Source organism: Gammaproteobacteria bacterium (assembly GCA_019911805.1).
Taxonomy (GTDB): Bacteria; Pseudomonadota; Gammaproteobacteria; order Thiohalobacterales; family Thiohalobacteraceae; genus JAHJQQ01.
This window is the reverse complement of the sequence record JAIOJV010000006.1, coordinates 1-55,126: the sequence shown is the minus strand read 5'-3', so window position 1 is coordinate 55,126 and position 55,126 is coordinate 1. Positions and strand designations below refer to the sequence as shown.

Here is a 55,126-nt window from a genome sequence, read left to right as displayed (position 1 = left end):
GTGGACGCCCCGCTGGCTCCATCGCCGCCGTGGCGGGTGGGCTGCCCGCCAATGCGCCCACTAACCCGCCCAACAACCCGGCCAACACCAGGGCCGACAGGCCGTGGCGGCGGGAGGCTCCTGGTGGCGGGCCGGGGTGGGTTGGCGGTGCAGTGGGTGTGGGCGGCATGTGGGCACTGTACCGTACTTCCTCACTGACCGAGGAGAGCCTATGGGTTAACGGCCCGGCTCTTGCAACGTCGAATAGCGGATGGGTCCCCCACGCGTCACCGGCCCGACAGGTAGTGTGGAGCCGGGGAAATCATTTCCGCCACGGAAGACGCAGCAACACAGGCCATCCCGGCAGCCGCGGTTCACCACCTGCCGGGTGCCGAAGGCGTCGGTTAGAGCCTATGACCTTGCCCGTATTTTTCTGCGTGATGCCGTGGCAAATGCAGTTTTTAGGCTGGTGCGGGCCGAGTCCCTTACAATGCGCCGCGCTTCAGTGCGATTTCGGAGGAATGGTCGGATATGCAGATGGAACAGGTCGTCGATGCACTTGTCTCTCCTCAGCCGGGGCACTTGGATGTGTTGTCCAAGGCCGAGGCCAATAAGCTGCTCGACAGCAGCCAGGGCGGCCTGTACCAGTTGTTCCGCAACTGTTCGCTGGCGGTGCTCAACTGCGGCAATTACCTCGACGACGGCAAGGAACTGCTGGAACGCTACCGGTCCTTCGATATCCGGATACTGCAGCAGGAGCGCGGCATCAAGCTGCAGCTGACTGGCGCACCGACCAGTGCCTTCGTCGACGGCAAGCTCATCAGAGGTATCAACGAGCACCTGTTCGCGGTGCTGCGCGACGTGATCTTCGTCAGCGAGGAGATCAGTGAGAATCCCAGTTTCGATCTCGAGGATTCGGCCGGTGTCACCAATGCCGTATTCCACATCCTGCGCAACGCCGACGTGATGCACACGGGTGTGCATCCGAACCTGGTGGTGTGCTGGGGCGGCCACTCCATCTCACGCGAGGAGTACGACTATACCAAGGAAGTCGGTTACCAGATGGGGCTGCGCGGGCTGGACGTCTGCACCGGCTGTGGTCCGGGGGCGATGAAGGGGCCGATGAAGGGCGCCACCATCGGCCATGCCAAACAGCGGATTCGCGACGGCCAGTACCTGGGTATCTCGGAGCCGGGCATCATCGCCGCCGAGTCGCCCAATCCCATCGTCAACGAACTGATCATCATGCCGGACATCGAGAAGCGCCTGGAGGCCTTCGTGCGCACCGGCCACGGCATCGTGGTATTTCCCGGCGGTGTGGGCACGGCCGAGGAGATGCTGTATCTGCTCGGCATCCTGCTGCATCCGGACAATGCCGGTATACCGTTTCCGCTGATCTTCAGCGGACCGGAATCGGCACGGGAGTACTTCCACCAGATCGATGCATTCATCGCGACGACGCTCGGACCGGAGGTGCGGACACTCTATCGGATCATCATCGACGATTCGGAGGAGGTCGCACGGACAATGCTCGCCGGTATGCAGGACGTGCGTGCCTTCCGTAAGGCGCACGAGGATGCCTACTACTACAACTGGCTGCTGAAGATCGATGACGAGTTTCAGCGGCCGTTCGTGCCTACGCACGAGAACATGGCCGGGCTCGAACTGCACAAGGACCAGGAGCGGCATCTGCTCGCCGCCAACCTGCGGCGTGTGTTCTCGGGTGTGGTCGCCGGCAACGTCAAGGACGAGGGCATCCGTGCCATCGAGCAGCACGGCCTGTTCGAGATCCGTGGCCAACGCAGTATCCTCGATCCCATGGACGAGCTGCTGTCGGCGTTTGTCACCGCCGGCCGCATGAAACTGCCAGGCACGGTTTATAAGCCGTGCTACCGGTTGGTCAAATAACAGAGAGCCGGTACGGTTTTGTGACCCTGGTGTTGGATACAGCTTCGCGGTAGCCAGCCGCCATGTTGACGGCGGTAGAGGGCGCAAGTATCGGTATGGCTGTGGTGATGCTGTACTGCGCAGTGCGCCTCAGCGCATGTAGACGTAACCTTCCTCCTGCTGCAGCCGCACGATCTCCGCATCGGCCATGGGTATGATCTGTACGAAGCCGTGGATATGTTGCGGCTGCATGCCGTGGGCCGCGGCCGCGAGACGGCACATACGCAGCTCAATGGTGCCACCGACTGTCAGACTCTGGGCGCGCCGCATCAGCTCTTCGTGTTGTGCGAATTTACGGGTATCGAACAGGGGCAACTCATCGCCATGCAGGACCAGCACGATAGAGGCCCGGAACGGGTCGGCATGGTAGACGGCGCTGAGGGTGCTGGCGCGGTCCAGCACACGCCCGAAGGCGTCGGCATCGGCGACCGCAACGTCGTAGACGACCTTGTGCGGCTCGTATTCGATGTCGTGGATGTTACCGCTGCCCCAGGGCGCATCCTCCACGGTCTGGGCGCCGGCGAACATCGGCAGCAGCGTCAAGATGAGCAGGAATCGCATGGTGGCTCCTTGGGCTTTGATAATGCAGGTTTTGGTAAGCCGTTGCTGTACTGCGGATCGCAATCAGCAGTCTAGCCGAAACGGCATGCGGAAGGGCAGGGCGGATCGTTACCGGAATTCCATCGTCGCAAGGGCTGGAAGGTTGCCTCGCTGCGAAATACACAGGCAGACCAACGCTGGCGCCGGTTTCAGTGGCGCCAGCGTTGGTTGACAGCGGTGTCTGCCGGAAGGGGAATTGTTGAGGCCGGTCGGTTACACCGACCAGGAGGGGCGGATGTCGATACGCCGCCCTTGCAGCTACCCGGGTACGTCTCAGTGCTCCTTCCAGTAATTATTGGCTGCCGCCACGGTCTGGAAGTGAATGGCGATCACCTGGGTGGTGGCAATCAGGCTGTCCGGGTCGTGTGCATAGGCACCGCGCAACGCCTTGCGAACACTGCTGTCCGGCTGGACGGTTGCCACCCCCTTTTGGGAGAGCTTCACGGCCAGCGCGAATCCCTCCTGGGGCGTCGCGGTGATCAGGCTGGGAAGCCAGGCGCTGCTTTCGCTCTTGTTCATCTCTTCGGCAGATGCTGCGCCGGTCAGGCTCAAGCCCAACACAATACCCACCAGGACGGGCAGCAGCCCTTTGTATCCTTTCCCGGTGTGCTGAGTGCAACGGACTAGTCCAGTCATTGAATCATCTCCTCGGTTGCGGCCCGATGGGCTTTCATGTGCTATTGGATATTGTCAGAGGTGCTGTACGGGATATCGCTCCAGTAGAAGCATGTTTTGTGAATCTTCAAGATAGCAGAGGGATGGCCATGCGGAAACCATCAGGGTATGTCTGTCGGACGGGACCCGCCCGTACTGCACTGCTCGCACTGGGCGGCATACTGATGACGGCTGTCGCCGCCGCGTCGCCGCCGCTGCAGTACGAACGGCAACCGCTCGCCCTTCCCGGGGAAACGGTCGTGGTGCAGGTACCGGCGGGCCAGCGGCTGGAACTGCTGACCGCTGCGTTGGACGGTCCGCGCCTGCTGAGTTTCGCCGCCGACGGTGAGCTGTTCATCGGCTCCCGCTCCGGCAAGGTCTATCGACTGGCACCGCCGTACACCGCGGCCGATGTGCTGGTGGAACCCGGCGGCTACCCGCACAGCGTCGCGCGGCGTGCCGGTGAAATCCTGATTGCCCGAACGGACGGCCTGTACCGCGCGGACTATGAGCCGGGCCAGGCACGCATCGCGCCCGCTGCGCTGTCCCGGCTCGCGGCGCTGCCGGGCGGCAGCGGTCACAACAGCCGCAGTGTCGCCATCGGGCCGGACGGCCGCGTCTATCTCAGCCTCGGCATCCGCGGTAACTGCAGCGATGAATACCTCGGCGACGACTATCCCTTCGATGCGCGCCGCGGCGGTATCCTGGTACTGAACGAGGCGGCCGATCCACCACGCTGGGAGGCCTATGGGTCCGGTCTGCGCAATCCGGTCGGCTTCGACTGGCACCCGCGCACGGGTGAACTCTATGCCAGCAACAACGGCCCCGATCACCACGGCTACGCACAACCGCCCGAGTATTTCAGCCGTATCACCGCCGGCTCGTTCCACGGTATGCCCTGGTTCCAGTTCGACGGCGAGCGCCTCCGCCGCGACGCGTGTATCAAACGCCCACCACCACGGCCGCTGAGGGACGTGACGCTGCCGGTCGCGACCTTCCCGGCGCGCAATGCCCCCATGGGTGTCGCCTTCGTGCCGGCCGGCGCGCTCGGCGGGATGTTCGACTTCGACGCCGTCGTCGCCTTGCGCGGCTCCTGGGGGACGCAGCCCGACGGTGGGTTTGCCGGCGATGCCGCCACGCGCCGCCCGCCCAAACTGGTGCGCGTACGTTTCGAGGGGGGGCAGGCGCGCGCCGTCGAGGATCTGGTCACCGGCTTTCAGGCGGAGGACGGACGGCGCTGGGCGCGCCCCGTCGGGGTCGCCGTCGGCCCCGATGGGGCGCTCTATTTCACCAGCGACAGCGGTGTCAACGGCCTGTTCCGGCTGACATGGCGGGGACGCGGGGACTGATGGCGGCGTGACCTGCCGGAGGCATGGTCTGGAAATCGCCACGGAAGCACGCGGCACGACACGGAAGATATTGCCAGCGGACCGTCGGCTTCCCGGTGTTCGTGCGCTTCCGTGGTGGATGGCCTGTGGCGCCCGAGGTGCCACCCACGGGTCTTCCAGGCCCGTGGCACTACAACGCCCGGGTCGCCACCTTGATGCCGCTGTCCTCGGGGCTGGTGTGAACGTCGAAGCCGAGGCTACGTACCAGTTCCAGCATGTGATGGTTGGAGGCGAGGACCTCAGCGTTCATCACCTGGAAGCCGCGTCCGCGCGCCGCCTCCATCAGTGCCAGCATCAGCCGTGAGCCGATACCCTTGCGCTGCCAGGCGTCGGCGACCACCAGGGCGAATTCGCAGCTCCTGCCGTCGGGGTTCGTCATGTAGCGGGCGATGCCCAACGCGGTCTCGGGCGGGCCGTCGTCCAGTGTGGCGACCAGCGCCAGTTCGCGGTGGTAATCGATCTGGGTGAAGCGGATGAGCATTTCCTGGGTGAGTTCGTTCAGGCCCTGCATGAAGCGAAAATACTTCGATTCCGGCGACAGGCTGTGCACGAAAGACTGTTCGATGCCGGCATCCTCGGGGCGGATGGGGCGGATGATCACATCGGTGCCGTCGGCCAGCTGCCGCCTGGAGATCAGGTGCGTCGGGTAGGGGTGGATCGCCATGTGCCGGTAGCGGTCCAGCGACTGTGGCGGGTGCTGCACCTCGACACGCGCATCCAGGGCCATAACACCGTGCTCGTCGGCAATCAGCGGATTGATGTCCAGCGAACGGATCTGTGGCAGCTCGCAGACCATCTCCGAGACCCGCCGCAGCACCTGCACCAGGGCGGTCATGTCGATCGCCGGCATACCGCGGAACGCGGCCAGCGCCCGCGCGTAGCGGGTCGCGCCGACCATGCTCTCGGCGAGAAATGAATTCAGCGGTGGCAGGGCAACGGCACGGTCGCGCAGCACCTCCACCTGGGTGCCACCGGCACCGAAGGTGATGGCAGGGCCGAATACCGGGTCGTGCACCACGCCGACCAGCAATTCGCGGCCGTGCGCCGGTTTGTGCATCGGCTCCACGGTCACGCCCTTGATGTTGGCGTTGGGAAATTTGTCGCGTGCCTGTTTCACCAGTTCCTGAAAGGTATTGCGTACCGCCTGCGCATGAGTGACGTTGAGGCGCACACCGTTGACGTCCGACTTGTGGGTGATGTCGGGCGAGTTGATCTTGATCGCCACGGGGAAGCCTACCGACGTGGCGGCCACCAGCGCCGCATTGGGCGAATCGGCCTCCAAGGCCTGCGTCATCGGGATACCGAAGGTGCGCAACAGGGCCTTGGACTCGGCGGTGGTGAGGATGCTGCGATGCTCGGCCAGCACGCCATCGATGATCAGCCGGGCACCCTCCACATTGGCCTCGCTGGTGCGTGCCATGGGCGCCGGCACCTGCATGAGCAGCTGCTGGCCGCGGTAATAGCTCGCCAGGTAGGCGAAGGCCTCGACCGCCGATTCGGGGTTGTTGAAGGCCGGGACCTGCTGGCGCATGAAGGTGCGGTTCCCCTCGGCCACCTGCGCGGCGCCCAACCAGCAGGCCAGCAGCGGCTTGCTGTCGCCATCATGCGCAGCGATGACCGCCTCGGCGCAGGCGGTGGGATCGGTCATGGCCTGCGGGGTGAGGATGGTGAGCATGCCATCGACGTTCGGATCCTGGCGGCAGGCCAGCACCGCATCAGCGTAGCGCTGCGGGCCGGCGTCACCGAGCACATCGATGGGATTGGCGTGCGACCAGTGTGCCGGCAGGGCCTTGTCGAGCGTCTCCAGGGTATCCTGCGACAGGTCGGCGAGTTCCAGTCCCAGGTCGACGGCGCGGTCGACGGCCATGACCGCCGGTCCGCCGCCGTTGGTGATGACCGCCAGCCGTCGTCCCTGTACGCGGTGCGGTGTCGACAGCAGGTTGGCGGCGGCGAACAGCTGTTTGATGGTCATCACACGGATCGCGCCGGCGCGTTGCAGCGCCGCGTCAAACACGTCGTCGGCACCGACCATGGCGCCGGAATGGGTGATCGCGGCGCGCGACCCGGCCTCGTGCCGCCCCGACTTGATGACAATGACCGGCTTCATGCGCGCAGCGATGCGCAGTCCGCTCATGAACCGGCGTGCATCGCGCAGGCCCTCGACATACAGCAGGATACTGTGCGTCTCCGGGTCCAGGGCGAGATAGTCGAGGATGTCGCCGAAGCCCACGTCCGCGCCACTGCCAAGCGAGACCATCGCCGAGAAGCCGATCTCGAGCTCGGCCGCCCAGTCGAGGATGGCCGTGCACAGTGCGCCCGATTGTGAGACCAGCGCGAGTTTACCGGGCAGGGCGGTGTTCTTGCTGAAGGTGGCGTTCATGTGCGCCGAGGGCCGGATCAGTCCCAGACAGTTCGGCCCCAGCAGACGGATGCCATGACGCCGGGCGATGCTGACGATACGCTTCTCCAGGGCGGCACCGCGGCCGTCGCCCTCGCCGAAGCCGGCCGACATGACGATGGCGGCATGCACGCCGTGTTCACCGCAGTCCTGCAGGATGTCGGGCACCGTGGCGGCCGGCGTGGCGATGACGGCGAGATCGACCGGCTGGCCGACGGATGCGAGGTCGGGATGGCAGGTGTGGCCGCGGACCTGCGTGTGTTTGGGGTTGATCGGGTACAACCCACCCGCGAAGCCGCTCTCGCAGAGGTTTTCAAACACCCGGCCGCCGACGGCCTCCGGCCGTTCGTTGGCACCGAACACCGCGATGGCGCGCGGCGCGAACAGACGATCGAGAAAATGGGGGCCCATATGCGCTTCCTGTGCTGGCTGTTACTATCGGCCCAGCCTAGCGCAAATTGCCGCTCGCCGCCTGCGCAGCGCTGCAGGACACCGCCAACGGTATCCGTATGACCATCGCTTTCATATCCCATCCGGACTGCGCGGCCTACGCCGGCGAGGCCGGGCACCCCGACCTGCCGGCACGGCTCGGCGCCATCCAGGATCACCTGCTCGCGACCGGTCTGGATCTCGCCCTGCGCCACTACGATGCGCCGCTGGCGACCCGTGAGCAGTTGTGCCGGGCGCATACCTGCGGGTATGTCGATGCGGTGCTGACAGGTGGTGTGGCGGGCGAGGACACACTGTCGAGCCCGCAGTTGCTGCACGCAGCGCGGCGTGCTGCGGGCGCGGCGGTACTGGGAGTCGATCTGGTGCTGGCGGGGCACAGCACTTCGGCGTTTTGCAGCGTGCGGCCACCGGGTCACCATGCGGAACGCGATCGCGGCGCAGGCTTCTGCGTCTTCAACAACCTCGCCGTCGGCGTCCTCCATGCGTTGCGTACCCATGGCCTGGAGCGCGTTGCCGTCGTCGACTTCGATGCCCATTTCGGCAACGGCACCGACGCCATCCTGGGTGGAATACCGGAGGTATTGTACTGCTCGCTGTTCCAGTATCCGTTCTATCCCTACGTCCTGCCGGAGCAGGACGACGCCCGGGCCGTACATATCCGGCTGCCGGCCAACAGCGACGGGGGGCGGGTGCGCGCCGAGGTCACGGCGCACTGGCTGCCGCGTCTGGAGGCGTTCCGCCCCGAGCTGATCATGATCTCCGCCGGCTTCGACGCGCATGCCGAGGACGACATGGCCGACCTGTTGCTGCATGAACGGGATTTCGCCTGGATGACGCAGCAGCTGCACGCCTGTGCCGGACGCCATGCGCAGGGGCGCATCGTCTCGGTACTCGAGGGTGGCTATGTGTTATCTGCGCTGGGGCGCAGCGCCGCAGCCCACCTCAAGGCGCTGCTGGGCTGAGGGTAAGCCCGGCGGAGAATGTGCCATCAGCCACGCAAGCACACGGAAATACACGCTCGGCGAGAGATACAGCGGGTTTTGTATTTCCGTGTATTTCCGTGTGCTTCCGTGGCCCATGCGGTTTTGGGGTTTAGGGAGTTGAGCCCGCGCCCGGAAACCCCAAGAACTTTTCGTGGGTTGCGTGGATTTCGTGGCAATAGGCGATTCCACGCCAATGAGCCGCCCGCGCCGGCGATGATTTCCGGTAGAATCCGCAGCATGAATTATTCCTCGCACGCCGCTGCCCCCGACGTTCATGCCACGCTCGAACACGTGTTCGGCTATCCCAGCTTCCGTCCGCATCAGCAGGATATCATCGAGGATCTGATCGCCGGGCGTGACGCCTTCGTACTCATGCCCACCGGCGGCGGCAAGTCGCTGTGCTACCAGATCCCGGCGCTGCACCGGCCGGGTGTGGGGATCGTGGTATCACCGCTGATCTCGCTGATGAAGGACCAGGTCGATACCCTGCGGGCCAACGGCGTGGCGGCGGCCTTCTACAATTCTTCACTCGGTTCCGACGAGGCGCGGCAGGTGCTGGCGCGCTTGCATACGCATGCGCTGGACCTGCTGTACATCAGCCCGGAACGGCTGCTGAGCGAGGGTTTTCTCAGCCGGCTGGAGGACGTCGACATTGGCTTGTTCGCCATTGATGAGGCGCATTGCGTGTCGCAGTGGGGGCACGATTTCCGCCCGGAATACCAGCAGCTGAGTGTTCTGCACGCGCGGTTCCCGCACGTGCCGCGCATCGCGCTGACGGCAACGGCGGATGCGCAGACCCGTGAGGACATCGTCCGCGTCCTGCAACTCGGTCAGGCACGCCGCCACATCACCGGTTTCGATCGGCCGAATATCCACTACCGTGTGCTGGAGAAGCACAAGCCCTTCGATCAGCTGCTGCGCTTTCTGGAGAACCGCCGCGATGAATCCGGTATCGTCTATGCGCTGAGCCGCAAGCGGGTCGAGGAGATCGCCACGAAGCTCTCAGCGCAGGGCCTGGATGCGGCCGCCTATCACGCCGGGCTGCCGGCTGCGCAGCGTGCGCGGGTGCAGGAGGATTTTCTGCGTGACGAGTTGCAGATCGTAGTTGCTACTGTGGCCTTCGGTATGGGCATCGACAAGCCCAATGTGCGCTTCGTGGTGCACTTCGATCTGCCCAAGAACATCGAGGGTTATTATCAGGAGACCGGCCGCGCCGGCCGTGACGGGCTGCCGTCGGATGCGCTGCTGCTGTACGGGGCACAGGATGTCGTCACGGTCCGGCGACTGATCGAGAACAGCGACAACGACGCCCAGCGGCGCGTCGAGCTGCACAAGCTCAATGCGATGGTCGGCCTGGCGGAGAGCCTGACCTGCCGCCGGCGGGTGTTGCTCAACTATTTCGGCGAACGCCTGGAGCAGGATTGCGGTAACTGCGACGTGTGCCTCGATCCGCCGGAACGCTTCGACGCCACCGAGGACGCACGCAAGGCGTTGTCATGCGTCTATCGTGTGGGACAGCGGTTCGGTGTCGGCCATGTGGTCGACGTGCTGCGCGGTGCCGACAATGAGCGTATCCGCAGCCTAGGTCACCAGCAGCTCTCGACCTATGGCATCGGTGCCGACAAGAGCGACCACGAGTGGACCTCGCTGCTGCGCCAGCTTATCCACCACGGTTATCTGCTCCAGGATATCGCCAATTACTCGGTACTCAAGCTCACCGCTGCAGCACGGCCCCTGCTGCGCGGCGAGACCCCACTGGAACTCGCCCGGCCCCGCGTGCGCGAGCAGCCGAAGAAGAAGCGGCCACGCGGTGAGGGTGCGCAGGGCGGTCCCTATGACGAGATCCTGTTCGACCGGCTGCGGGCACTGCGCAAGCGTCTGGCCGACGCCCAGGGCGTGCCGCCCTACATCGTCTTCGGCGACGCCAGCCTGACGCAGATGGCGCGCGATCGACCACTCGACGCCGAGGCACTGCTCGGCGTGGTCGGTGTCGGCCAGCATAAGCTCGAGCGATATGGCACGGATTTTCTCGACGCCATCGCGGAGTATTGCCTCGAGAGCGGCTGAGGATGGCCGCGAAATCCATGAGACCCACGAAAAATTCTTGAGGTTTCCGGGGCATTCAAGCGTATTGGAATCCATAAACCCCCAAACCGCATGGGCCACGGAGGCACACGGAACAACACGGAAAAGGGCTTACTTGTATAAAGCCCGTAAACCAGACTGTGGAGAGAGGATTCTGGGTTTACGTATTGATTTCTTCCCGTGTCATTCCGTGTGCTTCCGTGGTCATTTTTCCAAGGCATGGGCTTAACTCAAGTGCCATTCGGTGCAGACCCGATGTGCGCTAGAGAGGGGATTTGTCCCATCGGGTACTTCGTGGATTTCGTGGGCATAGATGTCGTGATCCTGGCACGAACCGTGCTATCGCGTTACCGATGAGTCGGTGGTGATAAGAACGACAGCGATAAAGGTTGCAGGGGACATCTGATGACGGGCGCACACGGCGGGGCCGCGGGACGGGCAGGGGAATTCGGGATTTCGTTATGGCGGATGTTCGCAGCGCTGCTGGCCTTGATGCTTTCGGCGCCCGCATTGGCGGGGCCACTCGCACTGCAGGACGTGCCCGCGCCGCTGCAACCGTGGGTGAATTGGGCGCTGCAGGGTGAGACCGGCCGGGATTGCCCCGTGCTGTTCGACCGTGCCGAACGGCGCTGCGCCTGGCCCGGCCCGCTGCAACTTACCGTGGATGCGCACGGTGCACGCTTCGAGCAGCGCTGGGAGGTGTACGCGCATACGTCCGTCCAAGTGCCGCTACCGGGCGATACGCGCCACTGGCCCGTCGGCGTGGAGGTCGATGGCCGGCGCGTCGCTGTGCTGGACCGCAACGGGCGGCCGCTGCTCGAACTCGGTCCAGGCGCGCATCAGGTAGGAGGCGCCTTCGGCTGGCATGCCCTGCCAGAGTCGCTCGCGCTGCCGGCCGATCTGGGTCTGTTGATGCTGACCCGTGACGGTGAGACCGTCGCTCAGCCCGCGCTGCGGGCCGACGGCCGGTTGTGGCTGGCGGGCGAGGCACAGGACAGCGTGGCTGCTGACACCGACCGCGCCGAGCTGCGGGTGTTCCGGCGCGTCGTCGACGAGACGCCGTTGCAGGTCGAGACGCACATCGACCTGGACGTGTCCGGTCGGCAGCGCGAGATCCTCATCGGGCCGGTGCTGTTGCCCGGCGCTGTGCCGATGGCCCTGGAATCCCGGCTGGCCGCGCGTCTGGAGGCCGACGGCCGGCTGCGTATCCAGGTGCGCCCCGGCCGCTGGCAGCTGCGTGTGACTGCACGCTTCCCCACGCCGCTGACGGTGCTCCCGGCCGCGGCGGTGCCGGCCCCCTGGCCGGCGGAAGAGGTCTGGGTGTTCGACGCGCGACCTGCACTGCGGCTGGTCGAGGTCGGCGGCAGCGTCGCCATCGATGCCCGCCAGACCGGCCTGCCGGGCGACTGGCAGGCGCTACCGGCCTATCGGCTGACGCCGGACGACGGACTGACCTTCAAGGTGTTGCGCCGCGGCGACCCCGATCCCAACCCAGACCAGTTGCGCCTGCAGCGTACCCTGTGGCTGGATTTCGACGGCGGCGGCTACACCCTGCGCGACGCCATTGGCGGCAGCGTCACCCGCAGCTGGCGCCTGGAGGCGGATCCCGAGCTGCAGCTGGGCCAGGTCACGCTGGACGGCCAGCCACAGGTGATCACGCAGCTGTCGGACGTGGCCGGTGCCGGCGTGGAAATCCGCCGCGGTGCGCTGAACCTGGTCGCCGACAGCCGCTACGAGCGCCCCGTGACGCGTATCCCTGCCGTCGGCTGGCGACACGATTTTCAGAGCGTCGCTGCGACCCTGCACCTGCCGCCCGGCTGGCAGTTATTCTCGGCCCGTGGCGTCGACAATGTGCCCGCGACCTGGTTGCAGCGCTGGACACTGCTGGACATCTTCCTGGTGCTGCTCGCCGTCATCACCGCACAGCGCCTCTGGGGCTTCGTCTGGGGCGGGCTGATGCTCGTCCTGCTGGCGCTGACCTGGCACGAACCGGGTGCGCCGACCGGCGTGTGGCTGAGCCTGCTGGCGAGCGTCGCGCTGCTGCGCGTCGTCCCGACGGGACGCCTGCAGCGCGCGGTGCGTGGTTATGGCTATCTGAGCCTGGTCGCATTGCTCGTCATCGCCGTGCCCTATGCGGTGTCGGCACTGCGCACCGGCCTGTATCCGCAACTCGAACTGCCTGGCGTCAGTCTGCAGCAGACAGTGAGTGCATCGCTGCCCACGCCTTCGTATGCAGCGGAGATGGCTGGCACTCCCGCGGCCGTGAGTTTGCCGGATCACGTATTGGACAAGCGTGCCGAAGAACGGCCGCGTACCGGCGCGGCGGGAGATTATTCTCGTTACATCGCGCAGATCGACCCGGAGGCGGTGGTGTCCACCGGGCCGGGACTGCCAGTCTGGTCCTGGCGTTCCGTGCCGCTGTCCTGGAACGGGCCCGTGGCCGCCGATCAGCAGATCGAACTGGTACTACTGTCGCCGGGCGTGAATCTGCTGCTCGATTTGGTGCGGGTCGCGCTCGTGGCGCTGCTCGCGCTGCGCGTGATCGGCCGGCCAGTCGGGCGGCTGCGCCTGGGTGCAGGCCTGCTGCCGGGTCTGCTGACGGTGACCTGTCTCGCTGGTCTGCTGCTGCCTATGGGGCGCGAGACCCAGGCGCAGACCTTGCCGTCCGACGCGCTGCTGCAGGAACTCCGTACCCGGCTGCTGGCGCCGCCGGACTGCCTGCCGACCTGCGCTCAGGCACCACGTATGCACCTGGACGTCCGCGACGACCGGCTGCTGCTGCGGCTCGAGGTCGAGGCGCATGAGCGCACTGCCGTGCCCCTGCCGGTGCAGCCGGGTCAGTGGCTGCCGAGCAGTGTGCTGGTCGACGATCGGCCGGCGACCGGGCTGTTCCGCACCCCGAATGGCGAACTCTGGGTGGGCCTCGATGCCGGCGTGCACGAGCTGCTGATGAGTGGGCCGGCGATGCAGCGCGCGAGTATCCAGCTACCCCTGCCGCTGCGGCCACACCGCGTCACGGTCGCCACGCAGGGCTGGTCGGTGGCCGGGATCGATTCGAATGGCCAGGTGCAGGGTGGCCTGGAGCTCACCCGGCTGACCGACGAGCGGCAGGGCAGTGCACTGGAATCACGCGCCCTGCCGGCCTCCGTTCGCATCGAGCGCACCTTGCGCCTGGGCACCGAGTGGACGGTGGAGACGCACGTGCGACGCCTGTCGCCGCCGGGCTCGGCGCTGACGCTCGCGGTACCTCTGCTCGACGGCGAGTCCGTAGTCAGCGACGGTGTCGTGGTGACGGACGGCGCCGTGCACATCGCGCTGGCGCCGGATGCCATGCAGAGTCATTGGCAGTCCATGCTGGACACGCGCGAACGCATCGAGCTGCGTGCCGCCGAGACCTCACACTGGGTGGAACAGTGGGCCGCGGACGTCAGCCCCGTCTGGCATGTCACCGCCGTGGGTATTCCGGTTACTCATCATCAGGACCGCAACGCCAACTGGTTCCCGACCTGGCGACCGTGGCCGGGCGAGACCGTGACGCTGACAATAGCGCGGCCCATGGGCGTGGGCGGCCAGACCCTGACCATCGACCGCTCGCAGCTGCGGGTGACACCCGGCAAGCGTGCGACAGAGACGAATCTGTCGCTGACCCTGCGCAGCAGTCAGGGCACTCAGCACGCCATTACCTTGCCCGAACGGGCCGAACTCACCGGCGTGTCGATCGACGGCGTCGCCCAGCCGATCCGTCTGGAGGCGGGGCGACTGGTCCTGCCGGTCGCACCGCGCGAACAGCGCGTGGATATCGGCTGGCGCGAGGCTGTGGGTATCGGCACGCGCTTCCGGACGCCGGCCATCGACCTCGGCGCGCCGAGTGTCAATGCGCATCTGCAGGCCAGTTTGGGCGCTGACCGGTGGATTTTGTTCACCGGCGGCCCGCGGCTCGGACCCGCCGTGCTGTTCTGGGGTGTGCTGATCGTGATCGCACTGCTTGCAATTGGGCTCGGTCAGCTGCGGTTCACGCCACTCAAAACCCGGCACTGGCTGCTCCTTGGCATTGGCCTGAGTCAGAGTCCGATCGTGCCGGCGGCGTTGGTGGTGGGCTGGCTGCTCCTGCTGGGCGCGCGCGGTCGCGGCTGGGGGCAGCACTTTGAGAACGCGCGGCTGTTCAATGTCCTGCAGGTAGCGATCGGCGTAATGACATTGCTGGCGCTGGTCAGCCTGTTCGGGGCGGTCGAGCAAGGACTGCTGGGTCGGCCTGACATGCAGATCGCCGGCAACTTCTCCTACGGAAACACCCTGAACTGGTATCAGGACATGGCTGCCGCAGCGTACCCGCAGGGCGACGTCGTGTCGGTCCCACTGCTCGTCTATCGTCTGCTGATGCTGGCCTGGGCGCTGTGGCTGGCATTCGCCTTGCTTGGCTGGCTGCGCTGGGGCTGGCGCTGCCTGGCAACTGACGGCCTGTGGCGCGCGGTGGGGAAGCGGGCCGGGCCGGCGAAGGACGCCGGGACCGCCGGGGCGGACAAGGCTTGACCACGCTGGGGTGCGGGGTGCCGGGGACGCCCCCGGTCTTAGCGGGGGCGTCTCTCGGGTGTGCGCCGCAGGGTGAAGGGGCCGGCCGGCGGTACGGCGTCGCCGGGCAGGTTGATGCGGACACGGTTGCGGCCGGCGCGCTTGGCCTGATAGAGCGCGGCGTCGGCCCGCGCGATCAACGTCTCGGCCGTCTCGCCGGGCATGCTTTCCGCAAGACCGATGGATGCCGTCACGCGCGGGAGCGAGGTCCCGTCGGGGGTCGCGATCGGTGTGCTCTGGATGGCGTGCCGGAGACGGCCGGCGATGCGCCGCGCCTCCGCGCTGCCGGTGTCGGGCAGGATAACGAGAAACTCCTCGCCGCCGAAGCGTGCCGCCTGGTCGCCGTCGCGGATGTGGCCACCGATCACCTTGGCCACGGTCAGCAGCGCCTGATCGCCGGCCAGATGACCGTTACGGTCGTTGAAGTCCTTGAACCGGTCGATATCGATCATCAGCAGGCTGAGGCTGCGCGCGGTCGTGTGGTGCTGTTCGACGGTGTCCGGCAGATGCTCGCTCAGCCAGCGCCGGTTGTGCAGCCCGGTCAGCGAGTCGATCCGGGCACGTCGTTCGGACAGCGCCTTTTGCTCCAGGCTTTCGAGCACCATCAGATTGTCACTGCGCAGGCGCCGTGCCAACAGTTTGAGCAGGTTGCGTGCGACGACGTTGGAGGTATCGATCAGGGTGCGTAACGCCGCACCCTCGATGGCGATCAGCGTGCAGGCGGTATCTGTGAGCACGTCGGCGGACGGCGGGACGCCTTCGATGACCGACATCTCGCCGACGCATTGGCCCGCGCCGAGGGTCGCGATGAGCTGCTCGTCATGGGTACCGACCCGGACCTGGACAGCACCCTGCAGGATCAGGTAAGCGCGGTCCTGCACGTCATGCGGGGTGAGTAGCCGTGTCTGTGGCGGCAGGCGCTCGATACGGCAATGGGGGAGGAGCCATTCGAGCACGTCCATCCGCTCCCCCGCGAACAGGGGCAGTTCGGCGAGCGCGGTGGAGGACAGCTCGAGGGGTCCGGATGCGTTCATCGGATCGTTGGCGGTATCGGCTTGCATAGGTCCCCGCGGACGGTGTTCTTATTTTGACGGCATTATTCACGAAAGAGTTCATTCGAAAGTGTGAGCCGGTTCGAGAACTGGAGGGATATTCGTACTCTCAGGGTAATTCCCCAAAGAACCCGGTGACCGGCCCGCATGAGAGGCGGCGTGCCCGGAAGTACGTGGCGTCGCCGGCCGGCCCGGGCACCCCTACGCAGATGGGGTCCGTCCGACCAGGAAAGGCGCACTTTCTGTGCCAAAATGCAGCGCACGTTGCGGAAACGGGATCTCGATGCCGTGGTGGTCGAAGGCCAGCTTGATGCGGCGCAGGAATTCGCGTCCGACGTCCCACTGCTTGATCGGCTGCGTCCGGATGCGGCCCTTGATGATCACCGCGGAGTCGGCGAACTGGTCCACGCCGAAGATCTCGATGTTGCCGAGGATCGCCGGGCCGAAGTGCTCGTCGTGCTGCAGCGCGTCGGCGACCTCACGCATCACACCAATTACCCGGTCGGTGTTCTCCTTGTAGGCCACGCCGATATCGAAGACATAGGCCGACCATTCCTTGGTGACATTGCTGAGCGTGGTCACCGCACCGTTGGGAAATACGTGCACAATACCGGACAGGTCACGCAACACCAGGGTGCGGAAGTTGATCGCCTCGACCAGGCCGCCGGTACCATTGACGACGGCCACATCGCCGACGCGCACCTGATTCTCGAGGATCAGAAAAAAGCCGCTGATGACATCGCGAACCAGATTCTGTGCGCCGAAACCCACCGCCAGACCGGCCACCCCGGCGCTCGCCAGGATCGGACCGACGGAGATGCCGAGTTCGTTGAGGATGACCAGCAGCGTAATCACCCAGATCATGATGGAGACGCCCTGGCGCAGCAACCGTACCAGGGTATCGGCGCGCTTGCTCGCCTCCGAGGCGATGTCGTCCTGCCGCCTGCCTTCCTCGACCAGTCGGCGTTCGAAGCGCCGCAATCCCATACGTGCCGCCAGACTCAGCAGCCAGGCCAGCGTCAGCATCAGCAGGATGCGCAGCGTGCCGAAGATGAGGTCTTGCCAATGGATGTCGGAGAAGTAGGTGTGCAGCAGGTCCATGTCGGTCTCCTTGAAGCGTGAGTCACCAGCGGGGGTGTCTTGGCCATGGATGCCGTGACTGAGAGCGCATCCATGCCGCACCGTCCCGCGCCCGGCGGGTTATTGTAACCCGACTGAATGGGCTGGACCGTCCGCTCCGGTCGGGTCACAATAGCGTCCTTTTCACCGCCGGATTGCATCCCGACACGCGGCCCCCGCGCGTCCCGAGGCGTTTGGCGGGCCATCACGACATGCAAGCGATCGCCCCGTACGCGATCTTGGGAGCGTCCGTGCTCAAACGACTGATCCTCGTTATCCTCGCACTCGCCATTCTGTTCGGCGGCGTGTTCGGCTGGAAGTACTACACAGGGACCCGGATGGCCGCGATGATGGCGGCGCCGCCGCCGCCGGCGACCGTCGCCGCGGCGACCGTCGAGACCGAATCCTGGCGGCCGTATCTGTCGGCGGTCGGCAGCCTGACCGCCACCCAGGGTGTGTTCGTATCGAACGAGATCGCCGGTCAGGTGCGGGCTATCCATTTCGAGTCGGGCCAGCAGGTCAGTGCCGGCGATCTGCTGGTGCAGCTCGACGACGAGGTCGACCGGGCCGAGCTGGCCGGACTGGTCGCGGCGCAGCGGCTGGGCGAGATCACCTTCGAACGCGCCGCCCGGCTGGTGAAGGAGAAGTCGGTCTCGCGTTCGGAATATGATCAGGCCAGGGCCGCGCTCGACAGTGCCGCCTCGCTGGTCGCCAGTAAGCAGGCGATCATCCGCAAGAAGGCCGTCCGCGCGCCCTTTACCGGTGAGCTGGGTATCCGCCAGGTGGACCTCGGACAGTATCTCGCCCCCGGTGCGGAGATCGTGTCGCTGCAATCGCTCGATCCCATTTATGCCGACTACAGCCTGCCGGAGCGGTACCTCGGCGATCTCGCCGTCGGCCAGGCAATCGAGGTCGACGTGCAGGCCTACCCGCAGTCGCATTTTACCGGCCGCATCGACGCGATCAGTCCGCGCATCGCGGCCGGCACGCGCAGTATCCGCGTGCGTGCCCGCCTGGAGAACCCTGCCAAGCAGCTGCGCCCCGGCATGTTCGCTGAGGTGCGCACGCTGTTGCCGCCGCGCAGCGGCGTGCTTACCCTGCCGGAGCGTGCGATCTCCTACAACCCCTATGGTAATTCAGTATTCGTCATCGAAGACCGGGACGGACAGCTGGTGGTGCAGCGCCGCCAGATCGAGACCGGTGAGGTGCGCGAACGGCGCGTAGAGATCCGCGCCGGGCTTGCCGCCGGAGATCGGGTGGTGAGCGCCGGCCACAACAAGCTGCGCAACGGCCAGCCGGTGGTCATCGACAACGTGGTAGAACTCATGGGCGAGATGGGCGAATGATGCGCCGCATGGACAACGACATCGCACCGGCGGCGTTGCGAGGGACGCGTGCATGAAATTCACGGATATCTTCATTCACCGTCCGGTCCTCGCCAGCGTGGTGAGCCTGCTGATCCTGGTGATCGGGTTACGCTCCATCGGCTCGCTGGAGCTGCGTCAGTATCCTGAGACCCAGAACACCGTGGTCACGGTCACGACGACCTATGCCGGGGCCAGCAGCGAGCTCATCAAAGGCTTCATAACGACACCACTGCAACAGGCCATCGCCGAGGCCGATGGTATCGACTATCTGTTTGCACGCAGTACCCAGGGTGTCTCGACCATCGAGGCACACATGGTGCTCAACCACGACCCGAACGCGGCCGTCGCCGAGATTCAGGCCAAGGTGGCGAGCCAGCGCAACGTGCTGCCGGCCGAGGCCGACGATCCGGTGATCGATTCCACCACCGGGGATTCGACCGCGTTGATGTACATGGCCTTCTATTCCGATCAGATGCAACCCGCGCAGATCAGCGATTATCTGCTGCGCGTCGTGCAGCCCAAGTTGCAGGCGGTGGCTGGCGTGGCCAAGGCCCAGCTGCTCGGCAGCAAGACCTTCGCCATGCGTGTATGGCTGGATCCGCAACGCATGGCGGCCCTGGGCGTATCCCCGGACGACGTGCAGGACGTGCTGCGGGAGAACAATTTCCTCTCCGCCGTCGGCCAGACCAAGGGTGCCTACGTCGCCATCGATCTGACTGCCGATACCGACATCAGCAGTGAAGAAGATTTCCGCAGATTGGTAGTGCGTAGCGAGAACGGGGCACTGGTACGCTTGGAGGATGTCGCCGTACCGCATCTGGGTTCCGAGGATTACGATTCGGCCAGCTGGTACAAGGGCAAGACGGCGATCTTCATCGGCATCGAACCGGCGCCGGGCGCCAATCCGCTCACCGTCGCCCAGAGTATCCACAGCCTCATGCCGGAGGTACGCAGTCAACTGCCCGAAGGGTTGAACGTGCACATTCCCTACGACGCGAGCATCTATATCGAGGATTCCATCAACGAGGTGTTCAAGACACTGCTCGAGGCGATGCTGATCGTGCTCACAGTGATCTTCCTGTCACTGGGGTCGATGCGCGCGGCGCTGATCCCTGCGGTGGCCGTGCCGCTGTCACTGATTGGCGGTGCTTTCGTCATGTTATTGCTGGGATTTTCGGTGAATCTGCTGACCCTGCTGGCCATGGTGCTGGCCATCGGCCTGGTGGTGGACGACGCCATCATCGTGGTCGAAAACATTCATCGGCATATTGAGGCGGGTGCGACGCGTACCGAGGCGGCTCTGCGCGGGGCCCGGGAACTGGCGATGCCCATCATTGCCATGACCACCACCCTGGTGGCGGTGTACGCGCCCATCGGCTTCATGGGCGGATTGGTCGGTACCCTGTTCACCGAATTCGCGTTCGCCCTTGCCGGTGCCGTGGTGGTCTCGGGTATCGTGGCCCTGACGCTGTCGCCGATGCTGTCGAGCAAGGTACTCAAGCCGCATGGCGCGCCGGGCCGGTTCGAGCACGCCGTGGAGCGTTTCTTCACACGGCTGGCGGCCGGCTATCAGCGCCGCCTGCATGCCACGCTCGACTATGTGCCGGTGATACTGGTATTCGCTGTGGCGATACTGGTGAGCATCTATTTCATGTTCGTCACCACCCAGAGCGAACTGGCGCCGACCGAGGATCAGAGTATCCTGTTCTTCCAGGCGCGTGCGCCGCAAACGGCGACACTGGAGTACAACGCGCCCTACACGCAGCAGATCGTGTCGATCTTCGAGGATATCCCGGAATACCACGAGAGTTTTCTCATCCTCGGGTTCGGGCGCGACTCCAGCACCGTGTTCGGCGGCTTCAAGATGCCGCCGCCCTCCGCGCGCGAACGCTCACAAATGGATATCCAGCCGGAGTTGCAGGCGAAGCTGAACCAGGTCGCGGGCTTCCAGACGGCGGTGTTCCCGCGGCCCAGCCTGCCGGGTTCGGGTGGCGGTCTGCCGGTGCAGTTCGTGATCAGCTCGGATGCGGATTACGACCGCCTGGACGAGGTCGCCGATGGCCTGATCGGCGTGGCCATGCAGAGTGGACGTTTCATGTTTCTGCAGAAGACCGTCGAATTCTCGCGTCCCAAGACCAATCTGCTCATCGACCGTGACCGTGCCGCCGATCTCGGTATCACCATGCAGGATATCGGTAGCAATCTCTCGACCATGCTCGGTGGTAACTTCGTCAACCGCTTCAGCCTGGAAGGACGCAGCTACAAGGTCATTCCGCAGGTGGCGCGCGACTATCGGGTGAGTGCCGACAAGCTGAACAGCTACTACATCCCGACCGCATCCGGCGAACTGGTGCCGCTGTCGATGCTGGTGCACTTCGAGGAGACGGTCGAGCCCAGCCAGCGCACCCAGTTCCAGCAGCTCAATGCGGTCACCGTCCAGGGTGTGATGACGCCGGGCGTGCCGCTCGGCGATGCACTCGCCTATCTGGAGGCGCAGGCGCGCGAGACCTTCCCGCGTGGCTTCGGCTGGGATTATACGGGTATGTCACGTCAGTACGCCCAGCAGGGCAGTGCACTGATCCTGACTTTCTTCATGTCCATTCTGGTGATTTATCTGGTGCTGGCGGCACAGTTCGAAAGCTGGCGTGACCCGCTCATCATCCTGGTGTCGGTGCCCATGTCCATCGCCGGTGCGTTGATCTTCATGACCATGGGCCTGGCGACGATCAATATCTACACCCAGGTGGGACTGATCACGCTCATCGGGTTGATCACCAAGAACGGTATTCTCATCGTCGAGTTCGCCAACCAGTTGCAGATACACGAGGGCCTGGACAAGCGTGCGGCGGTGGAGAAGGCCTCCAGTATCCGCCTGCGCCCGATCCTCATGACCACGGTATCCATGATCGTCGCCATGTTTCCGCTGCTCACCGCCAGCGGTCCGGGTGCGGTAAGCCGCTTCGACATCGGCCTGGTGGTCGCCACGGGACTCGGTGTCGGCACGCTGTTCACGCTGTTCGTCGTCCCGGCGGTGTACCTGGTGCTGGCGCGGGATCACGCCCGGGCTGCTGACCAGGGACGCGTCGCCGAGGCGGGGTTGGAACCGGGCGGCTGAGCCCGTGCCGGCCCCGTGCCCGGCGGGCAGAGGGGTTGTGTCGGGCCCGCCATACCGTAGAATGCAGCCCCGTCCCTGATCATTGGGAGCGTGCAAGGCCCCGTTGGCCCCCTGCCTTCTTTGATAGCGAAGCCTTCAGATTGCCGATGTCCCTGACCCGCCACGCCATTCGACTCCGTCACTTGCTGCTCACGCTCGCGCTGGGAGGTGTGGCCGTGCCGGTGTCCGCCGAGACCCTCCCCCTGCCGCCCACGGACGTCGACCTCGTCGGTCAGGTGCGTACCATTCACGCCCAACACGAAGATACGCTGCTGGATATTGCCCGCCGCTATCATCTCGGCCATGACGAGATTGTCATCGCCAACCCGGATGTCGATCGCTGGCTGCCGGGCGACGGCACGCCGGTACTGCTGCCGACACGCTATATCCTGCCGGACGCACCGCGCGACGGCGTGGTCCTGAATGTACCGGAGATGCGTGTGTACTTTTATCCGCCGGCCAGGAAGGACGAGCCACGGGTCGTGAAGACCTATCCGGTCAGCGTCGGCCGGATGGACTGGGCGACGCCGCTCGGGCAGGCGAAGGTCGCGTCCAAGCAGAAGGATCCGGCGTGGCGACCGCCCCAATCCATCCGGGCCGAGGCCGCCGCGCGCGGCGAGACGCTGCCGGAGTACGTCCCGCCTGGACCCAACAATCCGCTGGGCCAGTTCGCACTGCGGCTGAACATTCCCGGCTATCTGATCCACGGCACCGACAAGCCCTGGGGCGTCGGTATGCGTGTCACCCACGGCTGCCTGCGCATGTATCCCGAGGACATTGAGATCATCTACCAGGAGGTCCCGGTCGGTACGCCGGTACAGATCGTGAATCAGCCGGTCAAGGTCGGCTGGTTCGCGGGTATGCTCTATATGGAGGTCCACCCGCCGTTGGAGGAGGACATCGCCGGTAAGACGGCCTTGATGAACACGGCACTGGATGTGGTCGAAGCGGCGTTGAAGAAACGCCCGGTACCGATCAGCGGCGAGGCGATCAACCGCGCGGTACATGAACAGCGCGGCCTGCCGGTGGTCATCTCGCGCAACGACCTGACCGTCCGATCCCGCTGAAGTCCCAAAAAAAAACCGGGGCACGAGGCCCCGGTCCTGGTACGGCACTGATACTGGGTCTTACTTGTACATCGTCTTCTTGAACATGCGATTGATCTTGGCGTCGGTTTCCTCGGCCTTGGCCTTGGCCTCGTTGGCGGTGGCCTGAGCGTTGGCGGCGGCAGCCTTGGCGGCTGCGGCGTCGGCTGCGGCGGCATCGGCCTTGGTCGCGGCGCCGTCGGCGGTGCTCTGCGCCTGAGCGATCTGGCTCTTCAGGCTCTCGATGTCGGTGGTGCTGGCACAGCCGGTGAGGGTGGTGGCTGCGATCAGGGCGATACCAGCGGCAACAGTCTTGATATTCATTGAAAGTGTCCTCTTGCTAGTGGATTGGGAATCGGGTCGGGGTTTTGGTGCGGGTGCCTGCTTCGTTGTTCCTTCTTAAATTCGGGCGCGATTGTCCTTGGGATAGGCGAAAAACGCAAGGACCTGGATCAATAAACCACGACTCTCGTGCCGAGGCCCACCCACTCGGCCAGGCGGTCGATCTGTTCATTGGTAAGGGCGATACAGCCGTTGGTCCAATTGAAGTTCTCGTGCACCTCGGGGTCGCCGGTGCCGAGGCCGTGGATACCCAGATAGCCGCCCAGTACGGTGGTCTGGGGCGGAAGCCGGCGGCTGCGCACGGCGTTGCGGATGGCGACGTAGGCGGACGGATCGAGATCACCTGCCTGTAGCGCGCGTTCGGCCTGCTCCAGATGTGGATAGTCGAAGCCATAGAAGCGGCGGAAAGACGACTCGTTATTGATTCGGCTGATGCGGAATTCGCCCAAGGGTGTCCGGCCGTCGAGGCGCCGTTTGTCACGGGTGGTGCCGTAACGGCCGATGGCGATATCTTCGAAGGTGTGCAGGATCTGATCGCCCCGCATGATGCGGAGCAGCAGCTGGCTGGTGTCGACCTCCAGCCAGATCTCGTCCGACTCGTGCGGCGTCTGGGCCCAGGCGGGGGCGACGGCCAGCAGTCCGGTGAGGCCGGCCAGCAACCACACCCGCAGCCATTGTAGCGGGTTACGGCGTGCGCGTGATCGGGACGGGCTCGGTCGGCAGTGCATGGGTGTTGCTCGTGGTGAACGAAAATCGCGGCGCTGGGTTGTGGTGGGTCGTCATGGTCAGCGAAAACACGGCGCGCCACAAGGGGCGGCAGGTGCGGCGGATTCTGAGACCGAAACCGACGGTTGCGGCTCGATCGGTGGCAACCTATAATACGCGGCGCCGCGGGATTCTCGGTTTGACCTGCGGACGGTTGCTTGGCGCCGGGCATGACCCTCCTGCAAGGGGCGGATGTGGGTCGGCGACGGATGAAAGTGCGTGCAACGCCTGGAAACGACCTGGGATCCCGCCGCGGGGCGCTGCTTCCGGGGCCGGGGTTGTGCAGGACTTGAAGTGGGCCTCGGGCCCATTTTTTGTTTCCGGGTGGGTGAATGCGGCAGGATCCTTTCAATCTGCGGGTGTTGCTGGAACCGGCGGTCACCGCGCTGGCTTGCGAACTGGTTGGTATCGAATACCGCCCCAGCGGCAAGCACGGATTGCTACGGGTATATATCGACAAGCCCGGGGGCGTGACCATCGACGACTGCTCGGCCGTGAGCTATCAGGTCAGCGGTCTGCTCGACGTCGAGGACCCGGTGCCGGGGAACTACACCCTGGAGGTGTCGTCGCCGGGATTGGACCGGCCGCTGTTTCAGGCACAGGATTTCGAGCGTTTCACCGGCCGCGAGGTGAAGCTGCGTACGCGCTTCCCGGTAGACGGACAACGCAACTTCAAAGGCCTGTTGCAGGGGTTGCACGAGCAGCAGGTGGTGATCGAACAGCAGGATGGCACACGGGTCAGTCTGTCATTGGATCAGGTGGAGCAGGCCCGGTTGGTCCCGGATCTTTAGCGCTTCCGTAATGGGAGGCAGGTGGTCATGAACAAAGAAATTCTTCTCGTAGCCGACGCGGTTTCCAACGAAAAGGGCGTCGATAAAGATGTGATCTTCGAGGCGATCGAGGCGGCCCTTGCCTCTGCCACCAAGAAGCGCCATGGTGGCGAGATCGACGCGCGCGTGCAGATCGACCGCCAGACTGGTGATTACGACACCTTCCGCCGCTGGCTGGTGGTGGACGACGAGGATGAAGAATTCGAATCCCCGGATCGTCAGGTCTTGTACGCACGTGCCCAGCAGCTGCGCCCTGGTATCCAGGTCGGTGAATACATCGAGGAGCCGATTCCCTCCGAGGCCTTCGGCCGTATCGCCGCCCAGACCGCTAAGCAGGTGATCGTCCAGAAGGTGCGCGAGGCCGAGCGTGAGCAGGTCGTCGAGGCCTACTCCGATCGCATCGGCGACCTGGTGACCGGCATCGTCAAGCGCGTCGAGCGCGGCAACGTCTATCTCGATCTCGGTGGCAACGCCGAGGCCCTGGTGGCACGCGAAGACATGATCCCGCGCGAATCCGTGCGTCTCGGTGACCGCTTGCGCGGCTACCTCAGGGACGTACGCTCGGAACCGCGCGGTCCGCAGCTGTTCGTCACCCGTGTCGCTCCGCAGTTTCTCATCGAGCTGTTCAAGATCGAGGTGCCGGAGATCGGCCAGGGCCTGATCGAGATCCTCGGTGCCGCGCGCGACCCCGGCCTGCGCGCCAAGATCGCGGTGAAGTCGAACGATCCGCGCATCGATCCGGTCGGCGCCTGTGTCGGTATGCGCGGCTCGCGCGTGCAGGCGGTATCGAACGAACTCGCTGGCGAGCGCATTGACATCATCCTGTGGAATGAGAATGCCGCGCAGTTCGTCATCAACGCCATGTCGCCAGCCGAAGTCATGTCGATCGTGGTGGACGAGGACGAACACAGCATGGATCTGGCCATTGCCGAGGAGCAGCTGTCGCAGGCCATCGGCCGCGGTGGTCAGAACGTGCGCCTGGCCAGCCAACTCACCGGGTGGGAGCTGAATGTGATGACCGAGCAGCAGGCCGAGCAGAAGAGCGAGGCCGAGGCCCAGTCGCTGCAGCAGCTGTTCATGGAGCAGTTGGACGTCGACGAGGATCTCGCTGTGATCCTGGTGCAGGAGGGCTTCTCCAGTATCGAGGAGGTCGCCTATGTGCCGGCCGCCGAGCTGCTCGAGGTTGAAGAATTCGACGAGGACATGGTCGATGAGCTGCGCGGACGAGCCCGTGACGTGCTGCTGACCCGTGCCATCGTCCAGGAATCACTGGGTGACAGCGGGCCAGCCGAGGATCTTCTCAATCTGGATGGCATGGACCCCAAACTAGCACACACGCTGGCCAGCCGCGGTGTGGTCACCCAGGAGGATCTGGCCGAATTGGCAGTTGATGAGCTGATGGATATCGAAGGTATGGACGAGGATCGCGCCGCCGCGCTGATCATGGCAGCGCGCGCACCCTGGTTTGCGGAAGAGCAGCAGGGCTGATTCCTCCAGGAGCAGAAATACAATGTCGGAAGTCACAGTCAAGCAATTTGCAGAAGTCGTCGGTATCCCGGTCGATCGCCTGTTGGCGCAGCTGGGTGACGCCGGGCTGCAAAAATCCAGCGCCGATGAAACCATCAATGAAGAGGAAAAGCTGGAGTTGCTGACCTTCCTGCGTAAGAGCCACGGCAAGGCGGCGGGCGAACCCATCATGGTTGCCGAGCCGAAGAAGATCACACTGCGCCGCAAGACGCACAGCGAACTCAAGGTTCCCACCGGCCAGGGTCGTACCGCAGCTACCAAGACGGTGGCCGTCGAGGTGCGCCGCAAGCGCACCTATGTGAAGCGCAGCGCCGTCGTCGCCGAGGAACAGAAGCGCATCGACGAAGAGGCCGCCGAGCGTGCGCGTCTTGAGCAGGAGGAGGCCGAGCAACGCGCCGCCGAAGAGGCACGTCGGAATGCTGAGGAGCAGCGCCGCCGCGAGCAGGAGGAGGCCGAACAACGCGCTCGCGACGAGGTCGCGCTGACCAAGTCTACTGAGGAGACCTCGCGCAAGACTGAACTGGAGCGCCATCTCGCCGACGAAGCGGCACGTCTGAAAGCGGAAGAGGAGGCACGCGTCAAGGAAGCGGCCGAGAAGGAAAAAGAAAAGGAAAAGGCTGGCGGCCGCAAGGCCAAGCGCACCGGGGCAGACGAGGACCGCCGCAGTCGCTACGGCCGCAAGGAACTGCATGTGGCGGCCGACATGGCCGGCCGCCGCAAGAAGAAACGCGCACCCACGCGTGGCGTGAGTCTCGCGGGCTCGGATCGCCACGGCTTCGAACGGCCGACCGCGCCGGTGATCCGTGAGGTCACGATTCCGGAGAGCATCTCCGTGAGCGAACTCGCTCAGAAGATGTCGCTCAAGGCCGCCGACCTGATCAAGGCCTTGATGAAGATGGGGACCATGGTCACCATCAATCAGACACTGGATCAGGAGACTGCCGCGATCCTCGTCGAGGATATGGGCCACAAGGTCAAGCTGCTCAAGGAGAACGAACTCGAAGCGCAGCTGGTGCTGAGCGGCGAAACCGAAGGCGAGCAGGTGGCGCGTTCACCGGTGGTCACCATCATGGGCCACGTCGATCACGGCAAGACCTCGCTGCTCGACTACATCCGCCGTACCAAGGTTGCGTCCGGCGAGGCGGGTGGCATTACGCAGCATGTCGGCGCCTATCACGTCGATACGCCGCGCGGGACCATTACCTTCCTGGATACGCCCGGCCACGCCGCGTTCAGCGCCATGCGTGCCCGTGGTGCACAGATCACCGATATCGTCATTCTGGTGGTGGCGGCGGACGACGGCGTCATGCCGCAGACCGAAGAGGCTATCCAGCATGCCAAGGCCGCCGGTGTGCCCATCGTCGTGGCCATCAACAAGGTCGACAAACCCGAGGCCGATATCGATCGCGTCAAGAACGAACTGGTCAAGCGCGAAGTCATCCCCGAAGACTGGGGTGGCGATACGCAGTTCGTGCCGGTGTCGGCCAAGACCGGCGACGGTATCGACAATCTGCTCGAAGCCATTTTGTTGCAGGCGGAGGTGTTGGAACTCACTGCGGTCGAGGATTGTCCGGCCAACGGCGTCATCATCGAGTCCAGCCTGGACCGTGGCCGCGGCCCGGTGGCAACCGTACTGGTACGGAACGGCGTCCTGAAGAAGGGTGATGTGATCCTGAGTGGCCAGGAGTGGGGCCGCGTACGCGCGATGTTCGATGAGAACGGCCGCCCGATCCAGGAGGCCGGACCGGTGATGCCGGTGGTGGTCCTGGGTCTGTCCGGCACGCCCAATGCGGGTGACGACGTGGTGGTCGTGAGCGACGAGCGCAAGGCCCGCGAGGTCGCACTGTTCCGCCAGGGCAAACTCCGTGACGTGAAGCTGGCACGGCAGCAGCAGGCCAAGCTCGAGGACGTGTTTTCACACATGGGCGAGGGCGAGACCCTGGATCTCAATCTGGTCATCAAGGCCGATGTGCAAGGCAGTCTCGAGGCCTTGCGCGATTCGCTTTCCAAGCTGTCGACGGACGAGGTGCGTGTGCGCGTGGTCGCGGGCGGCGTCGGCGGCATCAATGAGTCCGACGTCAATCTTGCGCTGGCCTCGAAGGCCATTATGATCGGCTTCAACGTGCGTGCCGATGCGGCCGCCCGGCGGCTGGTCGAAGAGCAGGGTGTCGATCTGCACTATTACAGCGTGATCTACACCGCTATCGATGACGTCAAGAAGGCCATCAACGGCATGCTCTCACCGGAGATCCGGGAAGAGATCATCGGACTGGCCGAGGTCCGCGATGTGTTCCGCTCCTCCAAGTTTGGTGCTGTCGCCGGTTGCATGGTGGTCGATGGCGTGGTGCGTCGCAGCGCACCCATCCGCGTGCTGCGCAACAATGTCGTGGTGTTCGAGGGTGAGTTGGAATCTCTGCGCCGCCACAAGGACGATGTCAGTGAAGTGCGCGCCGGCACCGAGTGCGGTATCGGTGTCAAGAACTACAATGACGTTCAACCGGGCGACCAGATCGAGGTCTTCCAGCGCAGCGAGGTGGCTCGGACGATCTGACCGTACCGTCGTTACGCCGGTGGTGTCCGTCCTTCATCGAAGCGGACAGCGGCTGGCGTCCCGCTGGCAGGCGTCGAGGCCCAGGTAGCATGCCCCGAGATTTCCCCCGTACCCGCCGTGTCGGCGAACAGATGCAACGCGAACTCGCGGCGCTGATCCGTACCGACATCAAGGACCCCCGTCTGGGCATGGTCACGGTCTCGGCCGTGCAGGTCAGCCGCGATCTGGGCCACGCCAAGGTGTACATCTCCGTGCTGGGCGATACCGAGGCGCAGCAGATATCGCTGCAGATCCTGAACAAGGCCACCGGCTTTCTGCGCCACGCGCTCGGTCAGCAGATGATCGTGCGCAGCGTGCCGCAACTGCATTTCGTCTACGATGAGTCCATCGAACGCGGCAGCCGCCTGAGCGCGCTCATCGACGCGGCAGTGAAGTCGGACCGGCATGACGAGGACTGAGCTGATAGTAATAGTTCTACCGCAAAGGACGCGAAGGCGCGCAAAGGAAAATCATTAATGGGTAGTAAACCCAAAATGTATTTCAGCCACGGAAGTACACGGAAATACACGGAAGATGGGGATACAGCAGGTTTTGCATTCCGTGTGTTTCCGTGGCCAACGTGGTTTTTGAATTCATTCCAGAAATTCCTTTGCGCGCCTTCGCGTCCTTTGCGGTAAAAGTTCTGGTTTTGGGTTTTGTGGCCAAGACGATTTGGCGCGCCTTTGCGTCCTTTGCGGTATATGGTTTCTTCCGCGCACTCGGTGCGCCAGAGCAGTAAGGGTTTACACGCAACATGTCACGACGTCGCAACAAGGGTAGAAACGTCAACGGGATCCTGCTGCTGGACAAGCCTTCGGGCCTGACCTCCAACGCGGCCCTGCAGAGCGTCAAGCGGCTGTTCCAGGCCGCCAAGGCGGGGCATACGGGCAGCCTGGATCCGCTGGCCAGTGGCCTGTTGCCGATCTGTCTGGGCGAGGCGACCAAGGTGTCGGGGTTCCTGCTGGATGCGGACAAGCATTACCAGGTGCGCTGCAAACTCGGCGAGAGGACCAATACCGGTGATGCCGAGGGCGAGGTCGTCGAGACCCGGCCCGTGGAAGGCCTGGATGTGGCCCGGATCGAGGCAGCCTTCGAGCGCTTCCGTGGCGATATCGAACAGGTGCCGCCGATGTATTCCGCCCTCAAGCACCAGGGTCAGCGCCTCTACACGCTGGCCCGCCAGGGGATCGAGGTGGAGCGCCAGCCGCGCAGGGTAACCATCCACTCCCTGACACTGTCTGCCTGGGAACCGCCTTACCTGGATCTGGACGTGCGCTGCACCAAGGGCACCTATATCCGCACCCTGGCTGAGGATATTGGCGAATCTCTGGGTTGTGGGGCGCATGTAACGGATCTGCGCCGCCTGGGGGTGGGCCCCTACGACCAGTCCGGCATGGTCAGTCTGGACCGGCTCCAGGACGTGGCGGGGACCGAGGGCCCGGCTGCCCTGGATACCCTGCTCCTGCCCATCGAGACGGCGCTCAGTCAGTGGCCGGAGGTACGCCTGTCTGCCGACACGGCCTTCTATCTGCGCCAGGGCCAGCCGGTGGTGGTCCCGCACGCCCCCACCAGCGGCTGGGTCCGGTTGTATGCCGGCGATCGTCAGTTCCTGGGCATGGGCGAGATCCTCGACGACGGCCGGGTGGCACCCAAGCGTCTGATGGCCGGGGGCTGATCGGAGCCGCCACGGGCAGGCATCGATCACTGCCGTCCCATCATTTTTTGCCCTGAAAACACCCAGTCCGCCACGAAAGCACGTGGAAAAACACGGGAAAACACAGACGGGACCTCAGGTTTCACACGACATCCCGCGTCACCTGTCACATGCTGAGGCAGCGCTTCGTGACGCGGTTTCATTCCAATGTCTTCCGTGTGTTTCCGTGGCAAATGCAGTTTTTGGGTTTATGGGATCACAGCGATCACTGATCTTGTTCCTGTTTCCGGCCACGGCTACAATACGCAGCTTGTGACGATACGCTTCGCGAAACGCGTTTTTTGGGAGTATTTCCAGTTATGTCTTCTTTGACTGCCGAACAGAAAGGCCAGATCGTTAAGGATTACCAGCGCGCCACCGGCGACACCGGGTCGCCCGAGGTCCAGGTGGCGTTGTTGTCTGCACGCATTACCCATCTGACCGACCATTTTGCCACCCACAAGCAGGATCATCATTCCCGCCAGGGACTGCTGCGTATGGTCAACCAGCGTCGCCAGATGCTCGATTACCTGAAGCGCAAGGATGGCCAGCGCTATCAGGATCTCATCGGCCGTCTCGGCCTGCGTCGCTAAGCGTTCTGCGTGCGTGGCTCGTTCCGGGGCCACCCGTCGCGCTTTCCTCCAGTTCCAGCGTAAGGACAGCAGAGAGTGAATCCAATCAAGAAGTCGTTCCAGTACGGTGCCCACACCGTCACCCTCGAGACCGGGGAAATCGCGCGTCAGGCCAGCGGCGCTGTCATTGTCAGCATGGGTGATACGGTGGTGCTGGTCACCGCCGTGGGACTGAAGCGGGGCGCCGAGGGTCGCGACTTCTTTCCGCTGACCGTCGACTATCAGGAACGTACCTACGCCGCGGGCAAGATCCCGGGCGGATTCTTCCGACGTGAAGGGCGACCCAGTGAAAACGAGACCCTGGTCTCGCGCCTCATCGACCGACCGATCCGCCCGCTGTTCCCGGAGGGATTCACTAATGAGGTCCAGGTCATCGCCACGGTGATGTCGCTGGATCCGGAGATCGATCCGGATATCCCGTCGTTGCTGGGCGCCTCCGCCGCGTTGTCCATTTCGGGCATGCCCTTCCAGGGCCCGATCGGCGCGGCCCGCGTCGCCTATATCGACGGCAGCTATGTGCTGAACCCCCTCGCCAGCCAGCTTGCCGACTCCCAGCTGAATCTGGTCGTCGCCGGCACCGAGCAGGCCGTGCTGATGGTGGAATCCGAGGCCAAGGAGCTGCCTGAGGCGGTCATGCTGGGTTCGGTGGTCTTCGGGCATGAGCAGATGCAGACGGCCATCAGGGCCATCCGCGAGCTGGCCACCGAAGTCGGTACACCCGCCTGGGACTGGCAGCCGCCGGCCACCGACACGGCCCTGGTCGACGCCGTCGCCGCCGCCGGCAGGGCCGGGTTCACCGAGGCCTACCAGATCGCCGACAAGCAGCAGCGTTACGCGCGCCTGGATGAGATCCGCAGTGCCATCACCGCCCAGCTGACGGCGGAGGGCGCCACCCCCCGCTTCGACGCCGAGGCCGTGCGCACCGCCATCGAGACCCTGGAATACAACACCGTGCGCGGCCGCATCCTCGCGGGCGAGAAGCGCATCGACGGTCGCGACACCAAGACCGTACGGCCGATCACCGTTCGCACCGGCGTGCTGCCGCGCGTGCACGGCTCCGCGCTGTTCACCCGCGGCGAGACGCAGGCGCTGGTCGTGGCCACGCTGGGCACCGCCCGCGATGCGCAGATCATCGATGCGCTGCAGGGCGAGCGCAAAGAACACTTCATGTTCCACTACAATTTTCCGCCCTACTGCGTCGGTGAAACCGGTCGCGTCGGCAGTCCCAAGCGCCGTGAGATCGGTCATGGCCGGTTGGCCAAACGCGGCATCGTCGCCATGATGCCCGACGTCAATGCGTTCCCGTACAGCATCCGCGTCGTCTCCGAGATCACCGAATCCAACGGCTCCAGTTCCATGGCGTCCGTCTGCGGCAGCTCACTGGCGCTGATGGATGCAGGTGTACCGCTGAAGGCGCCGGTGGCCGGTGTGGCCATGGGTCTCATCAAGGAAGGCGACCAGTTCGCGGTGCTGACCGACATCATGGGCGATGAGGATCATCTCGGCGACATGGACTTCAAGGTTGCCGGTACCACCAGCGGTGTGACGGCGCTGCAGATGGACATCAAGATCCAGGGCATCACCAAAGAGATCATGGAGATCGCCCTGGCCCAGGCGCACGAGGCGCGCCTGCACATCCTTGGCAAAATGGGCGGCGCCATCGCCAGTCCGCGCGAGGAGATGTCCAAGTTCGCACCGCGCTACATCACCATGAAGATCAATCCGGACCGTATCCGTGATGTGATCGGCAAGGGCGGCGCCACCATCCGCGCCATCACCGAGGAGACCGGCACCAGTATCGACATCACCGATGACGGCATCGTCAAGATCGCCTCAGTGGACGCGGCTGCCGGTGAAGAGGCCAAACATCGCGTTGAACAGCTTACTGCGGACGTGACGGTCGGCAACGTCTACGAGGGCAAGGTCGCCAAGCTGATGGATTTTGGTGCCTTCGTGACCATCCTGCCGGGCAAGGATGGGCTGGTGCACATCTCCCAGATCTGCGACGAGCGCGTGCAGAACGTCAGCGACAAGCTGGCCGAAGGCGATATCGTCAAGGTCAAGGTGCTGGAGGTCGACAAGCAGGGCCGCATCCGTCTCAGCATGAAGGCGGTCGGCGAGGGCTGATCGGGGTCGCAGCAGACAAAAAAGGGGCCGCCAGGCCCCTTTTTTTATGGTGCGCCCGGCAGGACGCACCTGCTTGGAGGTAAAGGTCACCGGCAACGGGCTGCCGCGCCACGCGTACGCGTCGCCAAGCAAAGCCTGGCAAGCTCGTCTATACTCGAACATGTATTCCCACAAGCCAACAACATGGAGGGCCTGTCATGCCGGAACCGACGATGTTCGATATCATGCATCCCGGGAAGCGGGTCTATGACCCCGAATATCCCCATGCCCCTGACCGATGGACGCCGGATGCGGCGCGCGAGGTTGCGCAGAAGGAAGGTATTACCTTGACCGAAGACCACTGGAAGGTGGTGCGGGCGTTGCAGGAGTATTTTGCACGTAACGAGAACGATGCCAATCGGATCAATGTGCGCGAATTCCACGATGCGCTGGAGGAGATGTTCCACGCGAAGGGCGGGCTCAGGTACACGTACACGATCCTTCCCGGCGGACCGGTCGCACAGGGTTGCCGACTGGCTGGCCTGGAGGTGCCGACGGGTGCCGTCGACACGAACTTCGGGAGTGTCACCTAGCCGCGGGACCCCGGACTACCCAAGACTGCCCCGGTTGCCGGCAACGGCTGTCGTTGCCGGCGGGAGCGTCAGCGTAATGAGCGGGTGCCGCAGTCTTAAAAAACCACCTCGAGCATGAAAAGCATGACCACCAGGAACAGTACGGTCATGATGCCGCCTGCGCGCATGAAATCCTTCACCGAATAACCGGCCGGCCCCATGATCAGGGCATTCACCTGATGGGTCGGGATCAGGAAGGAATTCGATGTGGCAAGGGCGACGGTCAACGCGAATACCGCTGGATTGACCCCTTCCACACCGGCGGCCGACGCCTGTACAGCGATATTCACCGCCAATGGCACGAGCAGCACCGTGGCGCCCACATTGGACATCACCAGCGTGAAGAAGGTCGCCAGTACGGCGATCACTGCCTGTAGTGCCAACGGGGTGACATCGCTACCGACCAGTTCCAGTGTCTTGACGGCGATCCATTCCGCCGTGCCCGAGCGTTCGACCGCGACGCCCAGAGGAATCAGGCTGGCGAGCAGGAACACGGTCTTCCAGCTGACCGCCTTGTAGGCCTCATCCATGGACAGCACGCCGGTGACGACCATGCCGACGGCACCGGTCAACAGCGCCACTGACAGCAGCGTGTCCGTGAACAACACCATACCCAAGGCGATGGCGAAGAAGAGCAGTGCGAAATGCACCTTGTGTGGGCGCAATTCCTCGTGTGGGTATTCAGTGGTGACCACCACGAAGTTGCGATCCTTGGTCAGACGGGCCAGTTGTTCCCAGGCAATATGGCAGATGAGGGTGTCGCCGCCCTGCAGCGGGAGATCGACCACGCCTTCGTCTTCGCGGATCGCCTTACCCTGTCGGTGGATGGCCAGTACAGTGAGGCCATAGGTCTTGCGCATCCACACATCCCGGCAGGACTTGCCGATCAGGTTGGAACTCGGTGGAATCACGATCTCGGCGATGCCAGCGCGCGTCGGCATGAGTACGCTCGCCAGCACGGCGATATTGGGGCTGATGGTCGTGCGGGTGGTTTCGCTGAGACGTTGCAGTGCAGATTCGGATGCAAGTATTCCGAGTATCTGCCCAGCCGCTATGCGGACATCACGGGCCAATCCGCCCGGAGCCAGATAGAGCCGGTCGATCGACTGTATGGCAATGATGCGGACATAGAATTCGTTTTCCACCTCATCGACGGTTCGACCGACAAGTCGACTTTCCGCGGTAACCAGCACCTCGTTGAGTGCATAGTCCAGTCCATAGACCTCCTGCAGATATTCCAGTGTACTGTCGGCGGTGGTCTGTGCGCCCTTCACATCCGGCAGAATATGGCGCCCGGCCAGCATGAAATAGGCGATACCCGTGATGATCAATGCCAGGCCGATGGGCGTGACCGCGAACAGATCGAAGGTTGGCATTTCCTCCAGGCCCCTCGCCACCAGCGATTGATTGGAGGTCGTGATCAGATCATTCAGCAGGATCAGTGGGCTCGAACCGATCATGGTCGCCGTACCGCCAAGGATGGCGCAGAAGCCCATCGGCATGAGCAGGCGTGACAGCGGCAGGCCGGTCCGGGCGGAGATGCGGCTCACCACCGGCAGAAACAGCGCGGCGGCACCGACGTTCTGCATGAAGCTGGAGATGAAACCGACGGTGCCCGAGATCAGCGGGATGATACGTTTCTCGGTGGTACCGCCGATCTTGAGGATGAAATTCGCGAGCGTACTCATGAGGCCGGTCTTATCGAGCCCCGCACCAAGGATCATCACGGCGATAATGGAGACGACGGCGTTGCTGGCGAAGCCGTCGAATAATTCGGCGGTGTTCACCAGTGGCGGGGTGAAGGGCAGGATCGTGGTCAGGCCGAGCAGCACCATGACCAGGATGGCCGCGACGTCGACACGCACAATCTCGGAAACGAACAGATAGATGGTAAAGGCCAAAAAGCCGAGCACCCACAGCATTTCTGTGGTGAGTTCCATGAGACAGCTCCGAGCTGATGCAGTCGCTGGCAGGACCGCCCGAGACCCACGAAGGGCGTGAAGAATGTGATATCCGACGGCATTTTAACGGGCGGCGCCCCCGATGACCAGCTGCGCCTGTGGCACTCCCCTGTTCAGCGGGGGCGCGCCTCGGCCGGCGCATCCCCAGCCTTGGGCTGCAGCCAGCGGCCAAGTTTCTGCACGGCCTCGCCCACCTTGACTCCGATGGCGGTGCCGATGCCCGGTCCCAGCATCAATGTCCCGGCGGCACCGCCCGCCAGTGCCGAGTTGGTCGGTCGTATGACGGGGTCATCGGTCGTGCCGCCGACCACGAGCGGTACCGAGACCATGCCGCCGGTATGCTTCAGACCGACACTGAGTTCACCCGACAGCTGCCGGTCGGGGGCAATACCCACGGCACCGGCCGCCTCGAGTGCCGAGGAATGAACCCGTATCGGGTCAAATTGTGTCCGTTGGTTGACCAGCCGCAGCTTGCCCTCCAGCGTATCGAAAGGCGTGCTGCCGGCGGCGGGCGTCGATCCCCTGACCAGCGTTGCCGCCCGCTCCAGGTCGGCGGCGAAGATGATGCCGTCGGTGATCCTGAATTTGCAGCCGAGATCCGGGTGTGCACCCAGGGACGTGAACGTCTTCGCCTGGAGCGCTCCGTTGCAGTTGGCATCGATCAGACCGCTGAGGCTCTGTTGGTCGAAGGTGGCCAGTAGCGGCTCGATCTCCATCCCCTGCACATCGACATCGAAGCCGAAAAGCCAGCCCGCACCCCACTCAAGCTTGCCACTGCCCTTGAGCCTACCCCGATAGGCGCTGATGCTCATCCGGTCGATACCCAGTGTTTTTTCGTGCAACAGACCACTTGCCTCGATTTGTTGAAAATGTAATGCGGGACCGACGGGGAGGGTCAGGTGCTCCACGTCTACCCGGTAGGCAAGGCCTGCGGCCACCGGCTTGGTATGGAGACCGATCTGCACCCGGTCGACCCCGATACGATGTTCGAGCGCACAGTCGAGACCGGGTGCCTGAACGAGGGTATCCGGCGTCGGTGCTCGCAGGGACAACACGCACTGGCCGTCGATGTGACCGGGGATCGGAGGGTTTCCCGTCAGCGCCAGCAGCAGCGGCAATTCAAGGTCAGTGGCAGTCAGCTGGCCGCGCAACTGCCAGACATTACCCCAGGCCAGTGCACCGGCGAACTGCCAATTCCCACCGAAGGACTCGCCTTCCGCAGACGCGACCTCGATACCCCGGTCGGCGTAACGTCCTTCGGCCTGCAGTCGGCTGAATCGCCATTGTGGCCTGCCGGGGGGTGCCCAATCCCGGGCCTGCAGGGCGACCATGACACCAGCGGGGTCGGGCAGCAGGCGGACATGCAGCTTGCCATCGCCTTGCCGGAACTCGATGACGGCCGGGCGCAGGGCGTCCTTCCAGCTCAGCTTCGTGTCGAAGGGGCCAAGGATCGTGCCTTCAGCGGTCTTCCATGTAAGCCCACGGATTGTCATCTCACGCAGCCGAACCGGTAAGGCGGCTGCGGCGTCGGCAGATCCCGATAGAGGGAATAAGTCACGGATGCGTGCGACGAGATCGTGGTCGAGTTGCACCGCCTCGATGTTCAAATGGCGCAATACCAGCTCGCCCCGCACTAGTGCATGCCAGGAGAGCACGGCGCGGAGTCTGCCGATCGCAAGCCCGGTGGTGGCAGGTGCGCCGAGATCGACGGTGACCTGCAGCAGTTCGACAGTCGGTCGCGGAAACAGCGTGATCTGAAGTGATTCGATGGCAACGGGGTGGCCCAATGCGTTGCCGAGTTCCTCGGCCAGGCTCTGGCGGAGGGATTCATGGTCGAGCATCAGCGGGGCAATCAGGAATGCCGCCATGATCAGCGCCGTCGTGACCAGTAACCCGAGCTTCAAAGGCCTGCGCATGATGAATCTGTGCCTCGCCAGATTGCCGGTGGTGCCCACGTCCGGGGTGCGGCCCAAACGCGGACCGGCCGCAGTCCCAAGGCTGCGGCCGGTTCGGTGTCGTCTTCCCGGCGTGTAGACCGGGTCATGGATTCACGCTCAACGCCTGGATGCGAGCAGGGCGAGTTGTTGCCAATTATCCGGCCCGTGGACCTGCATTAAATTCTTGTCCAGGCGGTTGCGTTTGTAGCCGACATTGCGCTGTTCCCATACCAGGTTGCCGGAGGCGACATCGAATACCTTGATGATCCCACCCATGCAGGCCACAGCAACACGGCGGCTGTCCGGCGAGATGTCGGTGACGCATTTCTTGCCCTCGTGCCGTGAATCGGTAATCGCCAGTTCGCGTTCTTCACCGGTTTTGGTGTCGACCACAACCACACGATCGGATTTGCCATAGGAATGGGGCAGGCCGTCTTCGCCGAAGACGATCAAGGATTTCTTCGGTTTGACCAGCACGAAATAGCTCAGGTCGGGGGCGATTTTGACGCTGGCGGTACGACCCTTGTTCACAGCCGAATCGGGCTGCCAGGTGAGTTCGGTTTCCTTGCCAGTCTCGACGTCGTAGATGTAGTGCAGTGATACCAGTTTATTGCCTTGTGCATTGAAATACAGGGCGCTGAACTGGCGTGGTACCTGAAACACTGCATCTTCATATTGCTCGATAGTGCGCGATGTATCGTCGGCCACCCCCATGACTGCGAAGCGGTCGCGTCCGACGAAGGCGATGTGCTCGCCATCATCGGTGATGCCGGCGGCATAGATGCCGGAGTCGATGTTACGAAAGGTATGGGTCAGCTTCAGTGTGCGCAGGTCCATGACGTGCAGTGTCGAGTCGTACTGTGCAACCAGTATGTTGGGCTCCTTGTCCTGCTTGCAGGTATTCACCACCACCGCGGCGAAGTGCCCGTTCTCGGAAGGTACGACCGGGCCGATGTATTCATAGGCGTCCTTGCTGTCGCCACAGGTGCGGGAAGTGGCCGCCGTGCGCTCGAGGGGAATACGGCTCGCGGCCGTGGATGTCAGGTCCAGATAGCCGCCGATGAAGTCCGGCAGTTGCACATTGCTGGCCGCATCGATGCGGCCCAGCGAGCTCGGCAACAGTACGACTTTGCCGTCCGGGTAGGAGCCGGTCAGTACGATGTCCTTGAAGCTGCTGATGCCCCAATGGCGATTGCCGACCGAGCCGTACTCCGCGCCGAAGATGCGGTCGAGATCGGTCTGCTCACCAAAGGCCTTGACCAGTGTGCCGCGCTCCACGTCCCAGACCTTGATGCCGCCGCTGTACTCGAGCTGCGGGCTGTTGCCACCAGAGCCGCCCGTGACCAGGAACTTGCCATCCTCCGAGAACTGGATGGCATAGATGTCGTCATCGGCCGCCTGGGCGCTCTGGGCGATGCTGTACCAAGCGCAGGCGAAGGACACGATGAACAGGGTCTTCAGGACATTCATGGGCGCGATTCTCTCGACAGTCGATCTGGTGTTTGGATAGGCACCACCGCCATCCCGGGCTGGGTCGCACCACTGGGTCCTTCCTGCGGATGCGGGCGGGGACGCGCAGCATCGGATCGGTGGTGACTGACCCCGTCAAATCCTTGACATTTGTGCCTGGGTGAGGTATCGGCCCAGCGGACGCGAGCTTGAGAAGGGGAGGTTCTTTCATGATCTAATTTATCAATGAAAAAAAATAATATATTGATATTTAAGTCAAAAATTATCAGTGTATGGCAAGAGGCCTAGGGGGTGTGGCCGTAGGAGAGGGTGGGGCAGGTGGGGTTGGGCCGAGACTCGGCGCCTGCCGTGCAAGGGGCGGTGCCACCGGCACCGCCGTCGGGCTGCGTGTTACTTGTGTAGCCGATTGCGGGTCAGATCGTCGACGACGCTGGGATCGGCCAACGTCGAGGTATCGCCCAGGTTGTCCACCTCGTTCGCGGCAATCTTGCGCAGGATACGACGCATGATCTTGCCGGAGCGTGTCTTCGGCAGGCTGGGGGCCCATTGGATGACGTCCGGTGTCGCGATGGGGCCGATCTCCTTGCGGACCAGTGCCGCCAGTTCCTTGCGCAGCACCTCGCTCGGCTCCACGCCTCTGATCAGGGTAACGTAGGCGTAGATGCCCTGACCCTTGATATCGTGCGGAAAACCGACCACGGCGGCCTCGGCGACCGCCGCGTGCAGCACCAGGGCACTTTCGACCTCCGCGGTGCCAAGGCGGTGGCCGGAGACGTTGAGCACGTCGTCGATACGACCCGTGATCCAGTAGTAGCCGTCGGCATCACGGCGTGCGCCGTCGCCGGTGACATACATGCCGGGATAGGCCCGGAAATAGGTATCGATGAAACGCTGGTGATCACCGTAGACGGTGCGCATCTGGCCGGGCCAGGGGTGGGTAATGACCAGGCTGCCTTCGCAGATTCCCTCTAGTATATGGCCCTCGGCGTCGACGATCGCCGGTACCACACCGAAGAACGGCAGCGAGGCCGAACCCGGCTTCAGGGGCGCCGCGCCGGGCAGCGGGGTGATCATGTGGCCGCCCGTCTCGGTCTGCCACCAGGTGTCGACCACCGGGCAGCGGCCATCACCGACGACATGGTAGTACCACTCCCAGGCCTCGGGGTTGATCGGCTCACCGACGGTGCCGAGGAGTCGGAGTGATGCACGGGAATATCGTTTCACCGGCGCCTCGCCTTCGCGCATCAGTGCGCGGATGGCGGTCGGCGCGGTGTAGAACGTATTGACCTTGTGCTTATCAATTACCGCCCAGAAACGCCCGGTATCGGGATAGGTCGGCACACCCTCGAACATCAGACTGATGGCACCGTTGGCGAGCGGGCCGTAGACGATATAGGAATGGCCCGTTACCCAGCCCACGTCAGCCGTGCACCAGTAGATGTCCCCATCGTGGTAGTCGAAGGTGTACTTGTGCGTTATCGCAGAGAACAGCAGATAGCCGCCGGTGGTGTGCAATACCCCCTTGGGTTTACCGGTGGAACCAGAGGTATAGAGGATGAACAGCGGGTCTTCGGCATCCATTTCTTCGGGCGGACAATCGGTCGAGGCCCGCGCCATGGCCTCGTGATACCAGACATCACGCCCGGCATTCCAGGCGACCTGTCCACCGGTGCGCCTCACGGTCAGCACGGTGTGCACGTCGGGACAGGACCGCAGTGCGGTATCGGTGTTCGCCTTGAGCGGCACGCTACGGCCGCCGCGTACACCCTCGTCGGCGGTGATCACCACGTGGCATTCCGAATTCAGGATGCGGTCCTTGAGCGATTCGGGTGAGAAGCCGCCGAACACCACCGAGTGCACCGCGCCGATGCGCGCGCAGGCCAGCATGGCGGCGACCGCCTCGGGAATCATCGGCATGTAGATGCAGACCCGGTCGCCCTTTTTCACCCCACGGCTCTTCAGCACATTGCCGAGTCTGCAGACTTCGGCATGCAGCTCCCGGTAGGTGATTTTCTTGTCGATACCGGGGTCGTCGCTCTCCCAGATGATCGCCGTCTGATCGCCGCGGGTGGCGAGGTGGCGATCGAGGCAGTTGTAGCTGGCGTTGAGCTTGCCACCTTCGAACCAGCGGATGTAGCCCGTATGAAAGTCCCAGTCGAGTACCTTCGACCAGGGTTTCGTCCAGGTGAGAAAGGTCTGTGCCTGCTCCGCCCAGAAGCCTTCCGGATCGTCCACGGAGCGACGATACATCGCGGTGTACTGGTCGGCGTCGATCAGGGCATGGGCGCCGAAGTCGGTGGGTACCGGATAGGCCTTGCTTGCGGACATGACAGAACTCCTGTTTTACCGGTGCTGGACGTGGCCCTTTATGCGAGCATGCACACGTTGCCGGGGAGATTACCGAATACAGGTGCCCGGTTCTAGGGTCGTGTCGCGCTGGGCGCTGGCTGCCCGCGACGGTCCTGAGCATGCACCCGGATGGTCTGGTTTTTCGGTATCCGCCGTGGATCCCAGGCGCGGGCCGCGTGGCCCCAGAGTTCCTCCAGCCGCATGTCGGTCGCAGCGGGCGGCAGCGTCTGGCCGAGAAATGCCAGTATCGCGCTCGCCGTCGCCGACCGGGCATCGACGGGCGCGGCACGAGTCTGTTTGCTGAGTTTTTCACCGGCGGCGTTCACGGCAACCGGCAGATGCAGATACTGGGGCGTGGCATAGCCCAACAGGCGCTGCAGGTGAATCTGTCGCGCGGTGGAGGATAACAGATCGCTGCCACGCACCACATGCGTCACACCCTGGGCCGCGTCGTCGACGACCACGGCAAGCTGATAGGCGACGATGCCGTCGGCGCGCAGGGCAACGAAATCCCCGATCTCGGTGGAAAGATCCTGGGTGCAACGTCCCTGCAGGCGATCGTCGAACACGATGGTTGGGCCGTCCACGCGCACGCGCACCGACCGACCGTGTTGGCCCGGGGCCAGACCGGCCCGGCAGGTGCCGGGATAGATGGGACCTTCGCAGCCCTGGAGGGCGCTGTCTGCGACCTCGCGGCGGGTACAGGCACAGGCATAGGCGTGGTCGGTGGAGACCAGGCGATCGATGGCCTCGCGGTAGGCCTCCAGACGCCCGCTCTGGTAGACCACGGGTCCGTCCCAATGCAGGGCCAGACGGTCGAGCGTGTGCAGAATCGCAGCAGCGGCTCCGGGTTGCTCGCGCGGCTTGTCCAGATCCTCCATGCGCAGGAGCCAGCGCCCTTCATGGTGGCGTGCGTCCAGGAAGCTGGCCACGGCGGCGACCAGGGAGCCGAAATGCAGTGGACCGGTAGGTGAGGGGGCGAAGCGGCCGATGTACATACATGCCGATTCTAGCGGGTTTTGACTGACAGGCCCCTAGTATACAACCGCCAGACAGAAGCCGGCCAGCGGACAGCTCCCTCGGCGGCATGCCACACGACTGTCGTCAACCACCCATCTGCTTTTCACGGATCTCGTCCAGCGTCTTGCAATCGATACACAGCGCGGCGGTAGGGCGGGCCTCCAGACGGCGGATACCGATCTCGATCCCGCAGGACTCGCAATAGCCGTAATCGTCGTGGTCGAGTTTGCCCAGGGTTTCGTCGATCTTCTTGATCAACTTGCGCTCGCGATCGCGGGTGCGGAGTTCCATGCTGAACTCCGATTCCTGCGTGGCGCGGTCGTTGGGATCGGGGAAATTGGCGGCCTCATCCTGCATGTGATGCACGGTACGATCCACTTCTTCCATCAGTTCGCGCTTCCACGCCCGCAGGATGTTACGGAAGTGCTCCCGCTGGGTATCGTTCATGTAGTCTTCGCCAGGCGTCTCGCGATAAGGCTCGATGCTGTCGATCAGCGTGCTGCTCGTGCCGGCGGCCGGCTTGGCGGCAGCCGTCCTCTTCGGGGCTGAAGCCTTCTTGGCGCGAGCCTTGGCGGCAGGAGGGGCAGCGGTCTTCTTGGATACAGCCTTCGTGGTGGCTGTCGCTTTCCTGGTTACGACCTTCTTCGCAGCCGTCGGTTTCCTGGTCGCGCTCTTCTTGGCGGCTGCCTTTGGTGCCGTAGCCTTCTTGGCGGGCGCCTTTTTGATCGCGGCCTTCTTGGCCGGTGCGCTCTTGGTCGCAGTCTTCTTTATGACCGTCTTCTTCTTGGTCGCAGACTTCTTTGTGGTAGCCATTCAGCTCTCCTGCAAATGCGGAGTTTCCGCCCGCCCGAGATGGGGTCAGGGCGAAATCACGGGCCGATTCCGCGTCGTTGGACGGAACGGCCCCTCAAATTTAAGCGGCTAAGTCTCGGCTTAGCCGCGGCGCGAGTCAAGCCCGGAGGCGGTGCGGAAAGCCCGCGCGCGCGCTACCGTGAAAGGGGCGCCGGACTTCATTACGCTATACCGCCCTTTTGATGGAGATGATCCAGCCCATGAGCGAGTTACGCGCACTGCTGTTCGATGTCGACGGAACCCTGGCGGAAACCGAGGAGGTACACAGGCAGGCGTTCAACGCCGCCTTCGCGACGGCCGGCCTGGACTGGGTCTGGTCCAAAGACCTGTACCGTGAACTGCTCGGGGTGACCGGCGGCAAGGAACGCATTCGTCACTATCTCGACACCCGGCGGCCGGATTTTCACGGCCCGGACGATATGGCGGCATTCATCGCCAATCTCCACCAGACGAAGACCACTATCTACACCGACCGGGTCGCCGCCGGTGGGGTTGCCCCGCGTCCCGGGGTGCGGCGCCTGCTGGCGGAGGCACGCGCCGCAGGATTGCGCCTGGGGATCGCGACGACCACCACGCCGGACAATGTCACGGCGCTGCTCAAGGCGAATCTCGCAGCCGATGCGGAGTCCTGGTTCGAGGTGATCGCGGCGGGCAGCATGGTGCCCAACAAGAAACCGGCGCCGGATATCTACTTTTATGCTATGGAGCACATGGGTGTTGAGCCGGCGGCATGCCTGGCCTTCGAGGATTCAGAGAATGGCCTGATCGCGGCGCGCGCCGCAGGACTCAAGACACTCGTGACTGTGAGCGATTACACTCAGCGTCATGATTTCAGCGGCGCGGCGCTGCTGCTCGACCAACTCGGTGAGCCGGACCGCCCGTTTCAGGTGCTGGCAGGCGAGGTAAACGGAGCCAGCTATGTGGATGTCGACCTGTTGCGTCGGGTCCATGGGCGTTAGCCGCAAAACCCGCGAAGCCGGTGAATTCCAGTTACCGCTCTGCCGGTGACCCCAGCGGGGCGGCCGGGATCGATCAATTTCGGGTGAGTGACACGGCCGCAGATGACTGGAACGAAATTACCGTTGGCCCGGCGTATGGGCGATATCCGGCCCTTCCACGTGATGGCGCTGCTGGCGCGGGCGCGTGAACTGGAGGCCATGGGGCGGTCCATCGTGCACATGGAGATCGGCGAGCCGGATTTCCCGACTGCCGAACCCATCATCGCCGCCGGACAGGCAGCCCTGGCGCAGGGACAGACGCACTACACGCCGGCGGTCGGTCTGCGGGTGCTGCGGGAGGCGATCGCAGGCCTGTACCGCACACGTGACGGCCTGGACATCGATCCCGACCGGATCCTCCTGACACCGGGCGCATCGGGTGCGCTGCAACTGGTGCTGGCTACGCTGATCGACCCGGGACGCGAGGTCCTGATGAGCGATCCCGGTTACCCGTGCAACCGTAATCTCGTCCGCCTGCTGGAAGGGCGGGCGCGGCTGGTGCCGACCGACGCCACCCACGGCTATCAGCTCACGCCGGAACTGGCGCGGGCACATTGGACGGATGCTACTGCGGCCCTGTTGGTTGCCTCGCCGGCCAACCCCTCAGGCACCTCGTTGACGCCAGGGCAGCTCGCCGGCCTGCACGGCCTCGCCGGCGAACACGGCGCGGCCCTGATCGTCGATGAGATCTATCATGGCCTCACCTACGACGCGGTGGCCGCGTCGGCGCTGACCGTTGGCGATGACGTCTTCATCATCAACAGCTTCTCGAAATATTTCGGTATGACCGGCTGGCGGCTTGGCTGGCTGGTGGCGCCGCCGGACTATATCGAGGCCCTCGAGCGGCTCGCCCAGAACCTGTTTCTGGCGGCACCGACGCTGGCGCAGTATGCGGCACTGGCGGCCTTCACACCCACGGCAGAGGCCATCTTCGAGCAACGACGCCAGACCTTCGCTGCCCGCCGCGACTACCTGCTGCCCGCCCTGCGTGCGCTCGGCTTCGATATCCCCCTGGAACCCCAGGGCGCCTTCTACCTCTACGCCGGCTGCCACCGCTTCACCGACGACAGTTTCGCCTTCTGCCATGCGCTGCTCGAAGAGGCCGGTGTGGCAATCACGCCGGGTATCGACTTCGGGCAGCACCGCGCCGACGAGCATGTACGCTTCGCCTACACGACGTCGCTGGCGCAGTTAGAGGAAGGCGTCGCGCGGCTGCGTAGATATCTCGAAAGGCAGTGAGCCTCGCGGCATGAGGGCCTTCAATGGGGCTGCCCCTGCAGTTCTCGCGTCCACAGCGCCGTGGCACCGGCAACTGCCGCGGGCATGATCAGGAAATTCACGATCGGCACGAGCGTGAGCCCGAGTACGGCGAGACCGAAGCCGAGTGTCAACAGCGGCCGCGCCCGCAGGCGCGGCCGTTGCTCACGGAATTTCAGGCCATGGTTGTCCATGGGATAGTCGGCGTATTCCAGCGCGAGCATCCAGGCGCTGAACAGCATCCACAGCAGCGGTGCGGCGAAGTTGATGCCGGGGATCACGAACAGGAGCAGCAGCGGCAGGGCGCGCAGCGCGAAATAGCCGAGCTTCTGCAACTCGGACCACAGGCTGCGCGGGATATCCATGACGATGGCCCGCCAGCCACCGGTCTCTTCGGTGGCCTGCCCGGTAAGGTGTTTCTCGACCGCCTCGGCGAGCACACCGTTGAAGGGCGCAGCGATCAGGTTGGCGACCAGGGTAAAGCTGTAGGTCAGTAGCAACAGCGCGCTGAGGGCGAACAGTGGCCATAGCAGGTATTGCAGCCACTGCAGCCAGTCCGGCAGGAAGCCGAGCAGGTAGGCCATCAGCTGTTCGAAGCCTTGCAGGGCAACGAAGATCAGGCCGGCGAACAGCAGGCTGTTGACCAGCAAGGGCACGATGACGAAGCGCCTCAGTCCGGGGGCACGCACCAGCCGGAAACCTTCGAGGAGATAAGCTGCACCTTTGAAGAGATCCTGCATCCGCAACTCCGAGACATGAACGAGGCGTGCGGCCGGTCAGCGGCCAAGGGCGCTGCACGTGAGGCCATTGTCGCGCATCAGGCCGGTGATCTCATCTGCGGCCACGGGCCGGCTGTAGTAGTAGCCCTGTGCCTCCGGGCAACCCTCGTCCAGAAGAAACTGTGCCTGCGCCGCGGTCTCGACGCCCTCGGCGATCACGCGCAACCCCAGGCTGTGGCCCAGGGCGATGATGGCACGGGCGATGGCGGTGTCATCCTCGTCGTACGGCAGATCCTGCACGAACGAGCGATCGATCTTGAGGCGGTCGATGGGAAGCTGTTTGAGTCGTGACAGCGAGGAGTAGCCGGTGCCGAAATCGTCCACGGCGATGGTGATGCCCAGTTGGCGCAGGCGCCGCAGGGCGGCGATGGCTGTGTCCTCTTGTCCCATGACGACGGATTCGGTGATCTCCAGCTCCAGTTTGTGCGGCGGCAGACCGGTCTCGGCCAGTATCCGTTCCACCGTGGTGACGATGTTGCCACGCTGGATCTGTGGTCCCGCGAGGTTCACCGAGATGCGCTCCAGCGGCAGACCGGCATCCAGCCAGCGTTGCGCCTGGGCGCAGGCCTCACGCAGCACCCATTCACCGATGGGAATGATCAGGCCGGTGTCTTCGGACAGCGGAATGAAACGGCCTGGGCAGATCGGCCCGCTGTCACCGCGCCGCCAGCGCAGCAGCGCCTCGACCCCGAAGATCCGTCCCGCGGCGATGCCGATCTGGGGTTGGTAATATAGTTCCAACTCCTGACGCTCCAGGGCGTGCTTGAGATCGCTCACCAGCGTCACCTGATCACGGGCGATGCGCGTGAGTTCGGGGGTATAGAACTGATAGGTGTTGCGCCCCGATTCCTTGGCCCGATACATGGCAGCGTCCGCGTTGCTGATCAGGCCTTCCGCACTACGGGCGTCGCGGGGATACAGGCTGATGCCGATGCTGGTGGTCAGGTACAAGGGCAGGCCGTTGACCTCGATGGGAACGGCCAGCGACTGGATCACCTTGTCGGCCAGCACGGCCGCATCGCGTTCGTGATCGAAGCGTTCCATCAGTACGACGAATTCGTCGCCGCCCATGCGCACCAGCGTATCCTCCCGGCGCACCACCGCGCTCAGACGTTGTGCTACCTGCTTCAGCAGGTGGTCGCCCACGGAGTGCCCCATACTGTCGTTGATGTGCTTGAACCGGTCCAGGTCGAGAAACAGTACGGCCAGCGTGCGGGCCTCGCGGTCGGCCAGCGTCAGCGCGTGCCCCAGCCGCTCCGCCAGCAGGGCGCGGTTGGGAAGACCGGTGAGATAGTCGCGCCGCGCGAGGTTCTCGACCTCGATGGCGCGGCGGATGCGCGATCCCTGATATACGGCGAACAGCGTCGTCAAGGCCAGGCCGAACGCCAGCATCAGCCATTCGCGGGAGCGGTCACCCAGGCTATGGAACTCGGGTACTGGCGCGAAGTGCATACGCCACGTGCGCCCTGGCACCTGCAGGGGGATCGCCGCGACCAACGGCCCGTCGAAGTGCCCGGATGGCGGTGGAGGAACCGGGGTACGACGCAGCCGCGAGGGCTGAAAGTGGAGCAGGCGGTTGTCGGCTGAGGCCGATTCATCGATCAGCATCCAATCCATGGCGGTGGACTGCGCGTCGGGCAATGAGGCCGTGGACAGATCGGCCACGCGCAGCAGGATGACCAGGAAGCCCCGCAGATCACGGCGCCGTTCCAGCAGCGTAGTGGGGATGACGCTGCTACCGTAGATCGGCCGGTAAATGGCGATGCTGCGGTTGCGTTCAAAATCCTGCACCAGCGTAAAGGCCTCCGTGGTCAGAACTGTGCCGCGATCCCGTGCCGCATCCATGACGCTGCGGTTGTTTGGCCGGCTGTAGGTGTCGAAGCCGAGTGCGGGATGGTTTCCCTCCACCGGCATTGCGAACCATACGGGGAAATATTCCGGCCGCGGCGCGGCTGGCACGAGCGCTTCGTCACTCGCGCGTTCGGTGATCCGGAAATGCCCCCGGCCCGTGCTGCGCGCCGCGGCCTCAAAGGCGGCACGCTCGTCGGCCGCAATCCGGGGCAGCCATTCGATGGCGCGGATTTCCGGGTGGGCATCCAGATGGGCACGCAGAAAGGCCTCGAACTCGGTACGGGTGACCTGGTTGCTGGCATCGAACAGGCCACCGGCCGACGCAAGGCTCTCCAGGGCGCGCTCAATGCCCGCCTGCATGCGCATCGCCCGTTCCTTGGTGAGGAACTCAAAACGCTGTTGCAGATGATTGTGGTCCTGCTGACGCTCGTAGAGGAACGCAGCGATGCTCAGTACGCCGCCCAGCAGCCCGATCACCAGGACAGCGCTGTAGCGGTGCAGACGGGGTGCGTTAAGGCGGCGTAGTGGCATCTTGGCAGGGAGGGGGCGACGGCGCATGCGGCCGGTTGTGACGGGACACGGTCACGTGAGCGGCATACCTGAGCGTCAGTGAGCGGCGCAGTCTAACGGGCTGACGCAGGTTAATCCAATTCGCCGCACGGCCGCGAGCCACACGATCGATGCATGCCCCCCATCCTTCCCGGAACACCCTGAAAACCGCATCTGCCGCGGACACACCCGGAGCAGCATGGACCAGACCATACGGTTCACCCAGAGATCTTCACTCACCCGGGGAGAGGTGGACAGCCATTTTCAAGACCCTCTTTGTGTTTCGGTATCTTTCGCAGGTTTCTCATGGCCAGGCTGTCGTTTCAGCAGGATGCCGCTGTTCGCATCGCCAGGCACGCACTGCCGTAGGCCGCGTCCTGATGCACCGCGACGGTCACCGGGACCTCCAGGTACCGTGCGCGGATCTGCCGCCAGGGCACATTGGCGGCGCCGCCACCCACGCTGATCACCTCGGCGGGATAGGGCGCGCCCAGTGTGTGCAACAGGCGATAACCCCGGTGCTCGATGGCCGCAATGCCTTCCAGCAGACCCTGCAGGAAGCGCGCGTCGTCCGCGGGACGGGGTCCCACGCGTGGCCGCAGCCCCGGGTCACAGAGGGGGAAGCGTTCACCGACACCGGGCAGGGGGTAATAGTCGAGCCCGGTCGGATGCCCTGGGTCGAGCCGCGCCTCCAGGGCGTGCAATCGGATTGCATCGAAATACTGTCGCAGCACCGCCCCGCCGCTGTTGGAGGCGCCGCCGACCAGCCAGCGATCACCCAGTCGATGGCTGTAGACGCCGTATTCGGGTGCGGATACCGGGTACGCCGCCAGCACTTTGAGGACCAGGGTGCTGCCGAGCGAGGTGACGGCCTGGCCGACGCGGTCGGCGCCGGTGGCAAGGAAGGCGGCAGTACTGTCGGTGGTGCCGGCGACGACCTGTGCCTGTGGCAGGGCCCAGCGCCGGGCCAGGTCCGGTCGCAGGGGTGCGATGGGTGTGCCTGGCGGCAGTACCTGCGGCAATCGCGCCAGGGGTATCAGCGTGGCGAGCCAGTCGGGCCAGCGGCGGGCGACGGGGTCGTAACCGAGCTTGAGGACGTTGTTCTCGTCGCTGCTGTCAAAGCGCCCCGTCAGGCAGCCGGTCAGCCAGTCGGCCTGGTGCAGCAGCCGCGCGGTCGCCGGGTAGCGTTTCTGCAGCCACAGCGCCTTGGCGAGCCCGCTGTGGGGGCCGCGCGCCGCGCTCCCGGGCGCGGCCACGGTCGCGATGCGTGCGGCCTCGGCGACGGCGCGGCCGTCGTTATACATCAGCGCGGGTCCCAGCGGTTCGCCGGCGGCATCGCAGGCGAGTACCGTCGCCGAAGTGGCATCGAGGGCGAGGGCGGTGACCCGATGCAGATCACAGCGTCCGGCGAGGTCATCGAGGGTCCCGACCAGGGCCTGCCGCCAGAGCTCCGGATCCTGTTCCACGCTGTCGTTGCTGCGCAGCGGTTCGGGCAGCGCGGTCTGGGCCGTACCGAGCTCCCGTCCCTGCGTATCGATCAGGCAGGCACGCACCCCGGAGGTGCCGACGTCGATGCCGAGAAAGCGCGGATCCGTCACGTCGCCCGCCGTGTCTAGGAGCCTGTCGGACTTGAGCGATCGTAGCGAGCAAGGTGGGAGAGCAAGGTCATTTTTTTCGATCGTTTGAGGAGAATAGCCGCAGCTATTCGACGACCCCTTCGCCGGGAGCGAAGGGGAACGGCCACCAGGCCGGCCCGCAGGGTGGAGGGCAGGATGCCCGGAATAAAAGGATCGGAAAAATGGGCTGCTCTCTCACCGGCGCAGTAGATCAGTCTCAAGTCCGACAGGCTCCTAGGGCAGGTCGACCTTGGCAGCCGGTTGCCAACCGGGGGCGCGGTGTTCGGCCACGACATGGGTGTAGATGCCGCCACGCACGTTGAACTCCGCCGTCAGCCGCATGAAGCGTGGCCGGGTCGCTGCCACCAGGTCGGTGAGCATGCGGTTGGTGACGTCCTCATGGAAGGCGCCCTCGTCGCGGAACGACCAGATGTAGAGCTTCAGCGATTTCAACTCGACACAGGTGGCTTCCGGGATGTACTCCAGGAGCAGGGTCGCAAAATCCGGCTGGCCGGTCTTGGGGCACAGGCAGGTGAACTCCGGCATCCGGATCCGTACCAGGTAGTCGCGGCCGGGCTGCGGGTTGGGGAAGGTTTCCAGGGTCTTGCTCGGTTGGTTGCTCATGGCTGGGCAAGATACAAGATGCGAGAGACAAGACACAAGCAAAAACAAGCGGCCCGGACCGCCGCCTGCGCCGCTCGCGGGGATGGGGCGCACCCGCCCGGGGGCCGCTACGAAGTACTGTGTTGTCAATCCTTGTATCTTGTCTCTCGCATCTTGTATCTTCGCCCCCCATGCGTCTAGACAAGATCAAACTCGCCGGCTTCAAATCGTTCGTCGACCCCACCACGATCCACCTGCCAAGCAACCTGGTGGGCATCGTCGGGCCCAACGGGTGCGGCAAATCCAACATCATCGATGCGGTGCGCTGGGTCATGGGCGAGAGTTCCGCCAAGCACCTGCGCGGCGGCTCCATGGCCGACGTCATCTTCAGCGGCTCCAGCGCCCGCAAGCCGGTCGGCCATGCCAGTGTGGAACTGGTGTTCGACAACAGCGAGGGCAAGGTCGGCGGGCAATACGCCCAGTACGGCGAGATCTCCATCAAGCGCCAGGTCTCGCGCGACGGCACCTCGGCCTATTTTCTGAACGGCGTCCGCTGCCGGCGGCGCGACATTACCGATATCTTCCTCGGCACCGGTCTCGGGCCGCGCAGCTATTCCATCATCGAGCAGGGCATGATCTCGCGCCTGATCGAGGCGCGGCCGGAAGATCTGCGCACCTATCTGGAGGAGGCGGCCGGCATCTCCAAGTACAAGGAGCGCCGCCGCGAGACCGAGAACCGCATCCAGCGCACACATGAAAATCTTTCTCGCCTTAATGACTTGAGGGTTGAAATTGAGAAGCAGCTGGAGAAGCTGCAGCGCCAGGCCCGCACCGCCGAACGCTACAAGGAACTCAAGCAGCAGGAGCGCCGGGTACGCGCCGAGCTGCTCACCCTCAAACACCAGAAGCTCCATCAGGAGAGTGCCGCACGCCAGCGCGCCATCCAGGAACTGGAGCTTGAGCTGGAGGCCGTGATCGCCGACCAGCGTGCCCTGGAGGCCACCATCGAGAAGGCCCGCGAGGCCCAGGTCGAGGCCAACGATGCCTTCAACGAGGTGCAGGGTCGGTACTATGGGCTGGGCGCCGAGATCGCCCGCATCGAGCAGGGCATCCAGCACGGCAAGGATGGACGCGCGCGCCAGCAGCAGGAGCTGGCCCAGGCCGACACGGCCTGGAACGAGGTGGAGGCACATATCGGCGTCGATACCCGGCGCCTGACCGAGCTGGCCGAACAGCTCGCCACCCAGGAGCCGGCACTGGCCGCGTTGCAGCTGCGCGCCGAGGAGACCGGGGCGCAGCTGCACGAGGCGGAGCAGGGCATGCAGGCCTGGCAGGCGGAGTGGGACGACTTCAACCGCCGAGCCGCCGAGCCACAGCGCAGCGCCGAGGTCGAACGCACCCGTATCGACCACTTGGAGCGCCAGGTCCTGCAGCTCGCTCAGCGCCTCGATCGCATCAACGCAGAGCGCCAGTCCCTGACCGGCGGTAACCTCGACGAGGAGATCGCCCAGCTCGCAAGCGAGGCCGAGCAGCGCGAGGACGAGGCACGTCGCCTGCAGGCAGAACTAGATAGTGTTCGAAGTAATATCAATGAATTGAGAGAACAAGTTCAGGGACAGACTCGCGATATCGACGCCCAGCGGCGTGCCCAGCAGGACACCCGTGGCCGGCTGGTCTCTCTGGAGGCGCTGCAGCAGGCCGCGCTCGGCCAGACGGGCGGCGCTGTCACCGATTGGCTGCAGGCGCAGGGGCTCGCCGATGCACCGCGCCTCGCGCAGCAGTTGCAGGTGGCATCGGGCTGGGAGCGTGCCGTCGAGACCGTGCTCGGCGCCTACCTCGAGGCGGTATGCGTCGCGGACATCGATCAGGTCGCCGGCGTACTCGGCGGACTCGATCAGGGCGACCTGGCCTTATTCGACACGGCCCGGGCCCCGACTGCGCCGCGCGGCCCGCTCGCGCCATTGACCGACCATGCCCAGGCGCCGTGGTCGCTGGCCGGCGTGTTGGGCGGCGTGTATGCCGCGGAAACTCTGGATCAGGCCCTGGCCTACCGGGATCGGCTGGGCGCGCGCGAGTCCATCGTGACCCGCGACGGGGTGTGGATCGGGGCCGGCTGGCTGCGTGTGAAGCATGCCGCCGACGACAAGGCAGGCATCCTGGCGCGTGAGAAAGAAATCAAGTCGTTGAAAGCGGAACTTGAAGTTCAAAGTGAATATCTGGCTACCCTGGAAGCGACCCTGGAGCAGGCTCGCGAGGCCCTGGGGGACGCCGAGATCCGGCGTGAAGACCTGCAGATCGCCGTCAACCAGGCACACCGCGCGAGCAGCGATTCCCGCGCCCAGCTGAGCTCCCGCCGCTCGCGTCACGAACAGCTGCAGGCACGTCTGGCGGCCATCGCCCAGGAGGCCGAGGAGTTGACCACTGAGCGGCTGCGCGGCGACGACGAACACGCCGCCGCCCGCCGTCGCCTGACCGAGGCCCTGGAACAGATGGACGTGCTCGCCGACGAACGCGAACGCCGCAGCAGCGCGCGCGAGCAGCGTCGCGCGGCCCTCGATCAGGCCCGTGCCCAGGCCCAGACCGACCGCGATGCCGCCCACGCCATCGCCATCCAGATCGAATCCATGCGCACCGCCCGGGGCACCACCCAGCAGAACCTCGACCGCATGCGCGGCCAGCAGGCGCATTTACGCACGCGCCGTGAGCAGCTGCGCATCGCGCTGGAGGCGGGCGAGGCACCGCTCGTGGCCCTGCAGGAGGAGCTCACCCAGCTGCTGGCGCGTCGCGCCCAGGTCGAGGCGGAACTGGCGGATAGCCGCCGCCGGGTCGAGGAGATCGACCATCAGCTGCGTGGCGACGAGCAGGCGCGCGCCGGCCGGGAACGCACCGCCCAAGAGGTCCGCGACCGTCTGTCGCAGTTGCGCATCGACTTCCAGGAGATCAAGGTCCGCAGTCAGACCTTACTGGAACAGCTCGCCGAGACCGGGATGCACCTGGAGACCCTGATCCAGGAGCTGCCCGAGCACGCCGACATCGACACCTGGTCGGCGCAGCTGGAACAGCTCGAGAACAAGATACAGCGTCTCGGCCCGATCAATCTCGCGGCCATCGAGGAATTCGAGGAGCAATCCGAGCGCAAGACCTATCTCGACGCCCAGCACGCCGATCTGAGCGAGGCGCTGGAGACGTTGGAGAACGCCATCCGCAAAATTGATCGCGAGACGCGTACGCGTTTCAAGGAGACCTTCGACAAGGTCAATGCCGGCCTGCAGCGCATGTTCCCGCGCCTGTTCGGCGGCGGCCACGCCTATCTGGAGCTGACCGGCGAAGACCTGCTGGATACCGGTGTGACCGTCATGGCTCGTCCGCCGGGCAAGCGCAACAGCACCATCCAGTTGCTTTCCGGGGGCGAGAAGGCGTTGACCGCAGTCGCGCTGGTGTTCGCCATCTTCGAGCTGAATCCGTCGCCATTCTGTATGCTCGACGAGGTGGATGCGCCACTGGACGACGCCAATGCCGGCCGATTCTGCGACATGGTCAAGGAGATGTCCGAACAGGTGCAGTTCATCTTCATCACCCACAACAAGATCACCATGGAACTGTCGAATCAGCTCATGGGTGTGACCATGCACGAGCCAGGCGTATCCCGCCTGGTCGCTGTGGACGTGGATGCGGCTGCCAAGCTGGCGGCCAGCTGAGGGACCCGGCGACGCCGCTGTCGCTGACTGAAACGATATGGATACGCTACGCTGGATACTGTTGTTCATCGGGGCCCTGGTGGTGGTGGGGGTCTATGTCTGGAGCCGTCGCAAGGCGGCTGCGGAAGAGGATGTCTTCGTCCGGGCAGAACCGGGCGTCGGCGACGACGAGACCGATCCACTGTTCGCACCCCCGCCCTCACCCCCGTCCCGGTCCGTGGTGCCACCGGCCGCCACAC

General features: G+C 64.4%; 38 protein-coding genes. 21 read left to right on the top strand and 17 right to left on the bottom strand.

Annotated elements, in window-relative coordinates; translation table 11 throughout:
* Positions 1 to 516 precede the first annotated feature (516 nt).
* On the top strand, positions 517 to 1,887 hold the full coding sequence (gene ppnN / locus K8I04_00520; GenBank protein MBZ0070205.1) for a nucleotide 5'-monophosphate nucleosidase PpnN: 1,371 nt from the start codon (positions 517 to 519) through the stop codon (positions 1,885 to 1,887).
* Positions 1,888 to 2,016: 129 nt separating this feature from the next.
* Here the strand turns inward: ppnN and K8I04_00515 are convergent, their stop codons facing one another.
* Positions 2,017 to 2,487, bottom strand: a complete 471-nt coding sequence (locus K8I04_00515) for a hypothetical protein (protein ID MBZ0070204.1) — start codon at positions 2,485 to 2,487, stop codon at positions 2,017 to 2,019.
* A gap of 312 nt (positions 2,488 to 2,799) precedes the next feature.
* The gene (locus K8I04_00510; protein MBZ0070203.1) at positions 2,800 to 3,045 is read right to left on the bottom strand and encodes a hexameric tyrosine-coordinated heme protein; all 246 of its coding nucleotides are present in this window, start codon (positions 3,043 to 3,045) and stop codon (positions 2,800 to 2,802) included.
* 245 nt (positions 3,046 to 3,290) lie between these two features.
* Between K8I04_00510 and K8I04_00505 the strand changes: the two genes are divergently transcribed.
* On the top strand, positions 3,291 to 4,529 hold the full coding sequence (locus K8I04_00505) for a PQQ-dependent sugar dehydrogenase (protein ID MBZ0070202.1): 1,239 nt from the start codon (positions 3,291 to 3,293) through the stop codon (positions 4,527 to 4,529).
* A gap of 169 nt (positions 4,530 to 4,698) precedes the next feature.
* Here K8I04_00505 and K8I04_00500 read toward each other — a convergent pair whose 3' ends face one another.
* Positions 4,699 to 7,377 carry a bifunctional acetate--CoA ligase family protein/GNAT family N-acetyltransferase gene (locus K8I04_00500; protein MBZ0070201.1) on the bottom strand — a complete coding sequence of 893 codons (2,679 nt, stop codon included), beginning with the start codon at positions 7,375 to 7,377 and terminating at the stop codon, positions 4,699 to 4,701.
* Between the two features lie 98 nt (positions 7,378 to 7,475).
* Here K8I04_00500 and K8I04_00495 point away from each other — a divergent pair, with 98 nt between their 5' ends.
* The 3 genes from K8I04_00495 (at position 7,476) to K8I04_00485 (ending at position 15,014) form a co-directional block, all read left to right on the top strand.
* The gene (locus K8I04_00495; protein ID MBZ0070200.1) at positions 7,476 to 8,378 is read left to right on the top strand and encodes a histone deacetylase family protein; all 903 of its coding nucleotides are present in this window, start codon (positions 7,476 to 7,478) and stop codon (positions 8,376 to 8,378) included.
* Positions 8,379 to 8,636: 258 nt separating this feature from the next.
* Positions 8,637 to 10,466 (top strand): DNA helicase RecQ, encoded by a 1,830-nt coding sequence (recQ, locus tag K8I04_00490; protein MBZ0070199.1) that lies wholly within the window; start codon positions 8,637 to 8,639, stop codon positions 10,464 to 10,466.
* 423 nt (positions 10,467 to 10,889) lie between these two features.
* Positions 10,890 to 15,014: a hypothetical protein gene (locus K8I04_00485; GenBank protein MBZ0070198.1), complete on the top strand. Its 4,125-nt coding sequence runs from the start codon at positions 10,890 to 10,892 to the stop codon at positions 15,012 to 15,014.
* 38 nt (positions 15,015 to 15,052) lie between these two features.
* Here the strand turns inward: K8I04_00485 and K8I04_00480 are convergent, their stop codons facing one another.
* The gene (locus tag K8I04_00480; protein ID MBZ0070197.1) at positions 15,053 to 16,114 is read right to left on the bottom strand and encodes a GGDEF domain-containing protein; all 1,062 of its coding nucleotides are present in this window, start codon (positions 16,112 to 16,114) and stop codon (positions 15,053 to 15,055) included.
* A 192-nt stretch (positions 16,115 to 16,306) separates the two neighbouring features.
* Positions 16,307 to 17,206, bottom strand: a complete 900-nt coding sequence (locus tag K8I04_00475; protein ID MBZ0070196.1) for a mechanosensitive ion channel family protein — start codon at positions 17,204 to 17,206, stop codon at positions 16,307 to 16,309.
* A 269-nt stretch (positions 17,207 to 17,475) separates the two neighbouring features.
* Between K8I04_00475 and K8I04_00470 the strand changes: the two genes are divergently transcribed.
* The 3 genes from K8I04_00470 to K8I04_00460 all read left to right on the top strand — a co-directional run bounded on the left by K8I04_00470 (position 17,476) and on the right by K8I04_00460 (position 22,812).
* Positions 17,476 to 18,570, top strand: coding sequence for an efflux RND transporter periplasmic adaptor subunit (locus tag K8I04_00470; GenBank protein MBZ0070195.1), 1,095 nt, complete (start codon positions 17,476 to 17,478; stop codon positions 18,568 to 18,570).
* Positions 18,571 to 18,622: 52 nt separating this feature from the next.
* Complete coding sequence (locus tag K8I04_00465; GenBank protein ID MBZ0070194.1) at positions 18,623 to 21,706, top strand: efflux RND transporter permease subunit; 3,084 nt, start codon at positions 18,623 to 18,625, stop codon at positions 21,704 to 21,706.
* 146 nt (positions 21,707 to 21,852) lie between these two features.
* Positions 21,853 to 22,812: a L,D-transpeptidase family protein gene (locus K8I04_00460; protein ID MBZ0070193.1), complete on the top strand. Its 960-nt coding sequence runs from the start codon at positions 21,853 to 21,855 to the stop codon at positions 22,810 to 22,812.
* A gap of 60 nt (positions 22,813 to 22,872) precedes the next feature.
* On the opposite strand, the gene K8I04_00455 is transcribed toward K8I04_00460, so the two are convergent.
* Both K8I04_00455 and K8I04_00450 read right to left on the bottom strand, forming a co-directional pair.
* Positions 22,873 to 23,154, bottom strand: a complete 282-nt coding sequence (locus tag K8I04_00455) for a hypothetical protein (GenBank protein ID MBZ0070192.1) — start codon at positions 23,152 to 23,154, stop codon at positions 22,873 to 22,875.
* Positions 23,155 to 23,282: 128 nt separating this feature from the next.
* Positions 23,283 to 23,900, bottom strand: coding sequence for a L,D-transpeptidase (locus tag K8I04_00450; GenBank protein ID MBZ0070191.1), 618 nt, complete (start codon positions 23,898 to 23,900; stop codon positions 23,283 to 23,285).
* Between the two features lie 369 nt (positions 23,901 to 24,269).
* Between K8I04_00450 and rimP the strand changes: the two genes are divergently transcribed.
* The 9 genes from rimP (at position 24,270) to K8I04_00405 (ending at position 33,908) form a co-directional block, all read left to right on the top strand.
* Positions 24,270 to 24,728: a ribosome maturation factor RimP gene (gene rimP / locus K8I04_00445; GenBank protein MBZ0070190.1), complete on the top strand. Its 459-nt coding sequence runs from the start codon at positions 24,270 to 24,272 to the stop codon at positions 24,726 to 24,728.
* Positions 24,729 to 24,755: 27 nt separating this feature from the next.
* Positions 24,756 to 26,255 (top strand): transcription termination factor NusA, encoded by a 1,500-nt coding sequence (gene nusA / locus K8I04_00440; protein MBZ0070189.1) that lies wholly within the window; start codon positions 24,756 to 24,758, stop codon positions 26,253 to 26,255.
* 22 nt (positions 26,256 to 26,277) lie between these two features.
* Positions 26,278 to 28,845: a translation initiation factor IF-2 gene (gene infB, locus K8I04_00435; protein MBZ0070188.1), complete on the top strand. Its 2,568-nt coding sequence runs from the start codon at positions 26,278 to 26,280 to the stop codon at positions 28,843 to 28,845.
* A gap of 89 nt (positions 28,846 to 28,934) precedes the next feature.
* Entirely contained in the window at positions 28,935 to 29,303 is a 369-nt protein-coding gene (rbfA, locus tag K8I04_00430; GenBank protein MBZ0070187.1) for a 30S ribosome-binding factor RbfA, read from the top strand.
* Positions 29,304 to 29,455: 152 nt separating this feature from the next.
* On the top strand, positions 29,456 to 29,623 hold the full coding sequence (locus tag K8I04_00425; protein MBZ0070186.1) for a hypothetical protein: 168 nt from the start codon (positions 29,456 to 29,458) through the stop codon (positions 29,621 to 29,623).
* Between the two features lie 15 nt (positions 29,624 to 29,638).
* Positions 29,639 to 30,559 (top strand): tRNA pseudouridine(55) synthase TruB, encoded by a 921-nt coding sequence (gene truB / locus K8I04_00420; GenBank protein MBZ0070185.1) that lies wholly within the window; start codon positions 29,639 to 29,641, stop codon positions 30,557 to 30,559.
* Between the two features lie 338 nt (positions 30,560 to 30,897).
* Positions 30,898 to 31,170, top strand: coding sequence for a 30S ribosomal protein S15 (gene rpsO, locus K8I04_00415; protein MBZ0070184.1), 273 nt, complete (start codon positions 30,898 to 30,900; stop codon positions 31,168 to 31,170).
* Between the two features lie 75 nt (positions 31,171 to 31,245).
* Positions 31,246 to 33,336 carry a polyribonucleotide nucleotidyltransferase gene (gene pnp, locus K8I04_00410; GenBank protein MBZ0070183.1) on the top strand — a complete coding sequence of 697 codons (2,091 nt, stop codon included), beginning with the start codon at positions 31,246 to 31,248 and terminating at the stop codon, positions 33,334 to 33,336.
* Between the two features lie 197 nt (positions 33,337 to 33,533).
* On the top strand, positions 33,534 to 33,908 hold the full coding sequence (locus K8I04_00405) for a TusE/DsrC/DsvC family sulfur relay protein (protein ID MBZ0070182.1): 375 nt from the start codon (positions 33,534 to 33,536) through the stop codon (positions 33,906 to 33,908).
* Between the two features lie 95 nt (positions 33,909 to 34,003).
* Here the strand turns inward: K8I04_00405 and K8I04_00400 are convergent, their stop codons facing one another.
* From K8I04_00400 to dksA, 6 genes are all read right to left on the bottom strand, one after another.
* Positions 34,004 to 35,869: an SLC13 family permease gene (locus tag K8I04_00400; protein ID MBZ0070181.1), complete on the bottom strand. Its 1,866-nt coding sequence runs from the start codon at positions 35,867 to 35,869 to the stop codon at positions 34,004 to 34,006.
* 152 nt (positions 35,870 to 36,021) lie between these two features.
* Positions 36,022 to 37,824, bottom strand: coding sequence for an AsmA family protein (locus tag K8I04_00395; GenBank protein MBZ0070180.1), 1,803 nt, complete (start codon positions 37,822 to 37,824; stop codon positions 36,022 to 36,024).
* A 138-nt stretch (positions 37,825 to 37,962) separates the two neighbouring features.
* Positions 37,963 to 39,315 (bottom strand): WD40 repeat domain-containing protein, encoded by a 1,353-nt coding sequence (locus K8I04_00390; GenBank protein ID MBZ0070179.1) that lies wholly within the window; start codon positions 39,313 to 39,315, stop codon positions 37,963 to 37,965.
* 390 nt (positions 39,316 to 39,705) lie between these two features.
* Positions 39,706 to 41,643 carry an acetate--CoA ligase gene (gene acs / locus K8I04_00385; protein MBZ0070178.1) on the bottom strand — a complete coding sequence of 646 codons (1,938 nt, stop codon included), beginning with the start codon at positions 41,641 to 41,643 and terminating at the stop codon, positions 39,706 to 39,708.
* A gap of 92 nt (positions 41,644 to 41,735) precedes the next feature.
* Positions 41,736 to 42,662 (bottom strand): tRNA glutamyl-Q(34) synthetase GluQRS, encoded by a 927-nt coding sequence (gene gluQRS / locus K8I04_00380; GenBank protein MBZ0070177.1) that lies wholly within the window; start codon positions 42,660 to 42,662, stop codon positions 41,736 to 41,738.
* Positions 42,663 to 42,768: 106 nt separating this feature from the next.
* The gene (dksA, locus tag K8I04_00375; GenBank protein ID MBZ0070176.1) at positions 42,769 to 43,497 is read right to left on the bottom strand and encodes an RNA polymerase-binding protein DksA; all 729 of its coding nucleotides are present in this window, start codon (positions 43,495 to 43,497) and stop codon (positions 42,769 to 42,771) included.
* A gap of 239 nt (positions 43,498 to 43,736) precedes the next feature.
* Between dksA and K8I04_00370 the strand changes: the two genes are divergently transcribed.
* Both K8I04_00370 and K8I04_00365 read left to right on the top strand, forming a co-directional pair.
* Complete coding sequence (locus tag K8I04_00370) at positions 43,737 to 44,495, top strand: HAD family hydrolase (GenBank protein ID MBZ0070175.1); 759 nt, start codon at positions 43,737 to 43,739, stop codon at positions 44,493 to 44,495.
* A 102-nt stretch (positions 44,496 to 44,597) separates the two neighbouring features.
* Positions 44,598 to 45,773, top strand: coding sequence for a pyridoxal phosphate-dependent aminotransferase (locus tag K8I04_00365; GenBank protein MBZ0070174.1), 1,176 nt, complete (start codon positions 44,598 to 44,600; stop codon positions 45,771 to 45,773).
* A gap of 20 nt (positions 45,774 to 45,793) precedes the next feature.
* On the opposite strand, the gene cysZ is transcribed toward K8I04_00365, so the two are convergent.
* From cysZ to queF, 4 genes are all read right to left on the bottom strand, one after another.
* Positions 45,794 to 46,531 (bottom strand): sulfate transporter CysZ, encoded by a 738-nt coding sequence (cysZ, locus tag K8I04_00360; GenBank protein MBZ0070173.1) that lies wholly within the window; start codon positions 46,529 to 46,531, stop codon positions 45,794 to 45,796.
* Between the two features lie 36 nt (positions 46,532 to 46,567).
* On the bottom strand, positions 46,568 to 48,952 hold the full coding sequence (locus K8I04_00355; GenBank protein ID MBZ0070172.1) for an EAL domain-containing protein: 2,385 nt from the start codon (positions 48,950 to 48,952) through the stop codon (positions 46,568 to 46,570).
* Positions 48,953 to 49,293: 341 nt separating this feature from the next.
* On the bottom strand, positions 49,294 to 50,568 hold the full coding sequence (locus tag K8I04_00350) for an FGGY-family carbohydrate kinase (protein MBZ0070171.1): 1,275 nt from the start codon (positions 50,566 to 50,568) through the stop codon (positions 49,294 to 49,296).
* A gap of 252 nt (positions 50,569 to 50,820) precedes the next feature.
* Complete coding sequence (gene queF, locus K8I04_00345) at positions 50,821 to 51,210, bottom strand: preQ(1) synthase (GenBank protein ID MBZ0070170.1); 390 nt, start codon at positions 51,208 to 51,210, stop codon at positions 50,821 to 50,823.
* Between the two features lie 170 nt (positions 51,211 to 51,380).
* On the opposite strand from queF, the gene smc reads away from it, so the two are divergent.
* The gene (smc, locus tag K8I04_00340) at positions 51,381 to 54,887 is read left to right on the top strand and encodes a chromosome segregation protein SMC (protein ID MBZ0070169.1); all 3,507 of its coding nucleotides are present in this window, start codon (positions 51,381 to 51,383) and stop codon (positions 54,885 to 54,887) included.
* Positions 54,888 to 54,924: 37 nt separating this feature from the next.
* Positions 54,925 to 55,126: hypothetical protein (locus K8I04_00335; GenBank protein MBZ0070168.1), on the top strand; the 202-nt coding region annotated here is incomplete at its 3' end.

Coding starts and splice junctions, on each gene's coding strand:
- K8I04_00500 (MBZ0070201.1), bottom strand. CDS start 7,377: ATGGGCCCCCATTTTCTCGATCGTCTGTTCGCGCCGCGCGCCATCGCG.
- smc (MBZ0070169.1), top strand. CDS start 51,381: ATGCGTCTAGACAAGATCAAACTCGCCGGCTTCAAATCGTTCGTCGAC.
- nusA (MBZ0070189.1), top strand. CDS start 24,756: ATGAACAAAGAAATTCTTCTCGTAGCCGACGCGGTTTCCAACGAAAAG.
- acs (MBZ0070178.1), bottom strand. CDS start 41,643: ATGTCCGCAAGCAAGGCCTATCCGGTACCCACCGACTTCGGCGCCCAT.
- K8I04_00370 (MBZ0070175.1), top strand. CDS start 43,737: ATGAGCGAGTTACGCGCACTGCTGTTCGATGTCGACGGAACCCTGGCG.
- cysZ (MBZ0070173.1), bottom strand. CDS start 46,531: ATGCAGGATCTCTTCAAAGGTGCAGCTTATCTCCTCGAAGGTTTCCGG.
- dksA (MBZ0070176.1), bottom strand. CDS start 43,497: ATGGCTACCACAAAGAAGTCTGCGACCAAGAAGAAGACGGTCATAAAG.
- K8I04_00510 (MBZ0070203.1), bottom strand. CDS start 3,045: ATGAACAAGAGCGAAAGCAGCGCCTGGCTTCCCAGCCTGATCACCGCG.
- K8I04_00475 (MBZ0070196.1), bottom strand. CDS start 17,206: ATGGACCTGCTGCACACCTACTTCTCCGACATCCATTGGCAAGACCTC.
- ppnN (MBZ0070205.1), top strand. CDS start 517: ATGGAACAGGTCGTCGATGCACTTGTCTCTCCTCAGCCGGGGCACTTG.
- K8I04_00460 (MBZ0070193.1), top strand. CDS start 21,853: ATGTCCCTGACCCGCCACGCCATTCGACTCCGTCACTTGCTGCTCACG.
- K8I04_00485 (MBZ0070198.1), top strand. CDS start 10,890: ATGACGGGCGCACACGGCGGGGCCGCGGGACGGGCAGGGGAATTCGGG.
- gluQRS (MBZ0070177.1), bottom strand. CDS start 42,662: ATGTACATCGGCCGCTTCGCCCCCTCACCTACCGGTCCACTGCATTTC.
- rbfA (MBZ0070187.1), top strand. CDS start 28,935: ATGCCCCGAGATTTCCCCCGTACCCGCCGTGTCGGCGAACAGATGCAA.
- K8I04_00405 (MBZ0070182.1), top strand. CDS start 33,534: ATGCCGGAACCGACGATGTTCGATATCATGCATCCCGGGAAGCGGGTC.
- rimP (MBZ0070190.1), top strand. CDS start 24,270: ATGCGGCAGGATCCTTTCAATCTGCGGGTGTTGCTGGAACCGGCGGTC.
- infB (MBZ0070188.1), top strand. CDS start 26,278: ATGTCGGAAGTCACAGTCAAGCAATTTGCAGAAGTCGTCGGTATCCCG.
- rpsO (MBZ0070184.1), top strand. CDS start 30,898: ATGTCTTCTTTGACTGCCGAACAGAAAGGCCAGATCGTTAAGGATTAC.
- K8I04_00515 (MBZ0070204.1), bottom strand. CDS start 2,487: ATGCGATTCCTGCTCATCTTGACGCTGCTGCCGATGTTCGCCGGCGCC.
- K8I04_00505 (MBZ0070202.1), top strand. CDS start 3,291: ATGCGGAAACCATCAGGGTATGTCTGTCGGACGGGACCCGCCCGTACT.
- K8I04_00365 (MBZ0070174.1), top strand. CDS start 44,598: ATGACTGGAACGAAATTACCGTTGGCCCGGCGTATGGGCGATATCCGG.
- truB (MBZ0070185.1), top strand. CDS start 29,639: ATGTCACGACGTCGCAACAAGGGTAGAAACGTCAACGGGATCCTGCTG.
- K8I04_00450 (MBZ0070191.1), bottom strand. CDS start 23,900: ATGCACTGCCGACCGAGCCCGTCCCGATCACGCGCACGCCGTAACCCG.
- queF (MBZ0070170.1), bottom strand. CDS start 51,210: ATGAGCAACCAACCGAGCAAGACCCTGGAAACCTTCCCCAACCCGCAG.
- K8I04_00480 (MBZ0070197.1), bottom strand. CDS start 16,114: ATGCAAGCCGATACCGCCAACGATCCGATGAACGCATCCGGACCCCTC.
- recQ (MBZ0070199.1), top strand. CDS start 8,637: ATGAATTATTCCTCGCACGCCGCTGCCCCCGACGTTCATGCCACGCTC.
- K8I04_00465 (MBZ0070194.1), top strand. CDS start 18,623: ATGAAATTCACGGATATCTTCATTCACCGTCCGGTCCTCGCCAGCGTG.
- K8I04_00400 (MBZ0070181.1), bottom strand. CDS start 35,869: ATGCTGTGGGTGCTCGGCTTTTTGGCCTTTACCATCTATCTGTTCGTT.
- K8I04_00455 (MBZ0070192.1), bottom strand. CDS start 23,154: ATGAATATCAAGACTGTTGCCGCTGGTATCGCCCTGATCGCAGCCACC.
- K8I04_00495 (MBZ0070200.1), top strand. CDS start 7,476: ATGACCATCGCTTTCATATCCCATCCGGACTGCGCGGCCTACGCCGGC.
- K8I04_00355 (MBZ0070172.1), bottom strand. CDS start 48,952: ATGCCACTACGCCGCCTTAACGCACCCCGTCTGCACCGCTACAGCGCT.
- K8I04_00395 (MBZ0070180.1), bottom strand. CDS start 37,824: ATGCGCAGGCCTTTGAAGCTCGGGTTACTGGTCACGACGGCGCTGATC.
- K8I04_00390 (MBZ0070179.1), bottom strand. CDS start 39,315: ATGAATGTCCTGAAGACCCTGTTCATCGTGTCCTTCGCCTGCGCTTGG.